Origin of the sequence: Methanolobus profundi, from assembly GCF_900114835.1 — an archaeon.
GTDB lineage: Archaea > Halobacteriota > Methanosarcinia > Methanosarcinales > Methanosarcinaceae > Methanolobus > Methanolobus profundi.
Genome location: NZ_FOUJ01000001.1, coordinates 748,474 through 806,144 on the forward strand (window position 1 = coordinate 748,474; position 57,671 = coordinate 806,144).

Annotated in this window: 51 protein-coding genes (2 of these 51 only partly in view); 26 read left to right on the forward strand and 25 right to left on the reverse strand. The window is 42.4% G+C overall.

Features of this window, described 5'->3' with window-relative positions; translation table 11 throughout:
• On the forward strand, window positions 1-751 hold the 3' portion of the coding sequence (locus BM008_RS03465) for an alanine/glycine:cation symporter family protein (protein WP_091933218.1). The gene continues 650 nt to the left of window position 1, outside the view; only the last 751 of its 1,401 coding nucleotides appear in the window; its start codon lies off the left edge, out of view; it ends in the stop codon at window positions 749-751.
• Window positions 752-796: 45 nt separating this feature from the next.
• Here the strand turns inward: BM008_RS03465 and BM008_RS03470 are convergent, their stop codons facing one another.
• Window positions 797-994 carry a hypothetical protein gene (locus BM008_RS03470; RefSeq protein ID WP_091933221.1) on the reverse strand — a complete coding sequence of 66 codons (198 nt, stop codon included), beginning with the start codon at window positions 992-994 and terminating at the stop codon, window positions 797-799.
• A gap of 224 nt (window positions 995-1,218) precedes the next feature.
• Here BM008_RS03470 and BM008_RS03475 point away from each other — a divergent pair, with 224 nt between their 5' ends.
• Both BM008_RS03475 and upp read left to right on the forward strand, forming a co-directional pair.
• On the forward strand, window positions 1,219-2,457 hold the full coding sequence (locus BM008_RS03475) for a uracil-xanthine permease family protein (protein WP_091934174.1): 1,239 nt from the start codon (window positions 1,219-1,221) through the stop codon (window positions 2,455-2,457).
• A 62-nt stretch (window positions 2,458-2,519) separates the two neighbouring features.
• Window positions 2,520-3,218 (forward strand): uracil phosphoribosyltransferase, encoded by a 699-nt coding sequence (gene upp / locus BM008_RS03480; RefSeq protein ID WP_091933224.1) that lies wholly within the window; start codon window positions 2,520-2,522, stop codon window positions 3,216-3,218.
• A 74-nt stretch (window positions 3,219-3,292) separates the two neighbouring features.
• On the opposite strand, the gene BM008_RS03485 is transcribed toward upp, so the two are convergent.
• Window positions 3,293-3,994, reverse strand: a complete 702-nt coding sequence (locus BM008_RS03485) for a protease inhibitor I42 family protein (protein WP_143072260.1) — start codon at window positions 3,992-3,994, stop codon at window positions 3,293-3,295.
• 218 nt (window positions 3,995-4,212) lie between these two features.
• Here BM008_RS03485 and BM008_RS03490 point away from each other — a divergent pair, with 218 nt between their 5' ends.
• The gene (locus BM008_RS03490; protein ID WP_091933228.1) at window positions 4,213-4,905 is read left to right on the forward strand and encodes a hypothetical protein; all 693 of its coding nucleotides are present in this window, start codon (window positions 4,213-4,215) and stop codon (window positions 4,903-4,905) included.
• Window positions 4,902-5,636 (forward strand): DUF3307 domain-containing protein, encoded by a 735-nt coding sequence (locus BM008_RS03495; RefSeq protein WP_245747844.1) that lies wholly within the window; start codon window positions 4,902-4,904, stop codon window positions 5,634-5,636. The genes BM008_RS03490 and BM008_RS03495 overlap by 4 nt, the downstream gene beginning before the upstream one ends.
• An 85-nt stretch (window positions 5,637-5,721) precedes the next feature.
• Here the strand turns inward: BM008_RS03495 and BM008_RS14705 are convergent, their stop codons facing one another.
• From BM008_RS14705 to BM008_RS03520, 5 genes are all read right to left on the reverse strand, one after another.
• Window positions 5,722-6,048 (reverse strand): hypothetical protein, encoded by a 327-nt coding sequence (locus BM008_RS14705; RefSeq protein ID WP_143072261.1) that lies wholly within the window; start codon window positions 6,046-6,048, stop codon window positions 5,722-5,724.
• A gap of 27 nt (window positions 6,049-6,075) precedes the next feature.
• A complete protein-coding gene (locus tag BM008_RS03505; RefSeq protein ID WP_091933233.1) occupies window positions 6,076-6,399 on the reverse strand; it encodes a DUF6951 family protein in 324 nt (107 codons plus the stop codon).
• A gap of 12 nt (window positions 6,400-6,411) precedes the next feature.
• On the reverse strand, window positions 6,412-6,732 hold the full coding sequence (locus BM008_RS03510) for a DUF6951 family protein (RefSeq protein WP_091933235.1): 321 nt from the start codon (window positions 6,730-6,732) through the stop codon (window positions 6,412-6,414).
• A 199-nt stretch (window positions 6,733-6,931) separates the two neighbouring features.
• Window positions 6,932-7,264, reverse strand: coding sequence for a carboxymuconolactone decarboxylase family protein (locus BM008_RS03515; RefSeq protein ID WP_091933237.1), 333 nt, complete (start codon window positions 7,262-7,264; stop codon window positions 6,932-6,934).
• Between the two features lie 142 nt (window positions 7,265-7,406).
• Complete coding sequence (locus tag BM008_RS03520) at window positions 7,407-8,318, reverse strand: DMT family transporter (protein WP_143072262.1); 912 nt, start codon at window positions 8,316-8,318, stop codon at window positions 7,407-7,409.
• Window positions 8,319-8,414: 96 nt separating this feature from the next.
• Between BM008_RS03520 and BM008_RS03525 the strand changes: the two genes are divergently transcribed.
• From BM008_RS03525 to BM008_RS03550, 6 genes are all read left to right on the forward strand, one after another.
• Window positions 8,415-8,783: a VOC family protein gene (locus BM008_RS03525; RefSeq protein ID WP_091933242.1), complete on the forward strand. Its 369-nt coding sequence runs from the start codon at window positions 8,415-8,417 to the stop codon at window positions 8,781-8,783.
• Between the two features lie 288 nt (window positions 8,784-9,071).
• Complete coding sequence (gene mtaC / locus BM008_RS03530) at window positions 9,072-9,836, forward strand: methanol--corrinoid protein MtaC (RefSeq protein WP_091933244.1); 765 nt, start codon at window positions 9,072-9,074, stop codon at window positions 9,834-9,836.
• 329 nt (window positions 9,837-10,165) lie between these two features.
• Entirely contained in the window at window positions 10,166-13,258 is a 3,093-nt protein-coding gene (locus BM008_RS03535) for a PAS domain S-box protein (protein WP_091933247.1), read from the forward strand.
• Window positions 13,259-13,898: 640 nt separating this feature from the next.
• The gene (mtaC, locus tag BM008_RS03540; RefSeq protein WP_091933249.1) at window positions 13,899-14,663 is read left to right on the forward strand and encodes a methanol--corrinoid protein MtaC; all 765 of its coding nucleotides are present in this window, start codon (window positions 13,899-13,901) and stop codon (window positions 14,661-14,663) included.
• Window positions 14,664-14,674: 11 nt separating this feature from the next.
• Window positions 14,675-16,054: a methanol--corrinoid protein co-methyltransferase MtaB gene (mtaB, locus tag BM008_RS03545; RefSeq protein WP_091933252.1), complete on the forward strand. Its 1,380-nt coding sequence runs from the start codon at window positions 14,675-14,677 to the stop codon at window positions 16,052-16,054.
• A gap of 411 nt (window positions 16,055-16,465) precedes the next feature.
• The gene (locus BM008_RS03550; protein ID WP_091933255.1) at window positions 16,466-17,542 is read left to right on the forward strand and encodes a PKD domain-containing protein; all 1,077 of its coding nucleotides are present in this window, start codon (window positions 16,466-16,468) and stop codon (window positions 17,540-17,542) included.
• Between the two features lie 36 nt (window positions 17,543-17,578).
• Here BM008_RS03550 and BM008_RS03555 read toward each other — a convergent pair whose 3' ends face one another.
• Entirely contained in the window at window positions 17,579-18,616 is a 1,038-nt protein-coding gene (locus tag BM008_RS03555; RefSeq protein WP_091933257.1) for a hypothetical protein, read from the reverse strand.
• A 211-nt stretch (window positions 18,617-18,827) separates the two neighbouring features.
• Here BM008_RS03555 and BM008_RS03560 point away from each other — a divergent pair, with 211 nt between their 5' ends.
• Window positions 18,828-19,583 (forward strand): SAM-dependent methyltransferase, encoded by a 756-nt coding sequence (locus BM008_RS03560; protein WP_091933260.1) that lies wholly within the window; start codon window positions 18,828-18,830, stop codon window positions 19,581-19,583.
• Window positions 19,584-19,599: 16 nt separating this feature from the next.
• Here BM008_RS03560 and BM008_RS03565 read toward each other — a convergent pair whose 3' ends face one another.
• Both BM008_RS03565 and BM008_RS03570 read right to left on the reverse strand, forming a co-directional pair.
• A complete protein-coding gene (locus BM008_RS03565) occupies window positions 19,600-20,088 on the reverse strand; it encodes a type IV pilin domain-containing protein (RefSeq protein WP_091933263.1) in 489 nt (162 codons plus the stop codon).
• A gap of 187 nt (window positions 20,089-20,275) precedes the next feature.
• Window positions 20,276-20,599, reverse strand: coding sequence for a Rieske (2Fe-2S) protein (locus BM008_RS03570; protein ID WP_091933266.1), 324 nt, complete (start codon window positions 20,597-20,599; stop codon window positions 20,276-20,278).
• 545 nt (window positions 20,600-21,144) lie between these two features.
• Between BM008_RS03570 and BM008_RS03575 the strand changes: the two genes are divergently transcribed.
• Window positions 21,145-22,437 (forward strand): DEAD/DEAH box helicase, encoded by a 1,293-nt coding sequence (locus BM008_RS03575; RefSeq protein WP_091933269.1) that lies wholly within the window; start codon window positions 21,145-21,147, stop codon window positions 22,435-22,437.
• A 283-nt stretch (window positions 22,438-22,720) separates the two neighbouring features.
• The gene (gene eif1A, locus BM008_RS03580; RefSeq protein WP_091933271.1) at window positions 22,721-23,056 is read left to right on the forward strand and encodes a translation initiation factor eIF-1A; all 336 of its coding nucleotides are present in this window, start codon (window positions 22,721-22,723) and stop codon (window positions 23,054-23,056) included.
• A gap of 252 nt (window positions 23,057-23,308) precedes the next feature.
• Here the strand turns inward: eif1A and BM008_RS03585 are convergent, their stop codons facing one another.
• The 3 genes from BM008_RS03585 to hgcA form a co-directional block, all read right to left on the reverse strand.
• Window positions 23,309-23,515, reverse strand: coding sequence for a TRAM domain-containing RNA chaperone (locus BM008_RS03585; RefSeq protein ID WP_091933273.1), 207 nt, complete (start codon window positions 23,513-23,515; stop codon window positions 23,309-23,311).
• A gap of 234 nt (window positions 23,516-23,749) precedes the next feature.
• Window positions 23,750-24,043: a mercury methylation ferredoxin HgcB gene (gene hgcB, locus BM008_RS03590; protein WP_091933276.1), complete on the reverse strand. Its 294-nt coding sequence runs from the start codon at window positions 24,041-24,043 to the stop codon at window positions 23,750-23,752.
• Window positions 24,043-25,119, reverse strand: a complete 1,077-nt coding sequence (gene hgcA / locus BM008_RS03595) for a mercury methylation corrinoid protein HgcA (RefSeq protein WP_245747851.1) — start codon at window positions 25,117-25,119, stop codon at window positions 24,043-24,045. The genes hgcB and hgcA overlap by 1 nt, the downstream gene beginning before the upstream one ends.
• A gap of 297 nt (window positions 25,120-25,416) precedes the next feature.
• On the opposite strand from hgcA, the gene BM008_RS03600 reads away from it, so the two are divergent.
• Window positions 25,417-26,601, forward strand: a complete 1,185-nt coding sequence (locus BM008_RS03600; RefSeq protein ID WP_143072263.1) for a WD40 repeat domain-containing protein — start codon at window positions 25,417-25,419, stop codon at window positions 26,599-26,601.
• Window positions 26,602-26,609: 8 nt separating this feature from the next.
• Window positions 26,610-27,794 (forward strand): WD40 repeat domain-containing protein, encoded by a 1,185-nt coding sequence (locus tag BM008_RS03605; RefSeq protein ID WP_143072264.1) that lies wholly within the window; start codon window positions 26,610-26,612, stop codon window positions 27,792-27,794.
• Between the two features lie 285 nt (window positions 27,795-28,079).
• Here BM008_RS03605 and BM008_RS03610 read toward each other — a convergent pair whose 3' ends face one another.
• The 5 genes from BM008_RS03610 to pncB form a co-directional block, all read right to left on the reverse strand.
• Window positions 28,080-28,361, reverse strand: a complete 282-nt coding sequence (locus tag BM008_RS03610; RefSeq protein ID WP_091933284.1) for a hypothetical protein — start codon at window positions 28,359-28,361, stop codon at window positions 28,080-28,082.
• Between the two features lie 58 nt (window positions 28,362-28,419).
• Complete coding sequence (locus tag BM008_RS03615) at window positions 28,420-29,433, reverse strand: ATP-binding cassette domain-containing protein (protein WP_091933285.1); 1,014 nt, start codon at window positions 29,431-29,433, stop codon at window positions 28,420-28,422.
• Window positions 29,434-30,129 (reverse strand): GTP-binding protein, encoded by a 696-nt coding sequence (locus tag BM008_RS03620; protein WP_091933287.1) that lies wholly within the window; start codon window positions 30,127-30,129, stop codon window positions 29,434-29,436.
• Window positions 30,126-31,361 carry an ABC transporter substrate-binding protein gene (locus BM008_RS03625; protein WP_091933290.1) on the reverse strand — a complete coding sequence of 412 codons (1,236 nt, stop codon included), beginning with the start codon at window positions 31,359-31,361 and terminating at the stop codon, window positions 30,126-30,128. The genes BM008_RS03620 and BM008_RS03625 overlap by 4 nt, the downstream gene beginning before the upstream one ends.
• A gap of 867 nt (window positions 31,362-32,228) precedes the next feature.
• Entirely contained in the window at window positions 32,229-33,437 is a 1,209-nt protein-coding gene (gene pncB, locus BM008_RS03630; protein ID WP_091933293.1) for a nicotinate phosphoribosyltransferase, read from the reverse strand.
• Between the two features lie 220 nt (window positions 33,438-33,657).
• Here pncB and BM008_RS03635 point away from each other — a divergent pair, with 220 nt between their 5' ends.
• Window positions 33,658-34,434 carry a winged helix-turn-helix domain-containing protein gene (locus BM008_RS03635; protein WP_091933296.1) on the forward strand — a complete coding sequence of 259 codons (777 nt, stop codon included), beginning with the start codon at window positions 33,658-33,660 and terminating at the stop codon, window positions 34,432-34,434.
• A gap of 10 nt (window positions 34,435-34,444) precedes the next feature.
• Here the strand turns inward: BM008_RS03635 and BM008_RS14835 are convergent, their stop codons facing one another.
• The 4 genes from BM008_RS14835 to BM008_RS03665 all read right to left on the reverse strand — a co-directional run bounded on the left by BM008_RS14835 (window position 34,445) and on the right by BM008_RS03665 (window position 43,105).
• Window positions 34,445-38,254 carry a methyl-accepting chemotaxis protein gene (locus BM008_RS14835; RefSeq protein WP_177187947.1) on the reverse strand — a complete coding sequence of 1,270 codons (3,810 nt, stop codon included), beginning with the start codon at window positions 38,252-38,254 and terminating at the stop codon, window positions 34,445-34,447.
• Between the two features lie 319 nt (window positions 38,255-38,573).
• The gene (locus tag BM008_RS03655) at window positions 38,574-38,942 is read right to left on the reverse strand and encodes a hypothetical protein (RefSeq protein ID WP_091933299.1); all 369 of its coding nucleotides are present in this window, start codon (window positions 38,940-38,942) and stop codon (window positions 38,574-38,576) included.
• Window positions 38,943-38,997: 55 nt separating this feature from the next.
• Window positions 38,998-41,469, reverse strand: coding sequence for a U32 family peptidase (locus BM008_RS03660; protein WP_091934186.1), 2,472 nt, complete (start codon window positions 41,467-41,469; stop codon window positions 38,998-39,000).
• 124 nt (window positions 41,470-41,593) lie between these two features.
• Window positions 41,594-43,105 carry a small ribosomal subunit Rsm22 family protein gene (locus BM008_RS03665; RefSeq protein ID WP_177187948.1) on the reverse strand — a complete coding sequence of 504 codons (1,512 nt, stop codon included), beginning with the start codon at window positions 43,103-43,105 and terminating at the stop codon, window positions 41,594-41,596.
• A gap of 249 nt (window positions 43,106-43,354) precedes the next feature.
• Here BM008_RS03665 and BM008_RS03670 point away from each other — a divergent pair, with 249 nt between their 5' ends.
• The 4 genes from BM008_RS03670 to BM008_RS03685 all read left to right on the forward strand — a co-directional run bounded on the left by BM008_RS03670 (window position 43,355) and on the right by BM008_RS03685 (window position 46,086).
• Entirely contained in the window at window positions 43,355-43,672 is a 318-nt protein-coding gene (locus BM008_RS03670; protein WP_091933302.1) for a cobalamin B12-binding domain-containing protein, read from the forward strand.
• A 175-nt stretch (window positions 43,673-43,847) separates the two neighbouring features.
• A complete protein-coding gene (locus BM008_RS03675; RefSeq protein ID WP_177187949.1) occupies window positions 43,848-44,249 on the forward strand; it encodes a tetratricopeptide repeat protein in 402 nt (133 codons plus the stop codon).
• A 45-nt stretch (window positions 44,250-44,294) separates the two neighbouring features.
• Window positions 44,295-45,383, forward strand: a complete 1,089-nt coding sequence (locus tag BM008_RS03680; RefSeq protein WP_091933308.1) for a DUF7544 domain-containing protein — start codon at window positions 44,295-44,297, stop codon at window positions 45,381-45,383.
• Window positions 45,384-45,501: 118 nt separating this feature from the next.
• A complete protein-coding gene (locus BM008_RS03685; RefSeq protein ID WP_091933311.1) occupies window positions 45,502-46,086 on the forward strand; it encodes a Maf family nucleotide pyrophosphatase in 585 nt (194 codons plus the stop codon).
• A 43-nt stretch (window positions 46,087-46,129) separates the two neighbouring features.
• On the opposite strand, the gene BM008_RS03690 is transcribed toward BM008_RS03685, so the two are convergent.
• Window positions 46,130-47,062, reverse strand: coding sequence for a DUF7490 domain-containing protein (locus tag BM008_RS03690; RefSeq protein WP_091933313.1), 933 nt, complete (start codon window positions 47,060-47,062; stop codon window positions 46,130-46,132).
• An 8-nt stretch (window positions 47,063-47,070) separates the two neighbouring features.
• Window positions 47,071-47,874 carry a COG1361 family protein gene (locus tag BM008_RS03695; RefSeq protein WP_091933316.1) on the reverse strand — a complete coding sequence of 268 codons (804 nt, stop codon included), beginning with the start codon at window positions 47,872-47,874 and terminating at the stop codon, window positions 47,071-47,073.
• Window positions 47,875-48,142: 268 nt separating this feature from the next.
• On the opposite strand from BM008_RS03695, the gene mtaA reads away from it, so the two are divergent.
• The 5 genes from mtaA to BM008_RS03720 all read left to right on the forward strand — a co-directional run bounded on the left by mtaA (window position 48,143) and on the right by BM008_RS03720 (window position 57,159).
• A complete protein-coding gene (gene mtaA, locus BM008_RS03700; protein ID WP_091934191.1) occupies window positions 48,143-49,165 on the forward strand; it encodes a methylcobamide:CoM methyltransferase MtaA in 1,023 nt (340 codons plus the stop codon).
• Window positions 49,166-49,598: 433 nt separating this feature from the next.
• Window positions 49,599-51,653: a methyl-accepting chemotaxis protein gene (locus BM008_RS03705; RefSeq protein WP_091933319.1), complete on the forward strand. Its 2,055-nt coding sequence runs from the start codon at window positions 49,599-49,601 to the stop codon at window positions 51,651-51,653.
• A 291-nt stretch (window positions 51,654-51,944) separates the two neighbouring features.
• A complete protein-coding gene (locus tag BM008_RS03710; protein WP_177187950.1) occupies window positions 51,945-54,011 on the forward strand; it encodes a methyl-accepting chemotaxis protein in 2,067 nt (688 codons plus the stop codon).
• Between the two features lie 410 nt (window positions 54,012-54,421).
• A complete protein-coding gene (locus BM008_RS03715) occupies window positions 54,422-56,404 on the forward strand; it encodes a methyl-accepting chemotaxis protein (RefSeq protein WP_177187951.1) in 1,983 nt (660 codons plus the stop codon).
• Window positions 56,405-56,616: 212 nt separating this feature from the next.
• The gene (locus BM008_RS03720; RefSeq protein ID WP_091933327.1) at window positions 56,617-57,159 is read left to right on the forward strand and encodes a DJ-1/PfpI family protein; all 543 of its coding nucleotides are present in this window, start codon (window positions 56,617-56,619) and stop codon (window positions 57,157-57,159) included.
• A 71-nt stretch (window positions 57,160-57,230) separates the two neighbouring features.
• On the opposite strand, the gene BM008_RS03725 is transcribed toward BM008_RS03720, so the two are convergent.
• On the reverse strand, window positions 57,231-57,671 hold the 3' portion of the coding sequence (locus BM008_RS03725; protein WP_091933330.1) for an MBL fold metallo-hydrolase. 315 nt of this gene lie beyond the right edge of the window; 441 of the gene's 756 nt are visible here — the last part of the coding sequence; its start codon lies off the right edge, out of view; its stop codon occupies window positions 57,231-57,233.

A 57,671-nucleotide genomic window follows, 5' to 3' on the forward strand; every position in this document is an offset into this window, starting at 1 on the left:
AGGTGGGATCCGAAGTATTGCAAAGGTAGCACAACTGGTGGTTCCCTTCATGGCTACAGCGTATGTGCTGGGTTCATTACTGATATTGCTCCTTAATATGGACCAGGTACCCTCGGCATTTTCTCTGGTGCTCAGTTCGGCATTTAGCAGGACTGCGGCTACAGGGGGTTTTCTTGGAGCTTCCATAATGATGGCGATACAGTTCGGTGTGGCTAGAGGTGTCTTTTCCAACGAGGCCGGACTTGGCAGCACTCCCATAGCTGCTGCAGCTGCCAAAGTAAAAAGTCCGGTAAAACAGGGTCTTATTTCCATGACCGCGACCTTCTTCGATACCATTATCGTCTGTAGCATGACTGGACTGGTGCTTATCATCAGTGGCTCATGGAAAGGTGAGCTTGCCGGTGCTTACATGACGAACTATGCCTATACATCGGTTCTGGAAAACATGGGTACCTATGTTGTGGGTGTAGGATTGATGTTCTTTGCATTCACAACGATTCTCGGATGGAATTACTATGCAGAACGTTGTACGGAATTCCTCTTCGGGGTGAAAGCGATACTACCTTTCAAGTTCGTCTATATATCTATGGTAGCACTTGGTGCGTTCCTTACACTTGATGTCATATGGGTGCTGGCTGACATATTCAATGGTCTGATGGCTATCCCAAACCTGATAGCCCTTATAGCATTGAGAAAGATAGTGATATCTGAAACAAGGGAATATTTTGAAGAAATAGAGAATGGTTCCTGATAGCAGGACCATATTTACAGAGAACAGAATAAAAAAGGAGATATGTTATTTCTTATCTTTTTTCTTCTTTTCTTCCTCGTCCACAGTTGTATTATCACACCATGCATCGACCTCAAGATCTCCTGCACTCTTTGTATCATCATTCTGTTCAGGCACTGTACACCAGGTATCTATCTGTTCATCCAGACTAGGTATCTCGATATCCTCGATCTTCTTTTCCTTTTTCACATTCTTGTCATCCATGTGATTTCTCCTACATCGATATCTTCCCTGATGGTTCAAAAAACTTTTTGCTTAAGGTCCCTGTTTACGATCTGTACCCCAAACAATATTAACCATAAAAAGAGAATCTCTTTTCGGGAAAAACGTTTTCATGCTTCAATGATCCGGTGGCTATCTCTGTCAGATAGAGGTCTGGCTGTCAGGGTCGGAATAGAGTTTGAATATATAATTTTATGGAGATTGGTATGAAACGGATAGTTTTAGGGTTCCAGCACGTTCTGGCGATGTTCGGTGCGACCGTAACGGTCCCCCTTGTCGTTGGTTCTGCTATAGGGCTTCCACTTTCGGATATTGCAGTGATGATACAGGCTGTTCTTCTTGCGATGGGAATTGCAACCCTGTTACAGACATTTATCGGTTCTAAGTTCCCTATCGTTCAGGGTTCAAGCTTTGCCTTCATCCCCGGTCTTATTTCTATTGGATCTGGAATAGGACTTGCTGCGGTGGAAGGCGCCCTCATAGTTGGTGGCATCATTGAGGGACTTACAGGGGCTTTAGGACTTATCGGTAAACTCAAAAAGTTATTCTCTCCTCTTGTAACGGGCATAACCATCATGCTTGTGGGCTTCTCGCTTGCCAATGTGGCTGTTCAGTATTCCTTCAACTATTTTGCTGATGCTTCAGGCTCTACTATTCTTCCTTCTTCTATCATTGCCCTTGTGACCTTTGTCACAACGATACTTGTTGCATTGAAAGCTAAAGGCACGTTTCGGACAATGCCTGTTATTGCAGGTGCGTTGGTGGGATACATTCTTAGTATGGCATTCGGATTGGTAGATTTCGGGCTTGTCAGGAGCCTGCCGTTCTTCAGTCTTCCAAAACTGCTCCCATGGGGTACTCCGGTATTCGATGCAAGTGCGATAATCATCTTACTCTTTGCATTCATGGTAAGTATCATTGAAAGTGTGGGTGACTATCATGCCATATCCACTATCTCTGATCTGCCTATAAACAACAAGAAGATCGATCGCGGTATTGCTTCAGAAGGTCTTTCATGTTCCATTGCAGGTGTGTTCGGTGCCTGTGGAACCACCAGTTATTCAGAGAACATCGGTCTTGTGGCACTTACAAGGGTTTCCAGTGTGCAGGTCGTGCAGATCGGTGCAGGTATTCTCATACTGTTCTCGCTGATCCCTAAGTTCTCAGGTCTGCTGGCATCTATTCCTGCACCTGTACTTGGTGGACTTACAACTGCTCTTTACGGAATGATCGGTGTCACAGGTCTTAAGCTGATCAAGGATAAGGTGGAACTCAACGACAGGAACACTCTCATTCTTGCCAGTTCTCTGGTGCTCGGTCTTGGTGCTCCTCAGCTCCCAGCAGAGTTCCTTGCTAACTTCCCACAGATAATCGCAAGTATCCTTGAATCCGGAATGGCTGTCGGTGCTATCTCAGCGATAATAATGGATCAGTTGCTCAAATAGGACAATGGGCTTAAAATTAGGAATATCAATTAAAATAACTCAATTATGATTAAGGTGGAAATATGATAACAGATGATAGATGGGAAGGTGTTTATTCATTCGAGGATTCGCCTTACCTCATGGAGATACTGACCCTGTTGAGGTCAAAAGGAACAGAGAATATCAAGTTCAGAAAAGGGCTTGTTAAACTTGGAAGGTACATGGGTTATGAGTTCACAAAGACCATGGACTTTAAGAAAGTAAAGATCGAGACACCGCTTGAGAGTACAGAGGGTATAGCGTCAGGTGACAGGGATCACGTATATATTATAACTGTGCTCAGGGTTGCCATCCCGCTTATGGAAGGGCTGCTAAAGACACTTGAACATTCAAGGGTAGGTATTGTATCCGCTTCAAGGGGCAAGGCGCCTGATTTTGATATAGAGATGAGTTACATCAAGGTCCCTCACATGAGGGAGGATGATACTGTAATTGTCTGTGACCCGATGATCGCTACAGGTTCCACGCTTCTGAAGACGGTGTCAGCGATCAAGGAATGTGGTGATCCTAAAAGAGTTGTTATAATAGGTGTTCTTGCAGCTCCCGAGGGCATAACTGCGATAAAGAAGGAACTGCCGGACGTTGAGATATATGTGACCAAGATCGACCGTGAGCTCAATGACAAGGGTTACATCCTGCCAGGTCTTGGAGATGCCGGTGACAGAGCATTTGGCGAGCCTATCAATATCTCACTATTGCCTTTGATGCACAATCTCGAATAGAGATATTCAATGAGATAATATCAAAATCAGAAAAGCCGAAAAGGACCTGTTCTTAAGAACAGGCCATCTGTTCTTTATTCGTTTATTTCTGTAATACTTCTGAGCTCTACTATCTGTCCCCACATGTGGAAACTCATTACATCGTTCCTCGGGTATGCAACGAATTCTACATTCATACCGTCATTCTGGAATTCTTCAGGCAGGTTCATAGGGTCATATCTGGAATCATCCTCAGCAATGATGCCATAGAATCCACCTTCGAGTTGCATATAGCTTACTGTACCACTGGCTTCGATAAGTTCATCTTCTGAAAGGCTCATGATCGTCATGTCAAAGGTATCCTCTTCTCCTGTTACGTTCTCCCATGGACGCATGTAGACTGCAGAGATATTCTGCTTACCTGTGTCTGTTATCTTGAATGTCCATTTATGGGTCCCGCCTGCACCTGTCATCCCTTCGGTTCCATTTTCCTGTGCATATACATCATCGTTAAGTTCCAGTCCGCTACTGTATGTCAGGTTCCATGAGTATCCGGTCGTTGGATTCTCATCCAGTTCCACGATGATCACATCGCCTTTTATTCCATAGGCTGTGTTGGGGTAGTTGTCTTCGGTATAAGTGCTTGTAATGCTCTGGTCGTTTGTTTCTGTTGTCTCTTGTTCAGGTGCTTCTTCCAGGGAAGCTGAATCTTCTTCTTCTGCAACACAACCAAGACCTGCGATCACGATAAGGATCATGGACATAATAGCTATAGTTCGCATCGTTCTCTTATTCACGAATATGTTCTCCTCTTTTTTATTTCTTAGATTATCCCTGTTCAGCTATATACAGCTTTATTTGACTGCAGGTTCGATCGTAGTTATCTTAGAGGGATCTTTTGACCATTTGCTTTGATATAAGTTATAAATACGATAAAAGTAAAATATAAGTTAATTAATCTGTATTTAGTATTAATAAGCTATAAAACTAATATTACTGTGGAAGGAACAATAGTATGATCAACGAAGGATCTCTCTGTGCTGTTATAACTGGTGATCTTGTTAGTTCATCTGAACTGGGCTACCAAAGAAGGGGGTCTGTTATCTCTTATCTGCACAGTTCATTTGGATCGATCGCTGAGCAGTTACAGCTAAATGATGCAGTACTACTGCCATTTGATATATACCGGGGCGACAGTTTTCAGGTTGTACTGACATGTCCTGAACGTGCACTGCTTGCTTCTGTACTACTTTCCATTAAGCTTTCTCTTTTCGGTGAGGAAACGAATGATCTTGCAGCAAGGATCTCTATAGGTATCGGGACGATCGGTCATATTCCTGATTCCGGAAATGTGGGAGAAGCAGATGGTATGGCTTTCCGGCTTTCCGGCAGGTCCCTTGATATGATGAAAGAGAGGGATCAGGGTCTTCTGGTCACGACACCTGACGCTGTACTGAACCTGATGTTCGAGAGTCAGTGTGCTTTCTTTGACCTGATATCCGGAAGGTGGACGGATATCCAGAAAGAGTTCATCTTCGAGAAGCTCTCAGGTCTGACACAGGAAGGAATAGCCTTGAAAAAAGGAAGGTCCCAGTCAACGGTCTCCCAGAGCCTGAGCTCCGCAGGATTTGATACGGTAAAGAAGTTCCTCAGCAACTATGAAGAATTATTTAAACACCCGGGTATATTTGTAGAAGGTGATGAATGATGGACCCTGGATCTTTGAATATAGCTCTGCTGGCAAAACTATTTCTCTCTCATCTGCTTGCTGATTTCGTTTTCCAGACAAGGTCAATGGTGGATGACCGCTTCGAGAACAAGTGGAGGTCCGGCTGGCTTTATATTCATGGCATAATTGCCGGTCTGCTGGCATACATCCTTTCAGGAGAGTTCAGCTATTATCTGCTGTTCATTGCCTATACATTGTCCCACATAATGATAGATGGCTTCAAGTCCACACGGAAGGATGATCTAAAATGGTTCATTCTTGACCAGGCAGCCCATATCTTTACCATTCTTGTTGTATGGCTTATATTGACCGGACCTTTGGTGGTCAGGACCCTCATTCCAGCAATTTCACTTTCCGGTACCTCTGCATGGATACTTCTTGTTGCCTATGTGGTAGTTATCTGGCCCAGTGGGATAGCTATAGGTAAATTCACAGAACCATGGCATCATGATAAGGATGGGGAAGAAGGTGAAGGATTACTGAACGCAGGTCTCTGGATAGGCCGTCTGGAACGTTTCCTTCTTTTGACCTTTGTTCTGCTGGAGCAATATCAGGCAATAGGTCTGCTCGTTACTGCCAAGTCCATTTTCAGGTTCACCACTGACAGGAAGGTCAGTGAGTATATATTGATAGGTACGTTGCTGAGCTTTACGATAGCTGTCTTTGTAGGTCTTATCGTGAAGTGGTTGCTGGATGTCGCTTGGTGCTGATAGGCAGACCGATCGATCCTTTATATTTTCTGCGACTTCCATATATGTTTCAATTAGGTAATAATGGCTTAGAAATACTTATATATTATAAAGTCAGATATAGACTGCCGATTAAGGCAACAAAAGGTGAAAACATGGATATAGCAACAACACTGAGGTATGGGTTGATAAACCTGAACCATTTCAGAAGATGTATGATGAGCAGGATGAGCCACCAGATCTTATCATACGGAAAAAAAAGTGCACCTATCCCTGCTTTCAACATGAAGCCGGTAGATGTGTACCCCTTACACAACATCGATTCGATCTTAACAAAAAACGAACTGCCATCTCTCCAATAAGATACCGGCTTCAAAGACCTTAACGGGTTAAGATTTCCATATGGGTGCCGCTCAGCACCCATCTCCTCCATAAACTTTTTTTCTTTTCAACAGGCTAACTATAGTTCATCGAACTCGATACTAACTCTCTGTGACTTCTTAGCAAGGTTCTTCGAGAGCATTCCCGTTTCCATCCTGCATACGTGAAGTACTCCTGCTGGTATGAGGCAGATCGGTGTACATTGAACTTCTTTTGCCCTGTCAATTACAAAGTTATCCTTGATGTCCATGGTCTCCATCATAGGTATCTCCATGTGTGACATCTTTTTGATCTTCTCACATGGTGTATCGATATCTACTATGATATTTTTGCCATCAAGTTCTCCTGTGACCTTATGGGTGAATCCGCATATGGCCGAATTGACAGTAACTGTTGTTGCCATTTCTTATCCCTATCATTCATCATTGAATTCGATGCTCACTCTTTCTGACTGCTTTGCAAGTGTCTTGGAAAGCATACCTAACTCCATCTTGCAGACATGCAGAACACCGGCAGGCACGATGCATGTCACACAGCAGGTGTCTTTTGCCTGGTCCATGACATAGTTCTCTTTAATGTTCAGGGTCTGTTTCTTTGGAATCTCCATGTGTGCTATCTTAGCGACCTTACTGCAATCTGTTTCGATGTCAGTGATCACGGTCTTTCCTTCGAGCTGTCCGGTTATCTTATGGTTGAAACCGCATATGGCTGAGTTGACTTTTACTTCTGATGGCATGTATTATCTCCCTTTATCGTTCCTTTGGCCTAGGGCCTGTAATATATTCAGTAGGAATCATTGAATGTGAATTGTTTTAAAAGTTTGCGTCAAAGGTTAAAAACAGTGTGTTTTCAGCAGTTCTATTCGCATGTTGCTGAAAATGAAAAGATGAAAATGGAATGTACCTGTAAAGCACACGCCACTGTTCGTTGTATCCTTATTCTTCGTCACCGCAGCAACTGCACGAGACATTTCCTTTCAGGATCTCCTGCCATTCTCCTATGACATCATGGGTCCAGCAGTCATCTGCCCCTGCTGCTTCTCTCATGGTGAGTGCAAGTATGTATGAAAGCTCTTTTACTGTTGCTCCTGCCTCAAGTGCACCTTTGAAATGTTTAAGGACGCATGGTTTTGATCTTGCCTTGATAGATAGTGCAAAGCACAGGAACTGGTATGTTTTCTCATCTACTGGTCTTTTCTCAGCATACATCTTGTCTATTTCATCAAGTTTTTCAGTAAATTCGGGGAAGAACTCTTCAAGCATCCTCATTTTATTTTCTCCACTTATATTATCTATAGTTAACACTGTTAACCCGGTAACTGTTAATTAGGGTCAGCACCGGTTACTTCAAAATATGTTGAAATATATATATAAAACTACTTCCTTCTACATTACTTTAAGAACAGAGTTATCATACCTGTATCCTGAAGTATTTACCAAATATCTTCGGACTTTTTTCCATAACTGCAATGTATGCTCCAAGAAGGATGAAGATGCACCCTGTTAGTGTATCTGCAAGTAAAGGTGTGTGCAGTATGGTAACGTCGAAGAAAATGCCGCTGACAGGCTCTATTAAAGCCAGGATACTGCCTTTCTGAGCCTCTATCTGCGATATGCCACTAACGTATAGCAATGCTGCCATGGCTGTATTGATAATGCCGAATACTACCAGCAAGGTCATATTATCGCTGAGTACCGGGGCTGCCACCTTTGTGGCGAAGGGTAGGAGCAGGATAACGCCTATGAGAGTATACCAGAACAACTGGGCAACGCTGGAGTAATCATCTTTTATGTAGCGTATTGTCACGATTTCGCTGCCAAAGGAGAAACCAGAGAGTATCCCGGCAGTAATTCCAATGATGTATCCGTTGCCGGATGAGAATCCCCCTATCAGATCGCTGATATCGACAATGAACACAAGTCCTATTAATGATAGTATGAGCGCAACTATCCCTTTAGCTGTAATCTTCTCTTTCAGTATTAGTGGTGATAGCAGTGTTACATACATGGGTGCTGTGTAGAGCATCAGTATGGCAACCGAGAAACTGGTATACTTTATACACATGAAATATGTGAACAGGGTTGTTGTGTTGATAAATCCAAGTAATAATAGATAGCGTTTCTTTTTTCTGGGTATTATCTGGGACAATTTACCGGTCAGTATCATGAACACAAGTAAAGCGAGCACTCCAAAGAGTTGCTTGTAGAATATCGTTGGCCCTGTAGGTACATCTTTCAGCTGATCGATAAAAACACCTAAAAGCCCAAAGAGAATGGATCCGGTTACAAGTTCAATGTAGGGTTTTTTGGATCCCGGGTTCATCAGGTGGGAAATGGCAAAGTAAGCTATAAAGTATTTGGTTTGTTCAAATGCCAAATTATTAATATTTGCCCTGTAGAACTATTATGGGGTTAATAAATGGCGACTTTTATACATATGGATGTACCTACCGATAATGTTGAACGTGCAAAGGAATTCTACGCTGGTCTTTTTGGATGGAAGTTCGAAAAGCCGTTCCCTGACATGGACTATTATCTCTACGAGACTGAAGGTATTAATGGTGAGGAAGGTGTAAGGGGCGGAATGGGTCTTCGCGGGGATCCCGGTCAAAGGATCACCGGATATATTGGTGTCCCTTCAGTGGATGAATATATAGATAAGATAAAGGATGCCGGTGGACAGACCATGAACAAGATGGCTGTACCGGGTTGGGGTTATCTTGCTATATGTGTTGATACGGAAGGAAATGTCTTCGGTATATGGGAAGATAATAAGGATGCAAAATGACCGTGGTGTAATAATGGCATCTAAGGCTTCCTTATGCCATTTTTCGACATTTCAAAAATATACTTATAATAGGGATGCATTGATGGGTGCTGTTTTTTTGGAATATATAATATTCTGTCTAACTTAGACTATTCTTTTTTTAAACGTTACCTTTACATATCAGACTTACTGTTAATACTATCCATTAGTAATTTGTATATACTTCATTTATTCATTATTAAAGACAATTGCCTGTATTCAGGCATGTACACACTTTATGGAAAAACGAAAATCTAAAACGGAGGCTCAATGCTGGATATAGATCCGACAGGTATCCTTGTCAGATACAATGTCAAACTCGAAGGAGAATTAACTCCTGACGAGATAGCAAGAGAACTTTTCCCTTCGGACATACTACTGCGAAATATCGTAGAAGCAGTCTTTGAAGGAGATGAGGATGAAGTTATCATCGCTCTTAAAGAAGCAGTAAGTGCCGGGAAAGATCCTATAACCCTTATCGATGATGCCCTGATGAAAGGGATGAACATCGTCTCACAACTATATGATGATGGTGTATTGTTCCTTCCGGATGTTATCATCGCATCACATGCAATGACCGATGGGATCGAATATTGTAAACAGATATCAGGAAAGACCCATGAATGTAAGGGAACCGTCGTATCCTATGTTGTGGAAGGTGATATCCATGATATTGGTAAGAAGATATTGACCGTCCTCCTGAAGTCCAATGGTTACGAGGTCATAGATCTTGGTAGCGATGTGCCTACTGATGAGGTGATCCAGGCAGTGCTCAAGTACAGGCCTATCATGCTGACAGGTACTTCTCTTATGACGACAACTATGTATTCCTTTATGGAAGTAAACAACCGTCTCCTTGAGAATGGTATCAGGATCCCGTTCGTATGTGGTGGCGGTGCAGTGACCCAGGATTTCGTTATGAACTATGAACTGGGTATATATTGTGAGGACGCTGCAGTAGTTCCAAAGATAGCGGATATGATAGTTCAAAATAGAGGCATTGACGAACTAAGAGAGAAGTTCCACGTACATTAAGTTGCTAATAGAAAAGGACAGAAAGGTCAGGTGGCTCACATCCAAACACGGATCCCTCTTTGTGTAGATTGGATTGAAGGAAGTACAATATTCAGATGAGAGCCAAATAATTGTTGAACCTTTCATGTATTTAATATCTCCTTTTTTGTCAGATAAAAAAGAATGTAAGAGATTGGTTTTCGACAAGATAACTAATAGTTACTAATATTAAACTAATGAATATTGCTAATTTGATATCATCTGTGATGTCGTAAGGGCACATTTACCATAATAAGGGGGTTCATATCATAAATTCTGAAGATCAGGTAGAAAAAGGAACCGCATCCTGTATGGGGGGCGCAGGATCTTCAGATGAAGTAGCAGAATTCTCTTTCCTCTGGAGGGGTGATGACAGGGGATCGGTACTTTCAGTTTCAGATAATATATCACTTTTGGGATACAGCTCTGATGATCTTATCTCAGGAAAAGCTAGTTTTTCAGATATCATACATCCGTCAGATGTCAATGAGCTGCAAGGAAAATTCTCAGAGTTCTGCGACCAGGAAGCTGTTACTTTCTTCAAGGCAGAATACAGGATAAGTTCTGTTGATGGCGGGGTATGTGATGTTATAGAAAGGACATTCAAAGTCCAACAGGATGATGGCACGCTTTTTCATGGGATCCTTTCCATAAAAGGAAGTTTTGATAATGATGCAGGCTCAGATGCTGAAAAGATCTATTGCAAGAATATAGTTGACAGCATACAGAACCCTCTTCTTATACTTGACAGCACGTTCCATGTATTTTCTGCGAACGAATATTTCTATGAGCTCTTCAGGCTGACCCCTGAGAATACGGAAGGAAAGTACTTCTTAAGCTTCAACAAAGATAATAAGGAAGAATTGACCTCATTTCTGGAACAGGGACTTGAAGAGGATTATTTCTTCGAGCATCTGGAAGTTAATTGCGATATAGAAGGTCTTGGCGTCAGGACAATGCGTCTTACAGCCAGGCATCTTGATATCGGGATAGATTCTGAGAAACGTATACTTCTTTTAATTGAGGATATAACATCCGGGAAAAAGGCCGAAGCTGACCTCCGGGCCTCAGAAGAGAAGTATTCCACCCTTGTGGAGAAAGGAAATGATGGTATACTTATCGTTCAGGATGGGAAACTGAGCTTTACAAACTCGAAATTCTCTCAGATGACAGGTTTTGGAGTTGGTGATCTTATTGGAACTGAGCTGTTCGCAACTGTTCCTTTTGAGTACTACAGGATGATATCCAAGAGGCTGAAGAAGGTCTTGAAGAATAAGCAGGCTATCAAAAGAAATGATGAGGTAGAGTTCCTGAAAGAGGACGGGAGCACATTTTCTGCTGAGATCAGTCTTTCATACCTGCTTTATGAGCACCAGCCCTCTGTTATGATGACTGTCAGGGATATATCTGAGAGAAAGAAAGCTGAAGCAGAGCTCAAAGCATCCGAAGAGAAGTATTCTACACTTGTCGAAAAGGGTAATGATGGTATAATCATATTACAGGATGATGTATTCAAATTCATAAATTCTAAATTCTCCGAGCTGACAGGTTACTCCAGAGAGGAACTCTTTGAAAAGGAATTCCTCGATCATGTGCCTGTAGACTACCGGCGTATGGTTGGAAAACGCGTAAAGAAGGTTCTCAGGGACGGGCACAGTATCCGCAGGAATGATGAGATCGAGTTCCTGAAAAAGGATGGGGAAGTGTTCCCTGCTGAAATGAGTCTTTCTTTCATTCTGCACGAGGAAAAGCCCTCTGTTATGATGGCTGTCAGGGATATCTCCGAAAGGAAGCAGGCTGAAGCAGAGCTCAAAGCTTCGGAAAAGAAATATTCCACACTTGTTGAAGAAGGCAATGATGGTATAATCGTAGTGCAGGATGGAATGCTGGTATTTGCCAATATGATGTTCTGCGAGATCACTGGATTTTCAAAGGCAGAGGTAATTCACAGGCCATTCGAGGATTTCCTTCCACTTGAGTATAAACGTATGGTATTGACCAAATTCAGGAACAGCCTTGAAAAGAACAGGAAGGCTTCCCTTAAATATGAGATCGAGCTGCTATCTAAAGATGGACCTAACACTCCTACCGGGATCAACTCATCTATAATCGATCATGAGGGCAGACCTGCAATAATGGCGATCATAAGGGACATCACTGATCAGAAGCAAAAGGAAAAAGAACTGCTTGAGCTGATCGAAGTACAAAAGGTCCTGGAAACAGTTATCAAGAGCAGTCCTGCGGTCGTCTTCTTCTGGAAACCGGAAGAGGACTGGAGGGTGGAGTTCGTTTCTGAGAACATATCTCAGTTCGGTTATGAGGCTGATGCGCTCATGTCCGGTAAGGTCCTTTATGGTGATATCATCCATCCATCTGATGTTGAAAGGCTCACTATGGAGTATGATATATTCTCAGGTGAGGATAATCTATCCTTTGAGTATCGTATACTCACAAAGGCAGGTGAGGTCAGGTGGGTAGACGAGAGGTCTGTCATAAAGCGTGACCCCGAGGGTAATGTGCAATATATCCAGGGTATCATTGTTGATATCACCGAACGTAAGAACGTGAAGAGTTTCATGCAGATCGGCTCGGATATGGGTATGCTCTTTAGTCCGCTGGGTGATGTTGGCGATATGTTCTCCCAGCTTGTGGAATTCACTACCCAGATGGATGATCTTGATTGCGGTGCACTCTATCTTGTAGATGGGGTTAGTGGGGATATGAACATAGTAGCTCATTCCGGGCTTTCCTCTGATTTTATTAAAAGTGCAAGGTATTATGGTGGCAAGTCCATCAATGCCCGTCTTCTAAAAACAGAATATCCGCTGTACACACGATACTATGAGCTTACTTCCATGGTCCCGGGTGAAAAGCTAAGTTTTGAAGGTCTTGAAGCTACTGCGCTTATTCCTATTAGATATGGCATGGAACTTGTAGCTATATTGATGTTATCATCCCATAGCGCTTATGCTGTTCCTTTCGAAGTAAGGGATTCCCTTGAGGCTATAGCTTCCCAGATAGGTCCGGTCATCGGCCGTATGCGTGAACAGGCGGATGTCCAGAAGAATATCAGGAACCTGCAGGTGATCTTTAGTTCAATGGAAGAGATGGTCTTTATGCTGGACAGCGATGGTTGCATACTTTATGCTAATCCATATTCATGTAGCAGGCTTGGTTACCTGGAAAATGATCTGATGGGTATGAACCTTATCAATCTATATCCTCAGAAGATGCTCATTGAGGCGGCCGCCGAGATAAAGGAAATACTGGAGGGCAGGGCACATGTCTGCACCATACCTTTCGAATCTTCTTCTCATGAGGTGTTACCTGTTGAGATGCGTTGTTCCGCGGGGCAACTGGACGGCGAACCAATAACGATATGCGTCAGCAGAGAATTGGTATAATATATCTCTTTTGGTCAGATCATGGCTTTTTTTGAGAATTCTGTTCTTGTGTTTTTGATTTATTTATAACTACAATATTATATTTACTTACATTTTCATTTTTATTCATAATACGTACCTATATCATGATTTTAGTTATTACTCTATGAATTTACTAATTGTCAATCCTAAAATCCGGAATATGGTTATATTTAAAGATTATGGTTATTTTTTCAGTAACTCTTAATCATTAATTTGATTATTATTATTTTCGATATCAATAGGAGTGTTTTTTATGATATTTTGTATTGTTATTTATAATATCTATTTCTAAGTGTACATCTATTTTTATAGGTGTATTTCTCATATTCTTTTTATTCATTATATAATAAGATTTGCCTATATTTTGTAGCTGCTGCATTACACAAATGCACAGTTAATTTAAAAACACTATCTATTAAGCATATAGTTTGTTATTATTATAATGTTTTAATTAAATCTAAATCGATATCTTTTTATATGTGTATCTTATCAAGATAACATTTATATATCATGAAAAAAGTGGATATTTTGAGGTTCAAAAGAACCTTTTTGTGTAGATTGGATTGAGCTTGACCCAAGCTCAACTAGCTAACCTATCCAAAATTGAAGGAGGTATAGAATGTTAATAGTAGACAAAGAAGGTATCCTTATCAGATACAACGTTAAGATGGAAAAATCAATGACCCCTGAAGAGGCGGCAGCAGAACTCTATCCAAAAGAGGAGTTATACAAGCCAATCGCAGAAGCGATCTTTGAGGGTGAAGAAGATGATGTAATAGAAGGTCTCGAAGCAGCAATCGCAGCAGGCAAGGACCCGATCGCACTCATCGACGATGCACTTATGGTAGGTATGAAGGTAGTAACCGACCTTTACGACCAGGGTGTAATCTTCCTTCCAAACGTAATGATGTCCGCAGATGCAATGCTCGACGGTATCGAGTTCTGTAAGAGCCAGTCCACAGAGACCCCAGTCCAGAAGGGCAAGGTCGTCTGTATGGTCGCAGAAGGTGACGTACACGACATCGGTAAGTCAATCGTAGCAGCTCTCCTCAGGGCAAACGGCTATGAAGTTATCGACCTCGGAAGAGATGTACCATCAGCAGAAGCACTCGCAGCTGTAAAAGAGCACGAGCCACTCATGATGACCGGAACTGCACTCATGACAACAACCATGTACGCATTCAAGGAAGTCAACGACCTTCTCGTCGAGAGCGGAATCACAATGCCATTCGCATGTGGTGGCGGAGCAGTAAACCAGGACTTCGTATCAACCTACTCACTCGGTGTATACGGAGAAGAAGCAGCAGACGCACCAAAGATGGCTGACGCTATCCTTGCAGGCGCAGACATTGCAGCACTGAGAGCAAAATTCCACAACCACTAAGGTGATCACAAATGGCAATTAAAAGATTTACATCAATGGCATACTCCGAAGCAGATGAGATGGTCTTCGGTAACGCAAAATTACCTGTGAAAGCAGGTCTTGACCTCGAGATCGGAGCAGGATACACAACTGCAGAAGTAAACTACGCACCAAGGCCAGAAGCTGGTGAGTCTATGGAGAAGCTCGTAAACGAGTACCAGAGAATCACAAAAGATATCATGGCTAGAATGGTCCAGGTAGGTTTCCCATCCGTAGTACTTGAGACAGAACACGTACAGCAGATGACCAACAACCCATCATGGGGAGCAGCTGTAGCACACGCACAGAAGACCATCATGGAAGAGTACCATGAAGAATATGGAATCAAATGTGCACTGAGACACACCCCTGGTGACATCAGAGAGCACAAAGAGTTCATGCAGCTCAGAGGCGACAAGATGGCAGTGGTCATGGAGTCCTTCGAACAGATCGCAGAAAGCGGCGCAGACCTTCTCTCCATCGAATCAATGGGTGGAAAGGAAATCTTCGACTACGCAGTACTCAGGAACGATGTTCCAGGTATGCTCTACGCAATCGGCTGTCTTGGTACCATGGACATGGACTACCTCTGGCAGGAGATCTCAAGCGTAGCACAGAAGAAGGGCGTTGTCTCCGCTGGTGACACCGACTGTGCACAGGCAAACACCGCAATGTTCATTGCAGGTGGTCTCCTCGACAAGAACCTTGCACACACACTTGCGATCCTCGCAAGAGCAATCTCCGCTCCAAGATCACTCGCAGCATACGAAGCTGGCGCAGTAGGTCCAGGAAAGGACTGTGGATACGAGAACATCATCGTAAAGGCAATCTCCGGTATGCCAATGTCCTTTGAAGGTAAGACTTCAACCTGTGCACACTCTGATGTAATGGGTAACCTTATCATGCAGTGCTGTGACCTTTGGTCAAACGAGTCTGTTGAATACCACGGTGAATTTGGTGGTACAACAGTACAGTGCTGGTCAGAGTCCCTCAACTACGACTGTGCTCTTATGAACACAGCTCTTAAGTCAGGAAACGAGAAGATCCTCAGAGACCTCCTCATGGCTTCCGACAGATTCAGAGACCCACAGTCCTATGTACTTGCATACGACAACGCATACGCAGTCGGTGAAGCAATCGTTAAGGACGGAGAAGACATCTTCCTCCGTGCAAAGAACGCTGCAATAGCATGCTGTGACACACTCAACAACGCAGACGGTCTTGAGATGACAAAGTTCGAACTCGGTGCACTCGCAAAGGCAACCGCAGAACTCGACGCAATCACCTCAGAATCCGAAACATTCATGAGCGAATGCATGGAGCGCTTCTCAAAGGAAGTCCCAGTATTCAAGCCAGAGAACTACGCTCTCTAAATGTAGTATTAAGAAGTTTTCTTTACGAAAACTTCTTTCCTTTATTTATTCACATCACAATTATCAATTCAAAATTAACTCCACAATAAAATTCATAGGCTTTACAGAAAAAAACGGGGTCACAACGCCATCAATTCTACCTCCAACTCCACAACCTTCATTTTTATGGCATGTGCACACACACTTCCCCTGTAAAGCCTTTGAAATCTTCATTCTTCTGCATTTTCTGTTCTTGATTATTATCTGAAAAGATATTTTTTCATCTTTTATGATCTTAAATAGTTCACTTACTGGCTTCTATTAGTAAGTTCCATTTTATGTACACATTTCCTGATCTTATGTACATATTCTCCGGTTCCATACTCATTACTATGATATGCATATACAAGCATCTTCAGTCATGGTGCCTTTATGAATATTAAAAAACGATCTAATTTATTCTTCATTTTCACTTTCATAACTTTAATTGCTGTTCTGGTCTTAGCCGGGAACACAAGTTCGGAACAGCTTGATGTAAGCGAGATAACAGTGGTCCCATCTTCTTACCAGGTAGAGCCCGGAAGCACTTTTACTGTGGCTGTTGATCTTTATCCTGCAGTTCCTGTCTCAGGTGTACAGTTCGATATGGGATACACTGACCCTGGTATTTCGGTGACCGGTATCTCAGAAGGAGATATCTTCTCTATTTATGGTTCATCCACGGTCTTTGAACTAAAAAGTGATACACAGAGCAGTACAAGTACAGGAACCATATATTCTGCTATCCTCGATAACAGGTCAGTCTCAGAGTCAGGGAATGTTGCAGTTCTGACCATGATCGCCGGAGATGATATTGGTTATCAGACCTTTGATCTTGATGGTATCATCTTAAGTGATGCTTCTTCCAATCCGGTAAGTTATACTGCGAAAGATGCCGTGATCCTTATAGATTCAACACCTGTACTGGCTGAAACAGGTATAGTGCAGGCAACCGAGAACAAGACGCTTGATCTGACATTGCAGGCAAATGATGCTGATGACGATGTACTTTCTTTCTCCGCAACTTCACTTCCAGATGGTGCATCATTTGATACTTCAACGGGGACTCTTCTGTGGACTCCCGATACCACTCAGGTGGGACAACACTCTCTGGAGGTCACAGTAACAGATGGATATCTTAACGACACTAAGGTTCTGACCATCGACGTATTTCCTTCTGACCTTCCACCAGTTGCCTATACCAATGGTCCCTATGTGGTGAGGGCCGGAAAGAAGTTCAAATTCTCAAGCACAGGTTCCTATGATCCTGATGGAACAATAATGTCATACACCTGGGATCTTGGAGATGGCAGCACTGCTATTGGTCCAGAGCCTTTCCATACATATAGTACAGCAGGTGTGTACACAGTAACGCTCACTGTAATGGACAATGCTGGCAATATCGGTACTGATGTGACAACTGTGACCGTTGAGAATTTCTTCAAGTTCTATCTTGATAAGTTCAAGTAAAAAAGCAATAAAAAAGGATAAAAAGTGGCAGGGATGTCATATCTCCTGCCATCCCATTTCTTCCAGCATCCCTGAATCACGCTGTTCTATTTTCAGGGTATACTGGCATTTCCCATCTTCCAGTTCTACAGAACTGAATTCAGTTATCTCTATTTCATATACTGTACTGAAGTATGTGGTCACCAACTCTTCTTCTGTAGGTTCTTTAAGGAATCTTACATCTCCTTCTGCATACCAGTAATGCCAGGGTGTACTATCACAATCCATTTCCCATGACTGCATCTCGATTATCTCGTCCAGCATTCTCTGGGTCATTTCATCCCACTCTTCATCTATTATTGCTGAAAGGACCTCACCTTTGTACAGATCGATCACTATAATATGGTCTGTAAGGACTTCGGTTACCATCTGGTCAGACCTGTTACCAAAACCGCCATGTGTGCTGATGAACGAATATGTCAGTGTTTGTTCATTGGGGTTATCTTCATTGAACTGGTATTCCTGTAATTCTATGTCAGAACCATCGAAACTGTATGTTGGTGAATTACTGATCCATTCCTCAGCTATCTCTTTAGCTTTATCCTCAGGGATCGTCATGGCATAGGTGCGTAGTTCCAGCAATGCTTCATCTATCTCTGCAAGTTCATCAGGCATGTAGAACTGTGCATACGGATCTACCTTTACGGTCTTTGTTGTTCCATCGCGGGTAATGGCTATCTCAACTATCCCTGTGTCAGCGACCATTGGTTGCCCATCTTCGGGTTCATAGAGCTCGTCCATTTCCATAAAGGCATTTTCTTCAAAGAGTGCAATAAGTTCGTTCCTTGCTGTCTCATCGATAGGTCTTGTGTATCTTGCTGTCAGGTTCCCTGCATAGTTATAGTAACTGAGGTTCACTGATGTGGAATTAACAACCAATTCACTTACTGCCATTTCAGGTAATGTGAACGCACCGTATCTGAGGTGAGTGATCACCACATCATCAGGAATATCTGTATTAGTGTTTTGTTCTTCTGTGCATCCTGCACTGAGGATAGTAAGTATCAGAAGAGTTATCATTATCGTTCTTTTCATAAAGGACCACCCAACAATTAATTCGTTCCAGGTCATTTGTATCTTTGCCATCTTTCTGGTAGCTATCTCATACCAATATCAGTTAACTTATTAAGGAATTTCTTAAGCTTCAGATCGATCCGTAGTTATTATCGGGAGCTATGTAGCTATTAGTTGTAATTTATTTTTGATTGCTCGAAAGTGTTTTATTCTTGTCTGGAATGGCTTGTTTATGGAAGGTTCAGCGATATTTGAGATATTTGAAGGTTTACCAAGGCAGGGGCCAGGTAGCAATGAAAGTACGGAAAGAGCTTTCAGGCTGATACCTTCTGTTCCTCCGGGTGCCAGGATACTGGATATCGGCTGTGGTGTGGGGATGCAGACAATTCACCTTGCAGAACTATGCAGGACATGCAATATCATTGCTGTTGATATCTATCAGCCATATCTTGATGTTCTTATGGAAAATGCAACTAAGAAAGGCGTTGCAGATAGGATCACTACGGTCTGTACATCCATGGATGATCTGCATTTTGACCAGGAAGAATTTGATATTATCTGGGCAGAGGGGTCCATTTTTGTCATTGGGTTCGAAAAGGGACTTGAATACTGGAAGCAGTTCCTTAAGAATGATGGTTATATGGCACTGACCGAGGCTGCATGGTTTACCGATTCCCCCTCGGATGAAGTAGTGCATTTCTGGGATCTCTGTTATCCTGATATAAAGAGCATCCCTGATACTGAAAAGGTCATAAGGGCAGCAGGGTATAATGTTATTGACAGGTTCAGGCTACATGCTTCTGAATGGGAAAATGATTTTTATCTTCCTTTGGAGAAAAGGCTTGATTCAATAGGGAGGAATCTCAAAGGCAACAGTGAAGGTGAGTCTATTATTGAGTTCACAAGAAAGGAAATAGCAATATTCAGGAAGCATCCTGATGAGTATGGTTATGTGTTCTTCGTAATGCAGAAGAACACAGATAAATGAACCATATGTTCGTTGTCTAGAACCTGGCGCTGATATCGGCTATCATCTGCTGGCTGTTGACATCGAGGATATTGATGTCCAGTGTTTCACCACTCTGTGCGATATCAATGTGGTCCGCATCTGGAAGAGTATTGTTACCGATGCATACTTTGCCACCTGCCATATACAGGTAGAGTGAATCTCCTGTGACAAATTTCCTGTCAGCTTCAGTGGCCAGTTTTGAAAAGGATACAACACCATCGATGCTTGAATTTCCGGAAACAAGTATCTTTGTTCTTGCTTCGGTGAGTGCTAGCTCCTCACCTCCTTGATGTATGAGTTCGATGACGGTATCTGAGCCTATATTATCAGTAACTGCTCTGATGTCCGCCTGCGGAGCACTTCTTAATGGGTCTGGTCCGATAGCTGAAATTATAACTGCTGCAAAGATAACAGCTACGGCTACCATCATGATAGTTCCTATAACAGGAGATAATGCTTTTGAATTTTTAAAATATCCAACCAATTGTCCACCTCTAAGTCTTATAGGTATGCAAAGCAGTAGCTGCTTAGTGCATCTATAGAGTATAAATGTCTTTAAGCAGTGCTAATATAAAAATATGGTTATATTTATGTGTGATATTGCATAGCTATAACTATTCTCATAAAAAAATGAGGCTACAAAGGTGCAATTGACCTATGATCTTAGGCTCTCATACAAGTATCTCGATGTTTCCACCTTCGACCCTTGTCTCGAAGGTGTCTACCTTTGGGTCATCTATGTCTATGTATTCACCGGTATCTACATTCTCTCCGGTTCGAATGTCAAATCCCCAGTTATGGCATGCACATTTGAGTGTATACTCTTCAAGTGTCCCGTTCTTTAGAGGACATCCCTCATGAGGACATTCGTTCAGAAGTGCAAAGATCTCATTAGCTTTTTTGATAATAGCTATCTGTTTGTTCTCTGCTTTAATGACCTTGATCTTTTCTTCCTTCAAGTCCTCTTCTTTCATTGCAACTACCCACTCTGACATAATATTGTTCTCCCATGTTGTTTGATAATTATACAGCTTGAGGGGTTCATATCTGTACTATAAATTGAATTACACTATATTCCCCATTGATCCACTGTTCTACTTTTATATATAAATTAGCATTTGATCGACCAGTGCATTCCCGAGTCATGGGTCATTTCGGGATAATGCAGATATTTGATACCTGCATTGGGATCAGCAAAGAAAGATAACTGTTATTTGATCAATGTTTTACACATTTGATCCGCTGGAGGTCTTAAAGGTTTCTATACAGTTCGTTGATATTATTGAATATTAGTGCTTGTGCAGAAAGATAGTGAAGATATCGGGTTCAATTGCTCGGAAATGATGTTTGGTTCAAGTTATCACCGACAGGCTTAACTTCATTGTTGTCATTACTATAGCACTGCTCTTTTTTGTTTTGTTTTACCAAAACAATTTGGAACATTTATCCTTAAACAGGGCCAAATTGGAAACAGATATTGATGATGTTATTTCATCCTATGTTTTAAATTCAGGGCCACATAATCACAGGAACTATTAATATGGAATCATCAACTTTCGAAGACCTTCAATTATCAAGTAATATAGAAAAAGCAATAGTGGATCTTGGTTTTGAGGAACCTACCCCTATTCAGTCCAAGGCCATCCCTTTTATTCTTGAAGGCAGGGATGTTATCGGACAGGCCCAAACGGGTACAGGCAAAACTGCAGCATTTGGTATACCAGCTCTTGAAATGATCAATGCAAGGAGCAAGAAGACCCAGGTGCTTGTGCTTTGTCCTACAAGAGAACTTGCTAACCAGGTTGCAGATGAGATGGGCAAACTTGGTAAGTACACAGGAGCTAATATTCTGCCTGTCTATGGCGGTCAGAGTATTGAAAGGCAGATAAAGGCTCTCAGAAGGGGTGTTCAGATAGTTATTGGAACTCCTGGAAGAGTGCTCGATCACATTGAACGTAAAACACTGAAACTGGACAGTCTCGAAATGGTCGTTCTCGATGAGGCTGATGAGATGCTGGATATGGGATTCAGAGAGGATATCGAAAGTATCCTTAGCAGTGTCCCGGAACAAAGGCAGACCATTCTCTTCTCTGCTACAATGCCAAAGCCAATAATGAAGCTTACAAAGAGGTATCAGCAAAATCCGGAACTTGTTAAGACCATTCATAAGGTAGTCACAGTTCCAAATATGGAACAGGCTTATTTCGAGGTCAAATTCCATATGAAGCCTGATGTTCTTTGCAGGATGATCGATATCCATGATGTGAAGTCATCCCTTGTATTCTGTAATACAAAGAAGATGGTGGATGAGCTTGTTGCTACCCTTAAGACAAGGGGTTACCTTGCAGATGGTCTTCATGGCGACATGAAACAGAACCAGAGAGAGAAGGTAATGGCAAGTTTCAGGAAAGGAGAGATCGAGACACTTGTAGCTACTGATGTAGCAGCTCGTGGTATCGATGTGGAGAACATTGAAGTTGTATTCAATTTCGATATGCCACAGGATGAGGAATCATACGTTCACAGGATCGGAAGGACCGGACGTGCAGGAAGGCAGGGAATAGCATTTACCTTTGTTACTCCAAAAGAGATCTACAAGATCAAGAGCATCCAGAAGTACACCAAGACAAAGATCACATGTCGTAAGATACCAACCAGAAGTGATGCTGAGGACTTCAAGGCTAATATGCTTTCCAAGAAGGTAAAGGAAACCATCGATGATGGACACCTTGGAAAGTACATCCACTGGGTTGAGAAGATGCTTGATGAGGATTGCACATCAATGGATGTTGCTGCAGGTCTTGTCAAGATAATGCTCTCTGATAACAAGTAATGATACTATTTTGAGTAATTTTCGGGAAATATGTCGGATCTATCCGCTATTTCCCGAAAACATACGATACATATTATATACTTTGAGCCTATCATATAGATTAGGATCAATGCCCATGCAGATGCTGTAAAACTTGATTTTTCAGTAATTTAACATGGTATGATCTTGTTTTATCTGAATAGGATGTTCTAGTGTTGTGATGACCGATCAGCAACAGCACCTATTAATGTCCTTTTTCTTGAATAAAGCAGGAATAAAAACTTTACAACGCTGAGGTATTAATCTGGCTAATTATAGAAGTAAGAAACGAAAGAGTAATGCAAGTGGTGGAAGCCCTGATGGCGAGGTCGTCAGAGTAAGGACACCCAGAAAAGAAAATGGTGAAGTTCTGGCAACAGTTTCCAGCTTGCTTGGAGCTAACAGGGTAAGATTACAGTGCATGGACGGTGTAGTCCGCATGGGTCGTATCCCAGGTTCCAAGAAGAAGAGAATGTGGGTACGTGAAGGTGACATTGTTATTGCTACTCCCTGGGAGATCCAGGATGAAAAGGCCGATGTTATATGGAAGTACACCCGTCCACAGGTCAACTGGCTGGAAAGAAAGGGCTTCCTTAAGTAAGATGAGATGAATTCTATTCATCTTTTCTAAAATTACTATTCTGTTGTCATTAATAATTTTATTTAGAATTTCCTAATTGGGCTTATCTTATTCAGGCTCTGTTCTCCAGTTGTCATCATCCCTGACCGAAGGTCATAGATACAGATATTGAAAAGATATATCGATAAAGAATAGTTGTTAGTAGAATGAAAATTTTAGAATGAAAAAAGGTTGAAGTATCTGTTGGATACTTCTGTTGAAAGAGTGAAGTAATTATTCTGCAACTTCGCCAAATGCGAACTTTCTCAGAACTTTTGTTACCTTGATGGTTACTTCGTCGCCTACGGATGTTCCTGGGACAAAGATCACGAAACCGCTTACTCTTGCAATTCCGTCGCCTTCTCTTGCGATATCTTCAATTGTTACTTCGTATGTCTCGCCGGCATCTACTGGCGCTGTTGATTCTTCTCTGTTGAACATATAGATTCACGTCCTTTTTTAAATATAGCCTAAAATATCCGAGTAAGCTGAAAACATAATGCAAAATAGTAATCTACAATTTAAGTAAATGCCATTTAATGCCATACGTTTAGCAAAACAATCCTATTTTAAAGCAAACCCTAATATGGATTATTTGTATAAAAGCATTGTGCATGATGCTGGTTCCATTGCTCACGAATCTGTTCTGATATTCCCGGTTGCTTTATATACTCTTTAGCAACAGCCATCATCACCACAGCAGCATGCATCACTGTCCATATCTTTGCCCTTGAGTGCTGCATTTATCATTGCCCAGGCACAGCCAACACCACTCTGTACCTCGATGGCCTCTACAGGACAATTTCCGGCACAAGCTCCGCATTCCATACACTTTTCAGGACTTGTGAGCTCTACATGACCTTTTCCTTCAGTGAAGACTCCATGTGGGCATACCTGAGTACATATAAGGCAGTTGATGCATTTTTCAGGATGGAATTGAAGGGTATTCTCATTGTATGAATTGAACATCAGATAATCTCCATTAAACGGCTTGCTCCAAGGACAATAAGGCAGATTATTCCGGTACCTGCTTTTAGTGCTATGTACGGTACATATTTGAATATCTCTTTCTTGACCCCGGTCCTGGATGTATAGGTAGTACAACCTGTGAAGTTCAGTGCAAGGAATCCTGTCACTGCAGGAATTAGAAGGAACATTGCCATCAATGTAAGTATCTTCTCCCAGAGTACTATGGAGGGGTCAGCTGCAAGTACAATTCCGAAAGGTATCGTTACCAGCCAGCCAAGGATGATCCCTTTGATACTGAGATCATGGGCAGGCAGGAAAGGAAGCAGGACCGGGAAAAGTACCGTTCCTGCAACTGCGGCGATGACTGCGATGAGCGCTGCAAGAGGACCTGATAACATGTAGAGCAAGATCGCAGCGATGATCGTTGGTTTAACCACGTGGACAAATTCTATTGGTGTCAGTACCAGCCTGTCCTTGAATGTGAACTTCACCTTTCTCATTTCAGGTGTGGCAGTATGGGTTTTGAGATACTCAGGAAGGTCACTGGCACGTACAGGTCCGTATTCGACTTTAAATCCTGACCTTTTACTGATCTCATGTGCAGATACTCCCGGTGCACCGAGCTGTGGCAGAATGAGTTTACGATGGTTCACGATCTTAGAAAGTCCTGACCATTTGATACGATATACTATCTCATCAGTTCCAAATGTCCCTTTTCCGGCAGCACACCAGACGTTTATACCTTTTGTATCTATAACAAGGATGTAACAGTCGATACCTGCAAGTGAACTGCGAAGTGCATCAAAACTGAGGGTGTAATTAGCTGATACAAAGACAGGAGAATCTGCATCAGGCGTTCCTAATTTATAGATGCCAGGTTGGACTATGTGTTCTGAACGTCTAAATCCCCATCGTGCAAGGAAATGGTCGAACCTGTCATTGAAGGTGAGATCACTTGTTGTTTCCTGAATTTCCGGTGCAGGGCTGTTTTTATCCAGTCCTATCATCTGGATGAACTGACCTGTGTTCACTTCAGTGTCAGATGAACAGCATCCTCCGTTGTTGTTAGTATCCATGTTCCATTTCCTTTTTTAGTGAAAGCATTTCAAATAGATCTGAACAAATATAGTATGAAAAGAAGTTGCACATATATCTATCTGATAGATGAGAGCAATAGTATTTTTCTATATAGTTTCGAGAAGGAGTTTGTTTTTACCACGTGCCAGTTTTCCCGGAAAACCTCTTAAAGTTCATATCTGGTAACATTTTAAAGCTAGTGAAATATAAACTATTTATTTTTTTTCAAACATAATATTTATCAAGTGGCATGTCTTACATCTGTAAGTATTTAATATTGATGCGAGCTTATCACCATGCCAGAAAAGAAAAAGCCCCTTACAATAGCTCTTTCGTTGTTACTCTTAATGTCCATAGTTCCAGGAGTAATGACAGACGTCTGGGATGTCATCTCTCCTGCAAAATCACTTGACGAGTTTGAACCTTTTAAGACATCACTCGTAACTGGAAGTGGTGTGGAAAATGTAGATATTTCGCCTGATGGCAAATTTGTTGTAAGCAGCACACTTGGAATGGTTAACTTATGGGATGCAGCGGATCTCGACTTACTCTATGGTTATCATGTTATGAATGATGAAAGCGGTGCTACTGTGAAACAACGTGAGCCATATTACAACCTTGTAGATATTGAATTTTCTAAACCTGGAAACTATTATTTAGTAGGCTCCAATAGTGATCATCCACATTATGGAGGAATGGAAGCATCACATCTGACACTCTACAACATGACACATAGCATAGGTGTTGCCAGCAGAACTTTCAGAACCCACCAGATAAACGATACTCTCATAGAGGACACTGCCATTTCCCCGGACGAAACTACCTATGCAGCCTGCACGGAAATGACAACAAACCCTGAGAGTTGCACAATTACATTATGGGATATTGAAACTGGCGAAGTTGCGAATTCAATTACAAGTGACAATTACAAAGCAACCTCGATCACATTCACACCTGATGGAAAATATCTGGTTGCAAGTTTTGACAACAACATTAATCCTGACAGAATAGTTGTTTTTGCTCTGGAAAATGGAGATGTTGTCAGGACGATGGAAGAAAGAGCGGTTACTGACCTCCATTTCTCTGATGATGGAAATATCCTTGCAGCAGGCAGCATCTATCGTAGTGAGGTAATAGTCTGGGATGGGAATTCTTACGAGGAAATGTATCGTTTGAGAGGATTGGAACTTTCGCCTGACAGCACTGCACTTTCGAGAGATGGAAAGTATATCATGGCTATGGACTATTCCAGACTGATCGTATGGGATACCGAATCGAAAAGAAAGATCGTGAGTAGCAGACATCGAAATATTGATTTTGTTGACTCATTCTCATCAGGCACGTTCTCAGATGATGGAAAATATCTTGTAATGGCATTGGTAGTAAAAAGGGGTTCAGAGTATACTAGACAGCCTGATTATAACTCAGGAATGGTCTTTGTTTATGATTTTGAAGAAATACTGGAATCCTATTATGAGTGAGTTTTAACATGCCAGAAAAGAAAAAGCCCCTTACAATAGCTCTTTCGTTGTTACTCTTAATGTCAATAGTTCCAGGAGTAATGACAGATGTCTGGGATCTTGTCTCCCCAGCAAAGTCACTTGACGAGTTTGAGCCCTATAAAACATCCTATGTGGAAGGAAGTGACGTGGAAAATATAGATATCTCCCCAGATGGGAAATTTGTTGTAAGCAGCACACTGGGCACAGTCAACTTCTGGAATATAGTGAGACGCGATGAACGATTTGGATACCATAAACAGAATGATGGGACCAGCGCTACGGTAGAAGATCATGAACCATATTACAACCTTGTAGACATTGAGTTTTCTACACCAGGAAACTATTATTTGGTAGGTTCCAACAGTGATTATCCGTATTATAAAGGAAGAACATCATCACATTTGACACTCTACTATATGACTCACAGCAAAGGTGTAGCCAGTGATTATTTAAGAGGACATGAGATAAACGATACTCTCATAGAGGATACTGCCATTTCCCCGGACGAAACTACCTATGCTGCCTGTACGGAAATGACAGCAAACCCCGAGAGTTGCACAATTACATTATGGGATATTGAAACTGGCAAAGTCGTGAATTCAATTACAAGTGACAATTACAAAGCAACCTCGATCACATTCACACCTGATGGAAAATATCTGGTTGCAAGCTTTGATAACAGTATCAATCCTGACAGAATACTTGTCTTTGATCTAAAAAATGGAGATATTGTCAGGACGATAAAGGAAAGGGCGGTTGCTGACCTCCAGTTCTCAGATGATGGGGAGATTCTTGCAGCAGGTAGTCTTTATCGTAGTGAAGTAATTGTCTGGGATGGGAATTCTTACGAGGAATTGTATCGCTTGAAGGGATTGGAGCTTTCACCTGATAGTACTGCACTTTCACGGGATGGAAAGTATATTATGGCTATGGACTATTCCAGACTGATCGTATGGGATATCGGGTCAAAAAGAAAAATCGTGAGTAGCAGGCATCTAAATATTGATTTTGTTGACTCATTCTCATCATGTACGTTCTCCGATGATGGAAAATATCTTGTAATAGCATTGGTAGTAAAGAGAGGTTCTGAGTATACCGTACAACCTGATTATAACTCTGGAATGGTCTTTGTTTATGATTTTGAGGAGATATTGGAATCCTATTATGAGTGATCTGGAATTAAAGTAAGTGATGTTTTGAAGAATACTATGAACATTCTGGTTTTATCTCTTCATGGAAGTATCCATAAGGAGAAAATATCGGATGCTGGTATTTAAGGAGAAATTCAGATCAGATGGCTATTCTTCTCTAGCTTTTCGTATTGTGCCGGCTTCGCCGGGTACTTAGGTCTGTTAAAGTTGTTCGTAGTCTTCAATAACTCTGTATTAATGGAAGCTATCTTGATTATGGAATATGAGATAAGCTGTTTCAATATCCTTCATATGCACAATTTTCGATCATTTCTTCTCTGTAGATCTTATGGAAACACGGAAGTCCCAGTTCAATTTGTTCTTATTTACGGGTGAAAATCCACATCTTAGCATTGCTTCTTTGAACTGTGGATTTGTGATGAAGAAACCATCTGGTGATTCCTCGAAAAGAAGTTTAAGCGCATAACTGGCATAAGTTTTCTCTTGTGTCCTTTGTGGGAGGATATTTGCCCTGATCCAATCATCAATGGCTTTTTTTTGATCTTCGGGTAATTCGAATTCGTCTGTTTCTTTCTTCTTTTTTGCCATGTTGACCCTGAATGATCTGGAGCTATTTAATTTACTTCATTGTCTGGACAATATCGATCTACGCCAACAGATCGCTCATATCGATCTCCTTCCCAGTTCTCAACTGATCTCTGAGCTGTGTGATCTTCCTGTCTATCTTCTCAAGGCTTTCCAGATGCTTTTTCTCGTCATCTGTGGTCTTCATGAGCTTTGAGATACCACCGTTCTTTATGACGATCCGCTGGTCTGCTGAGAGAGCGAGTAGGGGGTCGTGGGTGCTGATAAGGACTATCTTGTTATTACTTACCAGAAGTTCCAGTGATCTTACCTTGTCAACTCCGGCATTCTCTATCTCATCTATCAGGACCACTGATGCAGGGCTTAGGAGTGCTGTGTCAGCGATCATCAGGGCTCTTGACTGTCCTCCGGAAAGTTGTGTGACAGGGGTTTCCCTGCTGAAAGACTCACCTGCAAGGACGTTCGCTGTATCGTATATCTTCTGGACGATATGGGATATCTCATCAACCATACGGCTCTCTGCATGAAGTGTGAGGAAATCCTCTACACTAAGGTCCATGACAAAGTTCATGTTCTGGGAGAGTTGAGCTATAAAACGGCCTTCGGTAGAGAAACGTTCCTCATCGTCCGGAGCACGACCATTGATCAATATTCTGCGCTTGGTTGGTGTGTCCTCCTGGGCCAGAGATTCAATATCGGCCAGAAGGCGTGATTTTCCTGAACCGGTGGGACCAACGATCGCTGTCACTTCACCTTTCTTCAGTTCAACTGAAAACTCTTCTTTCTCACCATTCTTATTGTGTCCTGGGAGCACGGTCAGAGATCCAACTGTGAGAACATTACCCTCCTGAAGAACTTTTACCTGCTCAATGAACAAAAAAAATCCGTCAATAAAGGTCTGATAGTCACTTCCTCTTTCTTCAAAATACTCTTCAGTAAGTATTGAACCCAGATTTTCCAGTTTTGTCCTCCCGAACTGCGAAGGGTCGATCGCAAATGAAGATAAATAATCCTCTATCCACGGCATCATCTCCATGAGCTCATCTATAGTTCTATGAAGCATATCTGTCCGCATTCACTCATCTCCTCTGAAATTCACCAGTTTTGAAACGCCGATCTGCCTGTCATCTCCGATCATCCTTTCCCCAAGACAATATGAACACAGGGCTCCGGGCATGGTAAACCTGAGTACGGCTCCCTGGAGTGTCTCAACTGAAGTTGTCTTTTCCACCAGCTTTGCAAGGTAGAATGCTCCCTGTCCGGTAACCCCATTGAGCTGGACTATCGTCCCGCCGGGGTTGACCTGTCTGACCCTGTATGCAAATACCTCACGCTCTGCCTGGGACACGATATCTCCCTTGGTGATAACAACGATATCCGCAAGTTTCAGCATAGGTCCGATCTTCTTTGGTGTATTGACACCACTCAGGTTATCAATGACACAGATCGCAAGGACATCCTTGATGTGTGGGGAGCAACGATTGCAGAGCCCGGCACTTTCAGTTATCAGGAAATCGAACTTCCGCTCTTCCGCCCATCTGAGGGCTTCTTCTATATTGCTTACAAAGAAATGGTCAGGACAGAGACCTCCGGATAGGCCGGTCCTGACCGGTATGTTATGAGCTGCATAGAGTTCCTCATCCTGGGCTGAGAGGCAGTCGAACTTTACCACACCTATCGCAAAGCCCTTTTGTCTGAGCTCTTCGATGGTTTTGATAATAATACTGGTTTTTCCTGATGACGGAGGACCTGCTACCGTAACAAGTCTCAAACGACACCACCGGTTATCATGAACTGCTTATTGAACACCTCTGCGATCTCTTTTTTGAGCGCTCCTATATCAGTGTTCAGCAGGAAATCCCAGCCAAGCCAGTAGAGTGAGTCCACATCTTCAAGCTTGTTCTTGACCTCGGGGTGTGTTGTCGGGAAGAATGCCTTAGCTGATATCTCACCGAACTTCTTTCCGCAGAGGAAATCAGTTATTTCCTTCACTCTCTCGGTTGCTTCCTTTTTCACCAGCATTTGGACAGGGCTTACAATTGCACCTTCTGTGGGTACAGTGATAGTTACCCTTGACCTATCCTTGATCTTCATGGCAAAGAAATGAGGCATGATATACATTGGAGGGACATCGTCCTTCTTGCTGTCGATCATTTTTACCATCTCGGAGGGATGTGATCCGGCATATATGGATGAAGCAAGTTTCTTCATTCCTTCCATACCATACATCTGGTAGAATGGAAGCAGTACGCCATTACAGAAGAAACCGTTCTGTCCTCTCATTACTACCTTGTTCCTGAATTCCTCTTCTAATATAGCTCCCCAGGAAGTCGGTGTGGCTTTACCTTCCATTAGCTCATCTATTGTGACAAGGACGAGAAGATTTCCGGAGAGCATAGTGAACTGTCCACGTGGGTCGGCGAAATCTATGGCTTCAAAATCAGAATTCATAGGTGATGCACCAATGTCTGTGAAATATTCATGACTGAGGAAGTTCTCTTGGAATGGTTTGTGGTAGAAACTGTTTATGTCAGAACTGATGATTATGTCCGGCAGTTCTTCTTCTGATGTGACCGAATCCATGTAGGCATAGTAGGATATCTCGTGGTTGACGTTACCTTCTACGAGTGAATGAAGCACATTACCTGTACGCTCTGTGTATTCGCTTGAGAATTCATTCAGTGCGCGGTTAAAGGGCATTTTCATACCACAGGGTAAGAGTGCCAGAAGTGTCAGCTCTTTTTGTCTTTCCGGTGATCCTGCAAGGGTGAATTCTCCTTTTGCTTCATTGTCCAGAATAGCCTGATCCAAAAGCTCAATAAAAGATCCCTTATTGACCGATACCATTGATAGAGCAGTTTTTAACTTTAGCAAAGGGCCAAGTTGTTCAAGAACATCCTTTCTCTCAAACTTTTCCAGTCCATGCTGCTTGAATATCTTGATCAAATAGGGATGTTCGCTTAAGATCTGGTATATGCTCATTGTCTCTTCTATTTTTTTCATGTTGTTCCCTCTGATATACCTTTGAGCAGTATCTTATTTTCCTGCATGGCATTAATGTTAATATTCTTCTAACAGTAGCATTGTAAAATAAAACTTAGATCCTTGTCTCAGGTCGGTCTCAAATTAACACCAACTTTGTTTTTGTTTCTATTATTGTGGTGTCAGTTATCTCAATAGTCATACAAACATATAAGTATTGTTATCTAAGAAGCAGATTTCCGACTACGTTGTTGAATCAAAACAGAAAAAAGTAAATTCAATATATTTTCTTTATCCTGTTACTGATTATATGTCGCTTGATATTGTTCATCATCATAATGATATATTAGTTCATAGATATATTTAAATAGTATTCTAAATTACTAGTCTTTACTCAACAAACATGCTAAAAACAGAAAAACGCAAGGGTGCGAAGTGTGGATATTCCATTTTCATCCATCATCCCCTCAGACATTGTCTTTAACGCAATGCATATCTATGTCTGCATTTCACCCTTGAGTATTGAAGTGGAGTATGAGCTTTGGGATCGGGGTCATGTTTGTTGAGGGTTATTGTCTTTTAAGTATATACCGATAAGTTGTTATCATTTCGAATATATGTATTATTTATCTACAACCTAGCTATGCGACCTGATTTTTAATGTTAACACTATTAATAATAAATCTCATTTTAAAAAGATCAAATAATATGGTAACATTAATTCAGAAAGTTTATATAATCCCAATTCCAATATAGAATTGGGGAATTTCATGAAGAACAGCACTTATGTTGAAATAAAAAAAGGATTTGTAATTTTTCTGTTGTACTTGTTTTTGATGATATCTCTTGGGCTGATGTCAAGAGTGACACATTTCATCTAAATGGTGTCTACTCATCAAGTCCTTTTCTTCCAAATATATAATTAGCTACTCTTATAGCATCCGGGTCACCGTTCTCTTTTCCTTCGTCATCGCTCAGTTTTACAACAGGTATGTCGTTTACACTGTGCAATTTGATGACCATGTTCAGAGGCGGACTGGATCTGAAGAACTCATGGTTGTTCGTCAGGCTCGTACCTATTCCGAATATGCATTTGATACGACCTTCACATCCTTTCTTGATCTCGATTGCATCAGCAGCGGAAAGTGAATCACTGAAGATTATGACCTTCGTCAAAGGGTCGATGCCCATATCCTCATAATGTCTTATTACCCTGTCAGCGAACTTCATGGGGTCACCACTGTCATGTCTGACACCGTCATAAAGTTTGGAGAGCTTCAGGTCGAAGTTCCTGAAAAAAGGTTCTGATCCAAAGGTATCTGATAAGGCTATTCCAAGATCTCCCTTGTAAACGCTTGCCCAACTCTCAAGGGCAAATAGATTGGCATTTCGCAGCCCCATAAGTGCGGAATTGCCCATTATCCACTCATGACCGATGGTTCCGGTAGGTCTGACGCCATATTTTTTGGCAAGGTATATATTGCTTGTTCCGGAGAATGTTTTACACTTATGCAGTTTTCCGACCGTGATATCCTGGATCTCAAAGCTTCTTCTTCTTCTTGTCCCGAACTCTGAAAAACCACAGTTGTTATGTTCCAGTTCCCTTGCAATACTGACCATGAGCTTTTCATATTCCTTCAGGAGATTTTCGTATCCCGGAGAATCACCATGAGTTTCATCTTTCCAGTCTGTCTCTATCATATCGAAGTAAAGCTCTGAGATAGTGGCCATTAGAACTATCTCCCAGAGAATACTGCTGTGCCATGGTCCTTTTATGATAAGTTCAAGATCTGAATCATCATTAAGCTCGATAGTTACTTCAGAAGGGTTGAAACGGTAGTTCCTTAGATATTCCACATAACTTGGTTTAAAAAAAGGACATTCAGCTCTGAGCCATGTATACTCATCCTCGCTAAGGCTGAGTTCAGGTATATCCTCATCAATGATCCTTCTGAGCTCATCAACGAATTCCTGTGTGAAACGCTGCTTTCCTCTGTTAGTGAACCTGTATTCTGCAGAAGCCTGTGGGAATAGTTCAAGGACTGCCATCTGCATTGTCAGCTTATAAAGATCATTATCCAGTATCGAGCAGATCAATTTGTTTCTTCCTTTTTCATTTGTTAAAAGTAATTGCTGTATGGCCTTCTTACATCGTATAACTTTTTTCTATATATCATGTTTGCTTGTGTTCTGACGGGGGAAATATGAATTTATGTCCTCATGTAGTATAGATTAATATAGTTTTATGTTATAATTCTGTATCAAAAAAGAAGGATGGATCGATCTGAGTAGTGAGATAACAGATAATGATGGGAATATGGTCAATGGTGTATATCTGGAGGAGTTCAGGAACCTCAGGTCAGAGATCATATCTTTGAAAAAGGATGTGAACAGGGTTCTTGAACGTTCCAGTCATCAGCAAATGGATGCTGTGTTCATGGAGATGAAGGGTGATATTTCCCGACCGTTCCTGAATTACATGTTAGAGGATACAAAAGAGACCATCAATGAGAGATTCTGTACAGAATGTGATAAGAAGGACCCTTGTAAGTCTGCCTTCTCCGACCTTCTTCATGAGATGGCGTTATTGCTTCTCGAGGACCAGGTCACTGAGGATGCAATGGACCATTTCAGAGAAAGGTTCGATGAGCTCAAAGGTTTTGCTGTTACAGATAATTGTGATGGATGTGTGGCTTCAGCTTCACGGATATTCCATAAGCAAATGGATCTGATACGCTCTTTCAGTATGTCGAAGGAAGACCTCCGTACTGGAAATGACCTTAATATCGCTGATATATCGGATGGTGTTGTCACAGATGTATGTGAACCACTTGCAAATAAACAGCGTCTTGCTATTATGAGGTCTCTACATTCCGATACTCGTAGCTTTTCTGAACTATCAAAGATAACAGGTCTGCGTGGTGGGAACCTGCTCTTCCATATTCAGAAATTACTTGACACGGGAATGATCCTTCAGAGAACAGAACGCGGGGATTATATGATCACAAAAAAAGGACATCTAACATTGAAAGGGATGGCTGAGCTCTATGCCAAGCTCAACGACCCGCATTCATCAGATGTATTACGTTCCTGATATCCTTAGTTCAGACATACAGGCTCTGGGATCTCATCTCCTGTTCAAGGTCCCCATCGCCTTCTCTGTCAGGGGCATTTGATGATAATGATCTTTCACTGCTCTTATCGACCTTGAACTTGGATACGATGTATTGCATCTCTGATGCAACATTCGCAAGCTGGTGTGCTGACGCGGTCAGTTCCTGCATGGCCGCTGTCTGCTGTTCTACTGCAGCAGAAGCTTCCTGTGTTCCTGCAGCGGATTCCTCTGAGATCGATGATACCTCTTCGATAGAGGATGTGACCTCTTCTATGGATGCTGATTGTTCTTCGGCTGCAGCAGCGATCTCCTGCACCATTTTCACAACTTCGTTACCTGATTCTACTACCTGATCAATGGAACTAACAGCTTGCTGAAGTGATTCTGCACCGTCTGCTACCTCGGAATTAGCCTGGTCCATAGAATTGACCGCATTGGTCGTTCCTTCCTGCATTGCATGGATGAGAACTGCTATCTGTTTGGCCGCATTGCCTGAATCCTCTGCCAGCTTTCTTACCTCATCAGCAACAACAGCGAATCCCCGGCCATGTTCTCCTGCCCTTGCAGCCTCGATAGCTGCGTTCAGTGCAAGCAGGTTGGTCTGATCGGCAATATTAGTTATCAGGTTCACGATCTCCCCGATCTTGTTCGACTTCTCCGCCAGATCATTTATGTGCTGTGATGATTCGTCAGAAGCAGTTTGTATCCCTGACATCTTTTGCATCAGGTTCTGTGCAACGATACCAAGATTCTGTATAAGCTCATTGGAGGCTTCCGAGTTCTCAGCTGTCTTCTGTGAATTATTTGCTACTTCCAGGACCGTACGGGTCATATCTGACATTGCCCTTGCAACTTCCTCGGTCTTGGATGATTGTACCTGTGCTCCTCTTGCTATCTCTTCTACAGTTGAGGATACCTGACTTGCAGATGATGCAAGTTCTGTGGATGAGCCTGACATCTCTTCTGCAGTAGAAGCTAACACAAAGGCATCTTTGAGTACCGCTGATACTATCTCATTAAGTGAAAGGCGACAATTCTCTATTCCGTCGGTAAGTTCTTTGAATTCTCCGACACCCTGGACCTCTGATCTGCGTGTAAGGTCATTATTGCTTATCGCACCAAGGACAGCATTTGAATCCTCGATGATCGCTTCCAGCTCCTGTCCCAGTTCATTGAGCGTGTCTGCAAGCCTCATAAAGTCTCCCTTTGTCTCGATACCAAACCTTGTGTTGAGCTTACCTGCAGCAAATCCATTGATGACCCTGGATGCTTCTTCTACAGGTGTTACTATTGCGTCCAGACAATTGTTAACTCCATCAACTATCTTCCTGAAGTCCCCTCCATGCTTTTCTGCATCAGCACGTGTTGCAAGTTTACCTTCTACACCTGCATCCGCAAGCATTACTGCATCACCAACAAGCATGTTCACCGCATCGATACACTGATTGATGTTGTTCTTTATCTCATTGAAATCTCCCTGATATTCATCATCTATCTTCTCAGGGATATCTCCTTTAGCGATACGATCAATGTATTCTGCTGCTACGTTCAATGGTCCTATGACCGCATCCAGAGTAGCATTGACACCTTCGATTATCTGTCTGTAATTACCATCGAACCTGCTCGCATCGGCACGTTCATCCAGTCTTCCGGCGATCGCTGCTTCCACAAGCTCCTGAACTCCTTTTGTGATCTCCATTTCCTTGCTTATGTCCAGCACGTATTCCAGTCCACCGATTATCTCTCCCTTTTCGTTCTTCAGGGGTGTACCTGAATATCTGATCGGTGTCTCTCCTGAAGGCAGATCCGCGATCGTGTCACTGGTACAGACCGAATCGGTCCTCATGGCCTTTCCTAACTGGCAGTTATCTGTATTACAGTGTTCTGTATTGAAAAGGTCGAAACATTTCTTTCCAACACAGTTCTCTGGGGTGCTTCCAACTGCTGATGCTCCCAGTTTGTTCATGAACTGGATATTGAAATCCTTGTCCACGACCATTACAGGTGTTGGGACCTTCTCCAGATAGTCAGCCCTGATCCCTGATTCTTCTAAAGCTGATTTTTCTGCTGTCTTGTCCATCACTATCTCAAGAGCACCTATGATCTCACCACTTCTGTTGCGGATCGGAACTCCATTATAGTCGATGAAGAGGTTCTTGTCCCCTGGATGGGCATCGGTTTCATTGGATTGGCTCTTTCCGGTGCTCATGGCCTTTGCACAGGCACATTTATCAGTGTTACAATCCGATGTCCTGAAATTATCATAGCATTTCTGACCGATCAGTGAAGACTGCTCTTTTTCAATAACTGCTGCACCTGCTTTGTTCATATAATTGATATTGAAGTCATTGTCTATTATCATGAAAGGTGCCGGAATACTATCTATGTGGCCTACAAGGGTGTCGATCACAAAATTGATATTGCCCACAAGGTCAGCGAATTTCCCGGTGAACATATCGGCATTTCCTCGGGTGCTCAACTTGCCTTCAACTGCAGCTTCGATAAGATCGTCCGTTTCATCAAGAAGCGAATTAAGGGTATCTATACACTGGTTGAGATTGTTCTTTATCTCGTTGAAATCCCCATTGTAGTCATCTGTTATCTTCTCAGGGATATCACCTTTTGATATGCGGTCCACATACTCTGCTGTTACATTTAGTGGTCCTATTACCGCATCGAGACATCCGTTGACCCCTTCTACGACCCTTCTGAAGTCCCCTGTGTGCCTTGAAGCATCTGCTCTTGTATCCAGTTGTCCTGCTACCCCTGCATCAGATAATGTCAGTGCATCCTCTACCAGCAGGTTCACTGCATCTATACACTGGTTGAGGTTGTTCTTTATCTCGTTGAAATCCCCACTGTAATCATCTGTTATCTTCTCTGGTATGTCACCTTTTGATATACGGTCCACATACTCTGCTGTTACGTTGAGTGGTCCGATAACAGCATCAAGACATCCGTTCACTCCCTCTACGACCCTTCTGAAATCTCCTGTGTGTCTTGAAGCATCTGCTCTTGTATCCAGTTGTCCTGCTACTCCTGCATCAGATAATGTCAGTGCATCTTCTACCAGCAGGTTCACTGCATCTATGCACTGGTTGAGGTTGTTCTTGATCTCATTGAAATCCCCATTGTAATCATCTGTTATCTTCCCGGGGATGTCACCTTTTGATATGCGGTCCACATATTCCGCTGTTACATTGAGTGGTCCGATAACAGCATCGAGACATCCGTTCACTCCTTCCACAACTCTTCTGAAGTCCCCTGTGTGTCTTGAAGCATCTGCTCTTGCATCCAGTTGTCCTGCTATCCCTGCATTCGATAATATCAGGGAATCTTCAACAAGCAGGTTTATCGCATCTATACACTGGTTGAGATTGTTCTTTATCTCGTTAAAATCGCCCTTATATTCGTCCGTTATCTTCTCGGGGATGTCGCCTTTTGATATACGGTCGATATATTCTGCTGATACATTGAGTGGTCCGATCACTGCATCAAGGAGATCATTGATCCTTTCCAGTATCTCCTTTGAAGCACCGGAGAAGCTGTTGGAGTCTGCTCTTGTGTCCAGCTCTCCCTTGATCGCTGAATTTACCAGACCGGATACCTCGTTCAGTAGTGATGTATTGTCAATTTCCTTTTCATCCATTTCTGTAGAGGCCATTTCTTTTTTGAGAGCTGATAATTCATCTAATAAAAGATTGATATTGTCTGCTGTACTCTGTTTCTCTGGTTTTGACTGAGGGCCGACCCTGGCATCGAGGTTCCCCACCATGAAACTATTTATGACATCTGTCATTTCTGACTGGAATTTATCGCTAGTGCTAAACATTTCTATCCCAAACCCGTCAACTGTTGAACTGTTGCTATAATATTGATAAGACATACACAAATTGTTTTTCAAAACTACAAAATGTATTTAATGTGTCTTAATTTTAATAAATTTAAATATATATTATATATACTTGTTTGTTAACAGCGTTAACCATCGTTTTTTTTTGAGATTCACACTGTTAATTTCTAAATAAATTAAGTATGAAAAATAAAATAAAAAATGGTAAAAATAGTATATTTTAAGTCCTGTTTCGAGGACTTGCCTAATAAAAAAAGAAAGATATCTAGAAGAATTTAGTCACTGTTGCTGTTTCACACTCTTTAAGTTTCATATAAATGTCCATAATCTCTTCAGCACTCTCTTTTCCAACTTTTTCATTGATATATTCAAGGAAGATCGTCATGTAATGTGGCGGCACACATCCCAGACTTTCCTCTCCGGTCTTTATGAGGGATAACAGGTAATCAAGATCCTCTTCATCAAGTGCAGATATCCGTTCCCTGAAATCCTCCTCGCTCTTGGCATAGTGGTTGGAAAGTGGTGGAAGTATGGATCTGTAAGGTGCTTTTGATCCTGCACATTCAAGTCCTGCACATTCCGGAGCTACCTTTTTCAATACTGCTATATCTCTGGGGGAAAGTTCTCTTGCCATATTCTCACCTTTCGTTTTTAGATCATAATGTTTTGGTCGTTCAGTATTATATGAATTAGAGCACACCTTTGAAATAATGTCCCTGGTCGTATTCTTCATCCATTGAGGACTTAAGTTTTATCTGTTTTCCATCAAGTGCTTTTCTGAAATTACGTGTTATATCCTTTACGTCATCTCTGCCATAAAGGGACAGGTCAAGTCTCAGGACATCAGCACCCGAGTCACATAGCTTCTCGATATCATCCAGCATATTGAGCACGGTGGAATTATAGATAAGGGTACGTTCATTCTCTCTTCTTACAGGGAAAGAGCCTTTGGTACTGTCAATTAAGAGTACTTCACTATCCTCTTTTACAGTGCCGTCATCAACAAGTGGCTTTAACAGGTCGTTCTTTGTCACAAGCAAAAGTTCACGTCCGAAAGCCATGATCTCGGTCTGCACCTTAGGATCGCTTGCCATACATACATCCCCTGTCTCTTCAAGGTTCAATTCACTGGAGAGTGTCACACGGTGAGCACCGGATGTACCGAATGCATTTACTGTATACGCATTGAAAGGATTGAACTCTTTCTGGGCAACAAATGATGCACCCAGTTCATTTGCAAGTCTTACTGTTCCATAATTGGAACAGGAAAGATGGAAACCTGCATCTATTACTTTCTGCATCTGCTCTTTTAGTTCAGGCATATCCTCTTCGAAACTGATCGCTGGTGTGATAAGGACCAGTTCGATATCCTTCTCTTTCAGGCCACTGGTCCTGAGGATGTTCTCCTCGTTCATCATCTCACTGAAAAGACCGATAGGTGCATAGATGATGTCTGCACCTGATTTGGACGCAGTGATCATGGAGTCTATATCAGAGACCTCTACACTTAACAGAACTTCTCCGGTTCCTGATGCTTCATGAGCTTTCTTTCTATTGTAACCTGTAGAGATGTTCGGGCAGGGACGGTTCCTGGCGATAATCGGGAACCTTGAATTGTAAAGTTCATCAACTGCTTCCCTTCTGGTTCCTGAGAGTGCACCCAGAGGAATGAATATATTGTCATCGATATCCAGAACGATCTCATCTGCACTGAATGTTGTATCCCCAAGTTTTCCAAGGGTAGTTATTATCTGTTCCCTGTCAGTAGGTGCCTTTTTAGCTTCCTGTACAACGTAGTCGCTCACCGACTCTGTTTCCAGGTTCCTGCTCTTGACATTGATACGGAGCTTCTCGCCTATCCTTGCGTGTATGGTTATCTTCAGGGGAGTGCTATAGAGTTCGGTATCCTGTAATCTTTGCAACAACTGTGGATCAGTTGATACGTAGACCTCATCATTCTTTCTTATGGACTTACTGGTCTTTGGGCTGATAAGGAGGGTAGCTTCTTCTCCTTTCTTTGCTACGTCAACTGGCTTCCCATCTACCAATACCCCATCGATACGACATCCGATTATTCGTATGCGTGTGTTTATGCTGATCCCGTCATTGGGCTTTATATCCTGAAGTGGTGTGATGGTCAGTCTTCCTTCATCCTGGGACTTTGTTATATTAGATACAGTTCCAAGGTAGGCTCCATAGTTTGCACTGTATTTGCGCTGAGTGACATCCTCTTCATCAAGTACAAAACCCCGTGTAAATCCTCTGTAGAAGAGCTTGGCCAGTTCAGTTTCCATCTCCTCCAGTTCTTCGGTACTGAAGTTCTCCCCGGTATCACATACCCTTTCAGCCACGGTCCTGTAGGTTCTGGCACTGGCAGTAACATACTCCGGTTTCTTCATCCTGCCTTCGATCTTCAGACTTTTGACACCGGTCCTTATGATCTCATCGAGCCCGGGGAATGTACATAGCTCTGCACAACTGATCGGGTAATCGCCCACCAGTTTGCTGTCTATGATCTGTCCGTCAACGGACATCTTAAATGGTCTTCTGCACGGCTGGAAACAGGCACCTCTGTTCGCACTCCTGTCAGTTATGGCTGAACTGAAAAGACACCTGCCAGAGAATGAATAACAAAGAGCACCATGCACGAAGATCTCTATCTCTGCAGAAGCCTGATCTATTATGCTCTTTACCTGTTCTGTTGTCAGTTCTCTTGAAACAATGACCCTTGAGGCACCCGCATCACTTATGAATGCGACTCCATGTGGATCATGTATGGTCATCTGGGTGCTGGCATGAAGTGGAAGGTCTGGAAAGTTCTCTTTTAATAAGAAGAACAGACCAAGGTCTTCCAGTATGATCGCATCTATGTGGTATGCATAGGCCTTGTGCACGATGTCAATGGCGTCCTGTACCTCATTCTGTTTGAGCGGTATGTTCAGTGCAAGGAAGACCTTGACACCATAGGAATGTGCGAACTCTATGTTCTCTCTTAGTTCACTTATCGAGAAGTTCTTTGCACCCTGTCTGGCATTGAACTCGCCGATCCCAAGATATACTGCATCTGCACCTCCTTTGATGGCTGCTCTAAGGGCTTCCGGGTCTCCGGCAGGTGCCAGTATCTCAGGAGGGGTACATTTTGAAGGTATGTTGCTCTGCATATGGATCAGGTTCTTGTTAATTGATATAAGTTGAATATTCAAGTGGGATCATTTCCAGCTCATATAGCGGCGTTTATCCACGTCCGCTTATCCGGTATGGAATGATCTTCACTATAAGATGATTTTACTCTTCTTCATTTTCAGATGGAGCATCTGACTCTATTATAGTACCTTTTCCTATGAGCAGATTATAAGAGTCGTTAGCTTCATTGTATTTGACGAGAACATTGGATATTCTCAGTATACTGCCATACTTAGCTTTAGTGATGATCTCATTATCCTCTGTGAAATTGTGGGATGGGAGCACTGCGTATACTGCTTTCTTTGAAGTACCATCGCATATCCTGTATAGGTGGTATTTCTCATCTCCAAGGTCCCCTGACATTAGCGAGCACATCACATTAATGCGCTTTTTGCTATGCGTATCCATCTTTGACATACGTGCGAACTTTGAATTTGAAGGAGTGATGAAACTCTGTTTTGCAAGTTTATCTTTCCTGAGTATCGCATATGAGTATTTGATGTCAACATTGATGTAGCGGTATGGTTCGTCACACTCTGCCATTTTGACCATGAGCCTTGTAGCCGTAATGTCCTGTTTCTCCTCAAAGCTCCAGCATGTCTCAAGGGTACATTCACCGGACCAGATGAAGGTACAGGGACTGTAGATCTTGATACCAAGCCTCTTTAACATTATAGTGAGCCTTCTCATCTCAGTGGAGTTGTTCTTGTCAGCAGGTTCTATTATTATGATACTTCCATCAGGTGAAAGTTTGTCTGACATCCTCTTCACAAGCTCAGCTTTCTGTTCCAGGCTCAGTTCCCTTATCTCGTTGAGAACATTGGAAAATACCATAAGGTCGATATTATCTGGCAGGCTTTCAACATCGATCTTGCTCAGATCCGCTCTTATGGGCTCCTCTATGGTGACATTGGACTGGATGGCTGCATATTGCTGTGCCAGGAAATTGTAGGCTTCTACGTTCTCCTCGAAAAGCTCGATGGAGTGTATCTCTGCTTTACGGTCATCAAGACGATTGTACATGTCTATGATCGCAAGTGGTATGGTGCCCGGCCCGGAACCTATGTCCAGTATCTTCATGCGCTCTTTGAGCAGTCCTTCCTTTGCCATATCATATAGCAGGTACTGGAACTGTACGAAATATACAGGGAATTGGTATGCGAGGTATCCAAGTACATCGTATCCCTTCTCGTAACTTATGTTCCTGGCACTGCCTTCTTTCCAGTAACTTTTTTTCTGATGGCGTACGGATTTTCTCATCTTCTCCAGAACAATGGGGTCATCCCAGTTCTTACTGGTCTTCTTCTCTATGTATTTCTCGATGAGGCGCTCCATTTTCCTGGAAACACCTGGTGAATTGAAAAAGAACTCGTTCTTCTTGATCTCATCCTTTGACAGTTCCATCTGTTTCCTTGAAGCTGCCCTGACGATCTTGAAATCCTTACCTTCTGCAACAGCATCGACCCCAAGGTCAAAGAACAGTGGTTTGAGTGTCTGGTATGCCTGATCGACGGTTGCTTCTTCTTTAAGGTAATCCGTAAGCTCCGATAACATGAATTCAGGTCTCATTCGTGAGACGTATTTGAAAGTGGATATGATCTCCCTATCTGACATTATGGATTCATAGCCTTTCCCTTATAATAAATATGGTGATTAAATGGGACTTTATGGGTATCTGGGATCTTCATGGTAGGTTTACTTTCAAATAAAGTGGAAAGCGTGCAATTTATATATCATCAAAGCTTAGACAATCTAGCTTGTTTTAAGACAAGTAAATTGGACTACCTCCAAAGATACAGTCGATACAAATGGGATGTTACAATGGACGAGGTACATCTCTTACAGATATAAAGGATCGGTAATATGGAAACTGAAAAACCATTATTCCAGAAAATAATAGAAAAAGCACGGGGATCAATTCTTAACTTTGACAGTGGGGAAGCCGAGTCTGCCGTCAGGGAAGCGGTGGACGCAGGCATGGACCCGGTGGACCTGATAGAGAATGGATTCATTGAGGGAATGAAGGAAATGGGAGATCTTTATGAGAAGGGTGATATCCAGCTCCTGCAGATCATGGCAGCATCGAGGATAATGGAAAAAGGGCTTTCGCTGTTGAGACTTTGTGCAAAGGAAAAACATATGGACCTCAGGATGTTCGGCAACATTGCTGTGAACATATGATCCTATGAGCAGGTCTTTAAGTGATCTGCTCACTACCTCCTTCCTTTAAGGACCAGTTGTCTATATACGTGTTCATATCTACTTTTTATTAAAATATTTATTATTGCTCTATTACTTTATCAGGTAGCTGCTACAGACTATAATGTTTATTAATGATGAACATTCATCTTTTATTATGGATAGTTCTGCCACAGATGAAGAACTCCTCATCAGGCGATCTGATATATTGATCGCTGACGGGGAATATGAAAAAGCGATATCCTGTCTGGATGAGGTTCTCTCCCATGATCCGGAGGATGAGCAGGCGATGTCACTCAAAGGTCTTGCATATTGTCTTATGGGTGAGCACGAGAAAGGTCTTGCTATCTTTGAGGAAGCCCTTGAGATCGATCCGTTCTCCAAGACCGTGCTGATAACATTTGCAGATGCCTGTCTTCATTCATCTATGCCTGAAAAGTCACTGGAGATCCTTGAAAGGGCGATAAGCTACTATCCTCAGGACGATGGTCTTGTCATGCTGAAAAAAGTGATACTCGGAGCAAGGAATCGCAGTAGTTCCAGGTCATACTTCAACTGAGAACAAACCAGCAATTATTTATCTGCACACTTTCTATTTATTTATATGAGCTGGTATGTAATTGATGCTGTGGACCGTGCTGTAGAACGGACACGTAAATGTCTTATTGAGCCCTTCGACCTCTGGAAATGGATAAAACTATCTATCATAGCCCTTTTTCTTGGAGGCGGGGGTGGTGGTAATTTCAATGGCGGTGGTAATTCCTATGGAGGTTCTGACCCTGACCTCTCACAGATCCCGGCAGGTCTTACTGAGTTAATGGATAGCATACATAACTTTATTTCATCCTATTCATTGATGTCGATCATTATTGGAGTGATCCTAGCATTGGTCCTTTTTGCTCTTGTAATGCGTATAGTGGGCAGTATAATGGAATTCGTCTTTGTTGGATCGCTTGTATCCAATGATGTGCAGATACGTAAATATTTCAAAATGTATTTTGGCAAGGGTATCTCCCTTTTTGTTCTGCGCTTCCTGTTAGGTCTGGTTGTACTGTTGGTCTTTATCCTTCTAGGACTGGCCAGTCTTTCCATGGCAGGCATTTCTATTTCAGACCTGTCCGATCCGTCTTCAATTGATGAAGGCAAATTGTTAATGCTCTTTGCTTCCGCTATGATATTTGGTATTTTCATCCTTCTGGTCGTATCGGTCATCATGGGGATCATCGAGTCATTTATCAACCTTGCAATCCCGGTATCCATGTATTCAGAATGTAGTATATTCTCAGGTCTTTCCAGGGTGCTGGCCCAGTTCAGGAATGAGTGGAAGCAGGTTGTTATATATTGGTTAGGACGTGCGGTCCTTATCATTGCTGTGGGCATAGCTGTTGCCATATTGGGACTGATCATCGGTGTTATAATATTGATATTAATGGGTCTTGCTGATCTGGCGCTCTATTATATTCTCTCATCACTGGTAGCCGACACAACAGTATGGATGGTACTGATACCTGTGATCGTTATCGAGTTCTTCCTGTTGATATTTGCCATGGTATTTGTTGGAATGCCTGCAAAGGTCTTTATGAAATATCATATGCTGACCTTCCTGCAGATGTGGTATCCAATTGAGCTGCCTGTATTCGATAAGCCATCTGGCATGTATGGAATGGTAAGTGAAAGTACGGAGGACTGGTAGTCCTTCATTCATAATGATGGCAAGCGAACGTTTGCCTCATTTTCTTATCTTATAATAAATAATTTCCTCATTTTTTCTTTACATAAAGTAAATATCATTCCCTGTCCTTTTTAGTAACATGAGACCGATCATCCTCGCTTCAGCATCAGAAAGGAGAAAAGAGCTTCTGGCACAATTGATCGGCAAGAAGTTCGAGGTACGCATAAGTTCCTATGATGAAGATGTGGTTGATGGTCTGGGTCCCGTGGAACTTGTGATGTATCATTCCCGTGAAAAGGCATTGGATATCACCAATGATCTTACTGAGGGTATCATAATATCTGCTGATACTGTTGTGGTATGTGATGGTGAAGTACTTGGAAAACCGGAGAATGAGGAACATGCAAAGAGTATGTTGTCTCAGATAAATGGAAGAGCGATCAGTGCCGTGACCGGATTAACAGTGATGGATGCTGCCAGCAAAAAAGTGATAACAGAGCATGAGATGACTAGCATCTGGATGAGGATGATGTCTGAGGAACTGATCAATGACTATATCAACACAGGTGAGCCATTCGGAAAGGCTGGTTCTTTTGCCATTCAGGGAAAGGGGGCCATACTTGTTGAGAGAATAGATGGTGACTTTTTTAATGTGGTGGGTCTTCCACTTTTCAGATTATCAAAGATGCTGGAAAAGTTCAATATCAATGTTCTTGGGCATTGATCCTTATTTTAAAAAAGAAAAAGTAAAGAAAGAAAAAAGAACGTTATTGCTCTCTGTTCTTCCTTCTTATAGCTCCGGCAGCGAATAACATCGAGATCACAAGGACAGGTATTTCGAAGCCAGGAGATTCTTCCTCTGCAGTCTCTTCTGCTGGCATATCTTCTGCCACAGGTGTCTCTGTTCCCAGAAGCTCGTAGGTCGTTGGAGTATCAAGTTTGAGGTCATGGACCTTTATTGATGTACTTGTAGCACCACTGGAGGTAACTTCTCCATCCACGATCACCTTAACATCGAAGCTGTATGATCCGTCTGCAGGTACTGTCATTCTGACAGTGCCTCTTTTTCTCTGGTTAGCTTCCAGATTTGAGACAATAGTACTGCCAATGTATTCGGTATAGTCGTCAACTACGGCTGTAACGACCACAGTTACCTTATTGACCTCATCACCCTGATTGTAGAGTCCTGGAGATGCCTCGAAGATGATATCTTCCCCGTAATTGGTCGCCTGTATCGTCTCTATCATAAGGTCGGTGAGGATCACATTGGAGACCGTTCCATCGGCTTTCTGGATAAGTTCTACCTGTGTAGTATAGTCATCTACAAGGTTACTGTCCTCGAACAGTTCAACCTGTACAAGTTGGTCACCACTATTTGGTACATTGAACGAGAATGCCTTATAGGTCTGTGAATTTGCCTTCAGGTATCCTATATTCTCTGAATATTCTGCGGTTATCAGGTTCGTATAAGGATCTTTTGTCTTCACCTTCACAGAAAGCGTACCAGTGTCACTGTCCGTGGGATTCATGATATAGGCAGTAACCTTGAGCTGGAACTCTTCATCTGTTGATGTAGACATCACATCCACGTTAGTTATGACGGGATGCTGTTCCTCTGTTCTCAGGTTCTCGTTCAGGCATCCACTGACAATACAAAAAAAGAGAACGGAGAGAATGATCAGGAAATTCCTAACTTTCATGCTACCGCCTACAGTTTGACTGTTAGTGTGAGTGTCTGCTCATCTACTGTGTAGTCTCCATACATCAACCTGACATACACATCGGTCTCGCCGTTAGGTGCATCATCATTGACAGGTATCTGCAATCCCTTGGTGTAGGATGTTCCGCTCTTTGCCATTGCCTGTGTGATGTTCAGGGAAGCCTGGTCTGCCATGAGCTTGTTGTCAACGTCAACTACAACGGTGAGAAGACCTGCAGGTATTGTGCTCTGTCCGTGGTTCTTTACGGAGAACGTGATGGTCGCATTGTCACCTGCTTCAAGTTCCCATGACTCGGCTGCTGTTGTACGAAGTGAATCCATATCCTTGACAAAACCAAGGAACTGAAGCTGTACATCAGGAAGTATTGTAACGTCAATAGGTGTGGATGCTGTCTTTGTTATCTGAGCTCCATCCTCATCCATGCCTGAAAGATAACTGATGGTCAATGCAGAGTCATTGACATCTGCATCATATGCAGGTGCTGTGACCTGGGCAGACAGGACCGATGATCCGGCAGTTCCTTCTTTTCCAGGTATATTGATAGAATTTGTTCCTGTGACCGTAAGTGGTAAAGACCCTGTCAGCTGGACAGAATCAATTGCCTGTGTGTCATTGTTAGTAACTGTCAGGGCAATATCCTGTGAATTGAATTCCTTTATAACAACAGAAGGTGCTGAAAGGAAGACATTTTCCGGGCTTACAGGGTCGGCTGTTTGTTCCGCACACCCCGACATCAATACAAGAACCAATAGTGATCCTATCACTATCATCTTTTGAAACATTTTAGCCATAATTGGTACCTCACTTCCAGAAGTTACTTGCGTACATATAAAACCTTTGATAAATTTTGATTTTAATTGTTATATTTTATATTATTCTACAAAGGAATAATATGTTGACATATAATTAACAGTGACAACAAAAAAAGAATACTTTTAAGATCATGATAATATCCTGGGTGTTTCTCACCAGAAAGAAACCTTATTATTAGTGTAACATGCATAGTTCTGTGGTCACATTCCTTTAGTGACCTTTTCTATGCTTCAGGAGGATACTACCTTGGCTGCCATGACATTGAAAGAGCGTTTTATCTATTCACTTGAAAAGAAAGAGGTTGACAGGGTTCCTGTATGCTCGGTGACCCAGACAGGTATTGTAGAACTCATGGAACTTACGGGTGCTAAATGGCCTGATGCACATTATGATCCAGAGAAAATGGCTACACTGGCGATCGCAGGACATGAGGTCTTGGGACTTGAAGCTGTAAGGTATCCTTTTTGTACAACAGTTATAGCTGAGACCCTTGGTTGTAGTTTTGATAAGGGTTCTATTGACACACAACCCTATCAGCTCGATCATCCATGTAAGAACAAGGATGATGTTGCAGGTATCTCAGTTCCGGGTGATCTTCTTGGGTCAAGAAGGATCAGTGCGATGCTTGAAGCCACTGATATTATAAAGAGCAGGGTATCGGATGATGTTCCTGTGATAGCAGGGATGATCGGACCTGCTGCTATTGCGTTCTATTTGTGTGGTGCCAGGAATTATCTTAAATGGTGTATAACTGATCCGGATATCCTTGAAGAACTTATAGTTCTTGGAACCAGGGTCTGTGTGGAATATGCCAATGCCCTTTTTGAAAGAGGTGTGGATGCTGTTGTAATTATAGATTCAGAGGCAGGTCCTGACCTTTTACCACCACCACTTTTCGGATCCCTTGTTCTTCCTCACTATAAAGAGCTCACCAGAGAAATGAAAGGTCACAGTATCATCCACATATGCGGAGATGCAACCGATATCCTTGAAATGGTCGCTGTATCTGGATTTGACGGTCTGAGTGTTGAGGAGAAGGTGGATATTGCCTATGCAAGTCAGGTTGTTGGGGACAGGCTTTGCCTGATCGGAAATGTCTCGCCTGCGGCAACATTGCTTGGGAAAAGTCCGGACCAGATAAAGAAAGAGGCAAAACAATGTATTGAGGACGGTGTTGGTATACTGGCACCAGGGTGTGGAATAGCACCTCATACTCCGGTGGAGAATATTAGAGCTCTTGTGGCCGCAAGGGATGAGTTCTATGAATAAGATGAATGATTTGCTTATTGTACAGCCGATCATATCTATAATTTAGTGATAATAAGTTTGGATATTATGTTTGGTCTAATATAATGTGTTTATACAATATGCACAAGACATTCAAAAAATAATGGCTGTATGTGTAAATACAAATATTTGGATCAAACTGGATATTTCTCAATTGCATTAACGTATCTCTTTTTTGAACATTCTAACATTGTAGATCTTCACATAAATTTATTGAGTATAAAAAAAGGTATTGTTGCGGAGCCTTTCTTTTTTTTGTTCGGGTATTTGCAAACTAAACAACACATTTATATATTTTCAGATTATATAGAATGCTGGCTCAAATGTGTAACTATTACACATATGTACGCGAATATCTATTCACAATTGTTAATTCACTCGAAATTACGTATATACTACAAGAGGATGTGGACACTTGAAACTGAATTTAAAAAACATAACAATAAGTCGTAAGATCATTGTCTTCGCATTGATCCTTACAATTTTGCCAGTAACAGCCGTTGGTCTGTTTGCCTATGAGCAAACTTCTACTGCTATAAGGGAACAACTCCATGAAAGGCTTGATGAACAGGTCTCTATGGAAGAGCAATACGTTGCAGCTGTATTCTCGGTAGCAAAGGAAACACTTCAAGCTAGTATTGGTGTTGCCAGTCTTCAACTGAATGAATATGGAGAAGCTTCAATATCAGATGGGGATCTGGTATTTGGTGATACGGTCATTAATAATAACTATGGTCTTGTTGACACCATTAAGGAAGAGACCGGGTCAGATGTCACTGTATTCCAGGTATCCGGTAGTTCAGCAATTCGTGTTGCTACTACTTTGGTTGATGACAATGGAAATCGTATTGTAGGCACAGCAGTCTCTCAGGAAGTTTACCAGACTGTCGTACAGAGAGGACAGAACCATGAAGGTCAAGCAGATGTGTTTGGTGAAACCTACATAGGTACCTATAAACCTATCAGGGATGCAACAGGAAAGACCATAGGTATTCTTTTTGCTGGTCTTCCAGAAGAACACTATCGTCAGATAATCAAGGAACAGATGTCAACTATTGTCGTTGGTGAAACCGGTTACATGTATGTGATGGACACCAGTGGTGATGTCATTATCCATCCTACTGTTGAAGGAGACAACCTTCTGGAAAATGATTTTGCAAAGACAATGGTAGCAGAAAAGGAAGGAAGACTCGTTTACGACTGGCAGGGTCGTGAAAAGGCTATCAGTTATGCATACTATCCGGATAACGAATGGATCATTGCATCAGGTACATACATCGATGAGTTCGAGGCTCCTGTAAGGGCTATCAGGAACGGTCTTGTAATTGCAGTACTTATATTCGTGATACTTGGTTCAGGTGCAGCATATCTTATCAGCAGATCGATATCCAAGGGTGTAGAGAACATTGTTTCAGACTTCAAGAAGATCTCAACCGATGCAATGGAAGGTAAGATCAATTCAAGAGCTGAAACTGATGTAGATATCGACTTTACAGATATTCCACTAGGTCTTAATGAGATCCTGGAAACTCTTACAAGCGTTATCAATGTAGTAACTAAGAGCTCTAATGGTGTCGCTTCAACTGCAGAACAGATGTCTGCATCCATTGAGCAGATGACCGCAGCTTCCACACAGGTCTCAACAACCGTGAACGAGATCGCAAGAGGTTCACAGGAACAATCTTCAAGGGCAGAGGATGTAGCAAGGACCATGAATGATATGACCATCGGTGTGCAGGATATTGCAACCAATGCTCAGCAGGCAGCAGAAGCAGCTAACTCTTCAAGGGACTTCATTACAGATGTCGGCAACCAGTCCAGAGATATGCTTGTTCAGATGGACGCTATCCAGGCTGCTACCAATGGCTCTGCAAATGTTATCAAGGAACTTGAAGGTAAGTCTAACCAGATCGGTGAGATCGTACAGCTTATCACCAACATTGCTGACCAGACCAACCTGCTTGCACTGAACGCTGCGATCGAGGCAGCAAGGGCAGGAGAACACGGTCGTGGTTTCGCTGTTGTAGCTGATGAAGTAAGGAAGCTTGCTGAGAACTCAGGAACTGCAGCATCCCAGATATCAGAACTGATCGCAGAGATCCAGGAAGGTACCCATGCAGCAGTAACTTCAATGGAATCCGGTACAAAGACAGTTACAGAAGGTGTAGATGCACTTACTCATACTGTTGAAGCTGTGCAAAGGATCGTTGAAGAGAGTAACAAGGTTGCTCTTATGGCTGAGAATATTGCAGCAGCAGCTGAGGAACAGTCCGCTTCGATCGAAGAGGTCACTGCAACGGTCGATGAGGTCGCTTCTATATCAGAAGAGGCAGCAGCCGGTACACAGGAAACCTCTGCAGCTGTAGAGCAGCAGAGTGCATCCATGCAAGAGCTTGCAAAGAGTTCACAGGAACTTGCTCAGATGGCTTCTGAGATGCAGGAATTCGTTGCAAAGTACCAGACAGAATAAGTATGAAGAAGGGAAGTGTCCCTTCTCTTTTCTTTTTTTAAGTTATTATCTTCTTTTTATCATCTTTGTCTATTATTTAATCTATTTTTTTACTAAAAAGATATTTGTATATTTCTAAATTTTAATATTCAGTGCGTCTACGCATGTTGAAAAATTGCAGAGTGTTATCACTACATTTTTATATTTGAATTGTTGTATATACAATTGTTCAACTAATACTCAAAATTGAACCATAATCTAAGATGGATCATATCTCAATTATTATTTACATTTTTTAGATGGGTGATACACTTGAAAATAACTACATTAGATCTTAAGAATATAACTATTAATAAAAAGATCATTGCTCTTGCTTTGATACTTAGTATTTTACCTGTAAGTGCTGTGGGACTGTTCGCTTATGAACAGACCTCTTCTGCTATAGAAGAACAGGTATACGAAAAACTTGATGAGCAGGTATGGATGGAAGAACAGTACATTGATGCTGTCTTTTCAGTAGGTCAGGAAAGTCTGAAAGCCAATCTAGGTGTGGCCCATAATAGTTTCTATTCATTGGGAACTCCAATGATATCCAATGGTAACCTGTTATTTGGTGACGACCATGTTGTCAATGGTAATTATGACCTTGTTGATGAACTTAAAGCAGAGACCGGTGGGGATCTCACTATATTCCAGGTAAAGGATGGTTCTGCAGTACGTGTTTCAACTACTATCAAGAACAGTGCCGGAAGCCGTTTAGTAGGTACAAGTCTTACTGATGCTGTTTATCAGAGCGTTGTCCGGGAAGGTCAGACATATACCGGAAGATCTGATGTTCTTGGTGAATGGTACATAGGTATCTATGAACCTATAAAGGATACATCAGGAAAGATAATTGGTATTCTTTTTGTCGGTCTGCCTGAAGCACACTACACTCAGACGATCAGAGAACAGATATTGGACATAACCGTTGGTGAGACTGGTTATATGTATGTGATGGACACCAGTGGTAATCTCATAATCCACCCGACCAGTGAAGGCGACAATGTCTATCAAAATGATTTTGTAAAAGAAATGGTCGCAAATAAGGAAGGAAGGATCGATTATGTCTGGGAAGGCCGGGAAAAGGTAATGAGCTATACTTATTATCCTGATAAGGACTGGATCGTCGCTACAGGAACTTATTTCGATGAGTTCGAGGCTCCTGTAAGAGCTATCAGGAATGGAATTATAGCTGCTGTGATCATATGTGTTCTCCTGGGTTCCGGAGCTGGTCTTTTCATAAGCCGTTCCATCTCCAAAGGTGTGGAAGGGATCGTTTCTGATTTCAAGAAGATATCAGATGATGCGATCGATGGTAAGGTAAATTCCAGAGCTGAAACAGATGTGGATATTGATTTTGTTGATATTCCAAAAGGTCTTAATGATATTCTGGAAACTCTTACAGGTGTCATAAATGTAGTAACAAAGAGCGCTAACAGTGTTGCTTCAACTGCAGAAGAGATGTCTGCATCCGTTGAGCAGATGACTGCGGCTTCCACACAGGTCTCAACAACTGTGAATGAGATCGCACAGGGATCCCAGGCTCAGTCCTCAAGGGCAGAGGATGTAGCAAGAACCATGAACGATATGACCATTGGTGTGCAGGATATTGCAAGCAATGCTCAGCAGGCAGCAGAAGCAGCAAATGCAGCAAAAGAGTTCATCTCAGATGTTGGTGATCAGTCCAGGGACATGCTTGTTCAGATGGATGCTATCCAGGCTGCTACCAATGGTTCTGCAAATGTTATCAAGGAACTTGAAGGTAAGTCTAACCAGATCGGTGAGATCGTACAGCTCATAACCAACATTGCTGACCAGACAAACCTGCTTGCTCTGAACGCTGCGATCGAGGCAGCAAGGGCAGGAGAACACGGTCGTGGTTTCGCGGTTGTAGCTGATGAGGTAAGAAAGCTTGCTGAAGACTCAGGAACTGCAGCTTCCCAGATATCAGGACTTATCGGTGAGATACAGGATGGTACCCATGCAGCTGTGACCTCTATGGAATCCGGAACTAAGACCGTGTCTGAAGGTGTAGATGCACTTACTCACACTGTTGAAGCTGTCCAGAGGATCGTTGAGGAGAGTAACAGGGTTGCTCTTATGGCAGAGAATATTGCAGCAGCAGCTGAGGAACAGTCCGCTTCAATAGAAGAGGTCACTGCGACTGTTGATGAGGTCGCTTCTATCTCACAGGAAGCAGCAGCTGGTACACAGGAGACCTCTGCAGCAGTGGAACAGCAGAACGCATCTATGCACGAACTTGCAACGAGTTCACAGGAACTTGCTCAGATGGCTTCTGAAATGCAGGAATTTGTTGCAAAATACGTAACAGAATAAGACCGGAGAAGGGATCATCCCTTCTTTTCATTCTTATTCTTGCTCTTTTTTTATCATTGCTGTTTTTCGTTATTTTCATACTCCCAATTTTATTTGGAGAATGTCTATTATCTTATTTTTATTCCATAATGTTTCTAATGGTGTCGTCTATTCTTCCAATATCTGACTTCCTAATTATATTGATTCTCTTTATATTTTTATACTTTGTAACCCTATGAAAATATAATGCAAATGTGTAACTTATACAAAATGTGGTCATTCTGAATTCAGGACATTGATCATTGTGTTATTATTTGTATATGATCATTGGATGTGGTGGATTGAAATGGAAGGGCACTACTTTTAACTGGAAAAAAATAACAATTAGTCGGAAGATCATTGTATTTGCTTTGATACTAACAATTTTACCTATGGCATCTGTGGGTCTTTTTGCCTACGAGCAAACCTCTACTGCCATCAGGGAACAGTTACATGAGAGACTTGATGAACAGGTCTACATGGAAGAGCAGTATGTTGGAGCAATATTCACGATCGCTGAGGATAACCTTGCATCAAGTATGGGTGTGGCATCGATCGAAATGCTCAGTCATGGTTCTCCATCGATATTGAACGGGGAGCTTACTTATGGCGATGACTATACGATAAATAATAATTTTGCGCTTGTTGACAGAGTAAAAGAAGAGACCGGTACAGATGTCACGATCTTCCAGGTCATGGACGATTCAGCAGTCCGTATATCTACAACGATAGTAGGAAACACAGGTAGTCGTGTTGTGGGAACGGCTGTTTCTGAAGATATCTATCAGAAAGTGGTCCGTGGAGGACAGACCTTTATTGGTGAGGCAAATGTACTCGGAGAGGAATACCTGAGCATCTATGAGCCTATTAAGGCCAATACAGGGGAAACTATCGGTATACTGTTCGTGGGTATGCCCGTGGAACATTACCGTCTGATCATCAAAGAGCAGATGTCACAGATAGTGTTCGGTGAGACCGGTTACATGTATGTGATGGATTCTAATGGTGACGTTATCATTCATCCTACTGTTGAGGGAGATAACCTTCTTTCAAATGATTTTGCAAAGACCATGGTCGCAGAAAAGGAAGGAAGACTTGTCTATGAATGGCAGGGACGTGATAAGGCTATCAGTTATGCCTATTATGAAGAAATGGACTGGATCATTGCATCCGGTACATATATCGAAGAGTTCGAAGCTCCTGTAAAAGCTATCAGGAACGGACTTATAGCAGCAGTATTAGTATTTCTGGTACTTGGATCTGCAGCAGCACTCCTTATAAGCAGATCAATTTCCGGTGATGTGAACAGTATCGTTGCAGATTTCAAGAAGATATCGGACGATGCTCTGGAAGGAAGGATAAATACAAGGGCTGAGACGGACGTAGCAGTTGATTTCCTGGACATACCACGTGGTCTGAACAGCATTTTAGATACTCTTACCAATGTGATAAATGTGGTGAGCAGAAGTGCCAATAATGTAGCTTCGACCGCAGAAGAGATGTCTGCTTCTATTGAGGAAATAACTGCAGCATCTTCACAGGTTGCAACCACTGTGGGTGATATTGCTAAAGGTTCTATGGACCAGTCCACAAGGACCGATGATATTGCCAGGACGATGAACGATATGACCATTGGTGTACAGGATATTGCCAGCAATGCCCAGGAGGCTTCTGAGGCTGCTAATGCTGCAAAGGAATTCATTGCAAGTGTTGGTGACCAATCCAGTGATCTTCTTTTGCAGATGGATGCCATACAGAGAGCTACGGATAGTTCAGCTACGGCCATCAAGGAGCTTGAGGAGAAATCCAACAGGATCGGTGAGATGGTGCAGCTTATCACCAATATCGCAGACCAGACGAACCTTCTTGCACTAAATGCAGCCATTGAAGCTGCACGTGCTGGTGAACACGGACGTGGTTTTGCAGTTGTTGCTGATGAGGTGAGGAAACTGGCAGAGAACTCAGGAACTGCAGCTTCCCAGATATCAGAGCTGCTGACGCTGATAATGGAAGAGACACATGGCGCGGTAAGTTCCATGGATGAAGGTACCAGGACCGTAACTTCAGGTGTCACTGCCCTTACAAGCACTGTTGAGGCTGTTAAAAAGATAGTCGAGGAGAGTAACAAGGTCGCTATAATGGCAGGAAATATCGCAGCAGCAGCCGAGGAACAATCTGCTTCCATTGAAGAGGTGACGGCAACCATAGATGAGGTGGCCTCGATATCACAGGAGGCAGCAGCCGGTACACAGGAAACATCGGCAGCCATAGAGGAGCAGAGTGCATCCATGCAGGATATTGCCAAGAGCTCTGAGGAACTGGCACAGATGGCCTCTGAGATGCAGGAGATCGTTTCAAAGTATATTACAGATTGATCAGGGAAGAAGATATCTTTTCCTGTTCTTTTTTGTTTTTCTTAATCTGTATGGTCTAAGGCTCTCTATTCTTTTCTTTTAGTTCGTCAGATATAAGTAGCTGGAATGAAAGAATCAGTATTGAGAATATTTTAGATAATTAGCATTATGATCGTTCCGCCTGGCGGAAATGTAAAAAATGATATTGGTAAGGTTGATACAAAAGTGATATTATGTCAGGATCTGATCTAAGTAGCAAAAAAATTCTAATGGTTATCGCACAGGAAGGGTTCAGGGATGAGGAGTTCTTTGAACCAAGGGATGTGTTCGAAGATGCAGGGATCTCTATCACTATTGCAAGTAATACTATGAAGGAAGCGACAGGAGTACTTGGGGGAACTGCTAAGCCTGATGTTACGATAGGTAATGTCAATATAACAGAGTATGATGCTATTGTGATAGCCGGAGGACCTGGTTCAAGAAAACTGCTGTGGCCTGATAAAAAGCTCCAGAAGCTGGTGGCCGAGGCATTCGATCTGGCAAAGGTGGTGGCTGCGATCTGTGTGTCACCTGTGATCCTTGCAAGGGCAGGTGTCCTTGAGGGTAAGAAGGCAACGGTGTTCAAAGATCCTGCATCTATCAAGGAGCTTCTTGATGGTGGTGCTGATTATGAGAATGAGGATGTGATCATCGTTGAGAATGTTGTTACAGCACGTGACCCAACTGCTGCGGAGCAGTTCGGTGAGGCGGTCCTTGAGGCTCTGGAGGAGATGTGAAGCCGGTGGGACCGGCCTTATATTTTTCCTTTGTTCTTTCTTTTCTTTTTCTATATTGACCGGACATCCGGTCAGATCTCAATCTCCATGAGGTCTTTTGCTATTGTGACGTTGCCTTTGAAGTATTTCCTGAGGTGGTCCACTGCTTCTCTGTAGCGTCCCTGCATGTGAGGGTAGAGATGCGTGAGATAGATATCTTTTACGTCGAGAGGTTCCTCTTCAAGCATGAGGGAGAGCATGTCAGGTGTGGTGTGGTTGGTCATGGGGAAACCCAGCGGGAAGGAGCATTCGTGTATTAGCACTTCCACACCCTCTGCCAGTTCCATTACTTCGTAGCATGGCTCTGTGTCACCTGTGTAGACCACGCTCTTGCCTTCTTTTTCGAGACGATAGGCCAGTGAGTTGTCTGTGTGTACGGTCTTTGCACAGCTTATTACGCAATCGGAGCCTTCGGGCGTGAACTCATCCCCGGGCGAGAGCTCAGTGATATCCACGGTGAACCTGTCCCTGAG

Coding starts and splice junctions, on each gene's coding strand:
- BM008_RS03470 (WP_091933221.1), bottom strand. CDS start 994: ATGGATGACAAGAATGTGAAAAAGGAAAAGAAGATCGAGGATATCGAG.
- BM008_RS03475 (WP_091934174.1), top strand. CDS start 1,219: ATGAAACGGATAGTTTTAGGGTTCCAGCACGTTCTGGCGATGTTCGGT.
- upp (WP_091933224.1), top strand. CDS start 2,520: ATGATAACAGATGATAGATGGGAAGGTGTTTATTCATTCGAGGATTCG.
- BM008_RS03490 (WP_091933228.1), top strand. CDS start 4,213: ATGATCAACGAAGGATCTCTCTGTGCTGTTATAACTGGTGATCTTGTT.
- BM008_RS03495 (WP_245747844.1), top strand. CDS start 4,902: ATGATGGACCCTGGATCTTTGAATATAGCTCTGCTGGCAAAACTATTT.
- BM008_RS14705 (WP_143072261.1), bottom strand. CDS start 6,048: ATGGAGGAGATGGGTGCTGAGCGGCACCCATATGGAAATCTTAACCCG.
- BM008_RS03505 (WP_091933233.1), bottom strand. CDS start 6,399: ATGGCAACAACAGTTACTGTCAATTCGGCCATATGCGGATTCACCCAT.
- BM008_RS03510 (WP_091933235.1), bottom strand. CDS start 6,732: ATGCCATCAGAAGTAAAAGTCAACTCAGCCATATGCGGTTTCAACCAT.
- BM008_RS03515 (WP_091933237.1), bottom strand. CDS start 7,264: ATGAGGATGCTTGAAGAGTTCTTCCCCGAATTTACTGAAAAACTTGAT.
- BM008_RS03520 (WP_143072262.1), bottom strand. CDS start 8,318: ATGAACCCGGGATCCAAAAAACCCTACATTGAACTTGTAACCGGATCC.
- BM008_RS03525 (WP_091933242.1), top strand. CDS start 8,415: ATGGCGACTTTTATACATATGGATGTACCTACCGATAATGTTGAACGT.
- mtaC (WP_091933244.1), top strand. CDS start 9,072: ATGCTGGATATAGATCCGACAGGTATCCTTGTCAGATACAATGTCAAA.
- BM008_RS03535 (WP_091933247.1), top strand. CDS start 10,166: ATGGGGGGCGCAGGATCTTCAGATGAAGTAGCAGAATTCTCTTTCCTC.
- mtaC (WP_091933249.1), top strand. CDS start 13,899: ATGTTAATAGTAGACAAAGAAGGTATCCTTATCAGATACAACGTTAAG.
- mtaB (WP_091933252.1), top strand. CDS start 14,675: ATGGCAATTAAAAGATTTACATCAATGGCATACTCCGAAGCAGATGAG.
- BM008_RS03550 (WP_091933255.1), top strand. CDS start 16,466: ATGAATATTAAAAAACGATCTAATTTATTCTTCATTTTCACTTTCATA.
- BM008_RS03555 (WP_091933257.1), bottom strand. CDS start 18,616: ATGAAAAGAACGATAATGATAACTCTTCTGATACTTACTATCCTCAGT.
- BM008_RS03560 (WP_091933260.1), top strand. CDS start 18,828: ATGGAAGGTTCAGCGATATTTGAGATATTTGAAGGTTTACCAAGGCAG.
- BM008_RS03570 (WP_091933266.1), bottom strand. CDS start 20,599: ATGTCAGAGTGGGTAGTTGCAATGAAAGAAGAGGACTTGAAGGAAGAA.
- BM008_RS03575 (WP_091933269.1), top strand. CDS start 21,145: ATGGAATCATCAACTTTCGAAGACCTTCAATTATCAAGTAATATAGAA.
- BM008_RS03585 (WP_091933273.1), bottom strand. CDS start 23,515: ATGTTCAACAGAGAAGAATCAACAGCGCCAGTAGATGCCGGCGAGACA.
- hgcB (WP_091933276.1), bottom strand. CDS start 24,043: ATGTTCAATTCATACAATGAGAATACCCTTCAATTCCATCCTGAAAAA.
- hgcA (WP_245747851.1), bottom strand. CDS start 25,119: ATGGATACTAACAACAACGGAGGATGCTGTTCATCTGACACTGAAGTG.
- BM008_RS03600 (WP_143072263.1), top strand. CDS start 25,417: ATGCCAGAAAAGAAAAAGCCCCTTACAATAGCTCTTTCGTTGTTACTC.
- BM008_RS03605 (WP_143072264.1), top strand. CDS start 26,610: ATGCCAGAAAAGAAAAAGCCCCTTACAATAGCTCTTTCGTTGTTACTC.
- BM008_RS03610 (WP_091933284.1), bottom strand. CDS start 28,361: ATGGCAAAAAAGAAGAAAGAAACAGACGAATTCGAATTACCCGAAGAT.
- BM008_RS03615 (WP_091933285.1), bottom strand. CDS start 29,433: ATGCGGACAGATATGCTTCATAGAACTATAGATGAGCTCATGGAGATG.
- BM008_RS03625 (WP_091933290.1), bottom strand. CDS start 31,361: ATGAAAAAAATAGAAGAGACAATGAGCATATACCAGATCTTAAGCGAA.
- BM008_RS03635 (WP_091933296.1), top strand. CDS start 33,658: ATGGTCAATGGTGTATATCTGGAGGAGTTCAGGAACCTCAGGTCAGAG.
- BM008_RS14835 (WP_177187947.1), bottom strand. CDS start 38,254: ATGACAGATGTCATAAATAGTTTCATGGTGGGGAACCTCGATGCCAGG.
- BM008_RS03655 (WP_091933299.1), bottom strand. CDS start 38,942: ATGGCAAGAGAACTTTCCCCCAGAGATATAGCAGTATTGAAAAAGGTA.
- BM008_RS03660 (WP_091934186.1), bottom strand. CDS start 41,469: ATGCAGAGCAACATACCTTCAAAATGTACCCCTCCTGAGATACTGGCA.
- BM008_RS03665 (WP_177187948.1), bottom strand. CDS start 43,105: ATGTCAGATAGGGAGATCATATCCACTTTCAAATACGTCTCACGAATG.
- BM008_RS03670 (WP_091933302.1), top strand. CDS start 43,355: ATGGAAACTGAAAAACCATTATTCCAGAAAATAATAGAAAAAGCACGG.
- BM008_RS03675 (WP_177187949.1), top strand. CDS start 43,848: ATGGATAGTTCTGCCACAGATGAAGAACTCCTCATCAGGCGATCTGAT.
- BM008_RS03680 (WP_091933308.1), top strand. CDS start 44,295: ATGAGCTGGTATGTAATTGATGCTGTGGACCGTGCTGTAGAACGGACA.
- BM008_RS03685 (WP_091933311.1), top strand. CDS start 45,502: ATGAGACCGATCATCCTCGCTTCAGCATCAGAAAGGAGAAAAGAGCTT.
- BM008_RS03690 (WP_091933313.1), bottom strand. CDS start 47,062: ATGAAAGTTAGGAATTTCCTGATCATTCTCTCCGTTCTCTTTTTTTGT.
- BM008_RS03695 (WP_091933316.1), bottom strand. CDS start 47,874: ATGGCTAAAATGTTTCAAAAGATGATAGTGATAGGATCACTATTGGTT.
- BM008_RS03715 (WP_177187951.1), top strand. CDS start 54,422: ATGGCATCTGTGGGTCTTTTTGCCTACGAGCAAACCTCTACTGCCATC.
- BM008_RS03720 (WP_091933327.1), top strand. CDS start 56,617: ATGTCAGGATCTGATCTAAGTAGCAAAAAAATTCTAATGGTTATCGCA.